The following is a 47158-nucleotide window of genomic DNA, read 5'->3' as shown; positions in this document are numbered from 1 at the left end:
CAACAACAAAAACCACAACAACAAAAACCACAACAACAAAAACCACAACAACCGACTACGTCGCCTCAGCCCGCGCCTCAGCCAGCTGCAAAATCACAATAATTATTCTATCTTTGACAGGTGGATGTGAACTATCTTCCACGTTGGTCTTTTGATGAGTATAAATGTTGCACGCCCATCAATCGATATATGTTCACCAGTGAATGCCTTGTTGTCAACTAACATTCCCTTCTGATTTAATTCAAAGGCTACTATTGCACAATCACCGAAAATGCTTATCTTGGGATTTTTTATCTGGTAGCTATAATCAGATATGCTCACAAATCGCAGCTCTTCTAGCGCAATGGTTGTTTTAAAGTCCTTTAAGTCGTATGGCGGTATATCTGAAAAACTCGAAAATATGGGGTCATCAAGCTGAATAGTTCTTAACGAAGTGAGATCTTTTGTTTTTCCTGTCTCAAAGAATGTCTCTATTATCTGGATTATGTCTTCCCTATCAGACAAAGTTGTTGTTGCTTGTCAAAGTTGTGACTTTAAGCCTTATGAATACGCCTTCTTGGGCATAAAATACAAGATAATCTTTATATCAACAATTTTAGTCTTAGATAGTGAACTTTATGATAACCGGTTCGACTAAACGACTTGTAGGACTACTGGTCGAGCTGACGCTGTAAAATATAATACAGCGCATTTTTGTGGTGATTAATTTATGCAAACAATGTCTGGCGCGAAAGCACTAATCAAAGCACTGGAAAAACAAGGAGTAAAAGAGATCTTCGGGCTACCGGGAGGTGCTAACCTTCCAATGTATGATGAGCTCTTCAAAAGCAACATAAGACACATTCTTGTAAGGCACGAACAATCTGCTGCCCATATGGCAGATGGATTTGGCCGAGTGAGCAGAAAAGCAGGTGTGTGTTTTGCAACATCCGGACCGGGAGCCACAAACATAGTGACAGGTCTTGCAACTGCACAAGCCGATTCTGCACCAATGGTGGCAATAACTGGCCAGGTCCCACTATCCATGATTGGACGTGATGCATTCCAAGAAAGTGATATAATCGGAATAGCAAATCCTGTTGTAAAATACTCTTTCCAGCCTACCACACCAACTGAAATTCCAGAAGTTGTAAAAAAAGGATTTTACATAGCAGAAACAGGTAGGCCAGGAGCCGTACTCATCGACGTCCCAAAGGATGTACAGCAGAATGAAGCGGACATTCCATTCCCAGAAGAAGTAAAAATACGTGGATATCATCCCTGGACAGACCCTGATGTCGTTGCAATAGAGAGAGCAATCAAACTATTGTTATCGTCAACAAGACCAGTCATACTGGCTGGAGGTGGAGTGATAATATCATCGGCATTCGCAGAACTACAATCTCTTGCAGAAATGCTCATGATCCCAGTAGTGACTACGTTCAAGGGCAAAGGTGCATTTCCGGAAAATCATCCTTTGTCACTGGGGCCAATAGGCATGCATGGTCATGCTGAAGCAAATAAAATAATGAGTGAAGCAGACTGTGTTTTAGCAATAGGAACGAGATTTTCTGATAGATCGGTTGGAAGATTTGATGAATTTGAAAAGAATCTAAAGATAATTCATCTTGATGTTGACCCTGCAGAAATTGGCAAGAATCAAACTACAAGCGTGGCAGTAGTAGGAGACGTAAAGGCATCTCTTAGGATATTTCTCAGACTATTGGCAGAACAAGTAACAAAAAAGTCTGAACACAATGTATGGCTAACACACGTAACAGAAGTCAAGGATTATTGGAGGCAAAATTTAAAATTACACCCAGGCGAGCTCACTGCTGCCAAAATTCTCAGAAAGTTACGAGAGGTGATGCCTGCAGAGTCGATAGTAACAACAGAAGTTGGCCAACATCAAATGTGGGCATCTTTATTCTATGACGTAATTCATCCAGGTACATTTTTCAGCTCTACTGGACTTGGCACCATGGGTTGGGGGTTCCCAGCTGCAATAGGAGCAAAGGCGGCAAGACCTGATTTACCAGTAGTTGACATTGCCGGAGACGGAAGCTTTAACATGACTGAGAACTCTCTTGCAACCTCTGTCCTTGAAGGCCTACCTGTAATTGTATTTCTCGTTAACAACTATCTACTTGGAATGGTGGCGCAATGGCAAAGGACATTCTATGACAGGAGAATGATCGGCGTGGATCAAAAACACTGTCCAGATTATGTCAAACTTGCTGAGTCATACGGAGCTCAAGGAATAAGAGTTGGAAGCTTGGACGAGCTTGGTCATGCAATAAAGGCAGGTCTTAAGAGCGATGTTGCGACCGTAATAGATATTCCAATCGATCCTGAAGAGGACGTATTGCCGTTTGTGGCACCAGGAACTTCATTAAAAGACATGATTTTACCGTCGTGAGAAACTTGGTCTGGGCAATTTTATCAATATTGGTTGAAAACAAACCGGGAATCCTATTTAAGATAACACACCTATTCAGATCCAAGAACTTTAACATTGATAGTATATCTGTTGGCGTGACAGAGAATCCGGAATTCTCAAAGATGACAATAACCACCATCGGCGATGAACGTCAGATTGATCAAATTGTAAAGCAACTTGACAAAATGATTGATACGGTAGAGGTAAAACGATTGGATGATAAAAAAACAGTATATAGGGAATTGGTGTTATTTAGAGTCAAAATATCAAAGGCGTCGGACAGTATGGAAATTAGTAACATTGCAAATGCATTTAACGCAAAAATCCATGATGCAAGAAAAGATTCCATCATGTTGGAGTTAACAGCCACTCCTGATCAGATACACAATTTACAAGAGTTACTCATCCCATATGGAATATTGGATATAGCGCGAACCGGTGTAGCTGCATTACAGAGGGCTGAAAATTGAGAATCCGAATATTTGACACTACATTGCGTGATGGAGAGCAAACTCCAGGAGTAGCGCTTTCCCCAGAGAAAAAACTCTTGATTGCAAAAAAACTAGATGAACTTGGCGTTGACGCGATCGAAGCAGGATTTCCAGTTATCTCTGAGGGGGAACGACATGGAATAAAGCTAATAACAAAAGCAAACTTGTCAGCTGAAATATGCGGCTTGGCAAGAACTAACAAAAAAGATATAGATGCAGCAATAGACTGTGGTCTAAACTATGTCCATACTTTCATAGCTACATCTGATATTCACTTGCAATACAAACTCAAAATGAGCCGAGAACAGGCCCTTGAGAAAGCAATCGAGGCAGTCGAATATGGAAAATCACATGGATTGCAGGTGGAATTCTCAGCAGAAGATGCAACAAGATCCGATAGGGAGTTTCTAAAGAAGGTTTTCAGTGAAGTAGCGAAGGCAGGTGCAGACCGAATCGACATTCCTGATACTGTAGGTTATTCTACCCCACAATATATGGCGGAGATAACAAAGGATGCAATTGCCGCATCCAGATTACCTATTAGTGTTCACTGTCACAATGATTTCGGACTTGCAGTGGCAAACGCAATTGCTGGAATTCAAGCCGGAGCACAGTGCGCGCATGTCACGATTAACGGTATTGGTGAGCGTGCAGGTAATGCATCACTTGAAGAGTTTGTTATGGCATTACAATGTCTACAGTTTGGACAAAAATGGGAGACTGGAATCAAAACCAAATTGTTATACGAGACATCAAAATTTGTCTCAAACTTGGCTGGCATTACAGTACAACCAAATAAAGCAATTGTAGGTGAAAATGCCTTCGGACATGAATCTGGCATTCACACCCACGGAATCTTGAACAATCCTCTAACGTACGAACCCATAAGCCCAGAACTTGTTGGCAGAACTAGATGGCTCCAAGTAGGCAAACATGCAGGAATACATGGTGTTTCTGCAATGCTTGAAGAATATGGAGTAAAGCCCACTGAAGACCAACTAAGGGAAATATTGGAAAAAGTAAAGGCAATTGGTGATCAGGGCAAACAAGTGACAGACGTAGAACTACTTTCTATTGCAAATGAAATATTGGCAGAGCACACAATCAAGCGAATCGTACAGCTAAGCGGATTTTCAGTCTCTACTGGAATAGGTACTATGCCATATGCATTTGTAAAGCTGAATGTAGATGGAGTTGATTATATCGGCACCGACTATGGAGTGGGACCAGTGGACGCAGCGTTAAACGCAATTCAAAAAATTACAGGAGAGATTGCCAAAGTCAGAGTTAAGGAATACAAACTGGATTCAATATCTGGCGGCTCTGACGCATTATGCGAAGTAACAATAAAGGTAGAGGATGCATATGGGAATATGGCATCTGCCAAATCTATAGGCGAAGATATTGTAACAACAAGCGTCCAGGCAGTAATTGAAGGAATTAATAGAATCATGCTAAAAAAGACATTAAAGCAAAAAAAGATTGGCAGCTAGGCTGGCATTTTAGAATGTACAAGATCTCATTGATTACCGGTGATGGTATAGGGCCAGAACTATCTGAATCTGCTTTACAAATACTGAACGCCGTGCATGACCGACTTGATGTTAAATTCCAAATTGAAAGCATCATGGCAGGTGATGCTGCACTTGCAAAATACGGGAACGCTCTTCCTAAATCCACTATAGATGTTATTAGAAAATCTGACGCGTGCATGAAAGCTCCAGTGGGAGAGTCTGCAGCCGATGTAATTGTGGCATTACGTCGTATGTTAAACTTGTACGCCAACATCAGGCCTGCAAAATCATATCCATATATGCACGCACTAAAAGACGACATTGACCTTGTAATAGTTAGAGAAAATACGGAAGATCTCTATACTGGACAGGAATTTGAACTGTCTGGTGCAGCAGTAGCCTTTAGAATAATCTCTGAGAATGCCTCAAAAAAAATAGCAAAATATGCGTTTGAAACAGCAATTCAAAGAAATGGGAAAAAAACGGTTACATGCGTGCACAAATCCAACGTAATGCGAAAAACAGATGGGCTTTTTTCAAGAGTGTGCTCACAGATTGCAAAGGACTATCCACAGATAAAATTTGAGCAAATGTATGTTGATGCATGCGCTATGAACCTTATTCGAAAGCCAGAAAGCTTTGACGTTATAGTCACAACAAACCTGTTTGGTGATATACTTTCAGATGAAGCAGCTGAGGTAGTGGGAGGACTTGGTATGGCTCCAGCTGCAAACATCGGAGATGATTTTGCACTTTTTGAACCAGTACACGGAGCTGCGTTCGATATTGCAGGCAAAGGAATTGCAAACCCATCCTCGTTCATTCTTTCTGCAAAAATGATGCTTGATTGGCTAGGAAAAAAACACAATGATAAAAAATGCATGTATGCGGCAGACAAACTGGAATCGGCAGTATATGGAGTAGTAAAAAAGGGTGTAAAAACACAAGATATAGGAGGGAATAAATCTACGATGGAATTTACAAAAGAAATACTCTCATTACTTACTTACATCTGATGACGGCGGGTACCTTGACCAAAAAAAGAGCATCAGACATAATGGTATCATACATATGATTGCCGCAATTACAAATACTGTGTAGTACCCAGAGTGCAGTCCTGGAATAAGCGGCCCTGGGAAAACAGCATAAAACCATACAAATGCAACAAATCCAATTATTATCTTATTTCGTTTGATTATCGACTTCCATCCGAGCTTTGCTTTATTGATATAGCATCTTTTGCATCTTGTCCTATCATCAGTCATGCATGAAGTGCATACGCGCTTTTGACAAAAATAGCACTTTCTATCGCCAAATTTGGAATTACAAAATTCGCATGTGGCCACACTCTATTTTCGTTTTTCAAGATTTATCTCTTACCGGTTATCGTTGTCACGTCATTGTTCGCTGGAACTTGGTCTTTGTACCTATGTCCAAAACAGCAATGTTAAAAAATATCATTCATAACTGTTAGCAAGTTATGGGGTGAGCCGTTCTGGATCGCGTGGATACAACACCACTTCCCGTACGTTATCCGTGCCTATTATGACTGTCATTAGCCTATCTAATCCCATTCCCCATCCTGAATGAGGCGGCATTCCCCAATCAAACGTTCTTAAATGATCTTCAAAGCTTGCAGGATCTAGGCCCTGCTCTATTAGCCTTGCCCTTATTTTAGCTGGCTCATGCAACCTTCTTCCACCCGATGATAATTCAAGATGACCGTACTGCAAATCAAATGATCTTGATATTTTTGCTTCATCATCTTTCTCATGTATGTAAAACGGTTTTAAGCTCATCGGCCAATCGGTAAGAAAGAAAAATCCTGGATGATTTGTGCCTATTATCTTCAGATGTGAATCCAACAAATCGTCACCAAAGTTCAAGTTTATACCAGCTTTGCCAAGCTCATCAAGGGCATCAGAGTATGTTATTGTATCAAACGGCTGTTTTGGGATCTGCAGTTTTCTTTCTAAAGTATTTAGCTCCTGTTTACAATTTTTCTCCACATCGCTGAAAACTGATACCACCAAATTCTCAAGCACATCCATGACGTCCGTATAATCAAAAAATGCCGCTTCTATGTCTACACTTGTAAATTCACTGAGGTGACGTCCTGTATGTGATTTTTCCGCCCTGTAAAACGACGATATTTCAAACACGCGCTCAAGCCCGATAGTAAGTTGTTCCTTATACAGCTGTGGGCTTTGTGCAAGATATGCCTTCTTACCAAAGTATTCAAGTGAAAATAAATTTGCACCACCTTCACTTGCGCTACCGATTATCTTTGGCGTAGTTATCTCGATGAATTTTCTTTTCTCAAGCTCTTTTCTAAGTGATGCAAGAACTTGGTGTCTTATCTTAAAGACGGACGCAACACGTTGGTTTCTAAGATCAAGTGCACGCGCATTCAACCTGTTATCTATATTGCTTTCTAGCCTGCCGATGGGATCTATTGGCAATGGATGAACAGCTTTTGTAAGTATTTCGACATCATCTGCCTTTATCTCGTATTGGAAATCACGTGCCTTTGTGCTTTGAATTATACCCCTTACAAGTATTACACTTTGTCTTGTAAGGTCCTCTGGAATCACCTTCTCATCTTTTACAATTATCTGTGCTAGTCCAGTGACATCCCGTACTGTGAGGAACGTGATCTTGCCAAGCTTTCTTAAATCTTCGATCCAGCCACCAATCACAACATGACTTCCCTGCATTTGCAAAGAAAGCATATCTATATTGTGTGTTTTTTTAAATTTCATCTTCTCTGGCCTTCCTCAAATTCAATTACGACATCAAGCTCGCGTAGCTGTTTTACAATGTTTGTTACCTTGTTTACATCGATTGGAAATCGTGAAGTCCACTTACCAGATACTATTATTTTCGTTTTTTGAATTCCACCTGGAACCCAGACCACATTAATCGAGAGTATTTTTGTCGGAAAAAAAAGATCCTCAATGAATTTTCTATCGTTTGCTTCCGATTCTACAATCCATATCTTACCTGGAAATTCACCTTGTAACGTCCTATACAAAGTACGACTTTTTCTGATAGTCTCAATGTCGCTTTTTGCTAGATACAGTACAAATTCGCCTGCAACCTCTCTGCAAGAAAACAGCGTGAACTTGTCGATTTCTGAGTTAGTCTTGGCAAGCTTGGCAATTTTGATGGAGGCATCTACATCTGCTTTTGTTAGTTGACCTGCCTCAAGTTTTGCCTCGCATTGAGGGCACAAAATGGCATTTTTTGCATCAAAACCGCATATTGGAACTTGCAAGTAAATCGACTTCGTAATGAAACTAAAGTTAAATGTATCTTTCTGAAACTAAACGAGGGAGTATGATCGTATGCCTTTCCTTGTAGTGGAAAATCTGTCTACAAGTTATTCCACAGAAAATGGCAAAGTGCATGCAGTGCAGAATGTCAGTTTTTCCATGAATGCCGGAGAATCGATCGGAATTGCAGGTGAGAGTGCCTGTGGTAAAAGCACCTTAGGGTTATCAATAATGAGAACTCTTCAGGGCGGGACCGTAGAATCTGGCAGAATACTGCTTGATGGTGAGTCTATTTTGGATATGACCGATGAAGAGTTTGCCAGACACTTTAGATGGAAGAAATTGTCGATGGTGTTTCAAGGCGCAATGAACTCCCTTGATCCTGTATATACCATCGGTCAACAATTCTCTGACGTACTCAGAGAACATGGCCACCTACAAAATCATCTGAATGTGATGACTGCCGCATTGCGATCTGTAAATCTTGATCCACAAGTACTCAAAAAATATCCTCATGAACTTAGCGGAGGTATGAAGCAACGAGTGGTGATCGCAATGGCATTGTTGTTGAAGCCGCGACTTGTAATCGCGGATGAGCCTACTACCGCACTTGACGTTCTCGTTCAATCACAAATACTGAATTTATTTAAAATGTTAAAAAAAGAAAATACTTCTTTTATGTTAATATCCCATGATCTTGCAACAATATCTGAAATCTGTGAGAAAATAGGCATAATGTACGGCGGCAGAATGGTTGAGTTTGGAAGCTCTGAGGAGATATTCGAAAAACCAAAACACCCATACACACAAGCTCTGATAAAGTCATTTCCAAAACTTCATTCTGATCAAAGACCCAAATACATCCCAGGCAGTCCTCCAAGCTTACTGAATGCAGAACCCGGTTGCAGATTCATTCAACGATGTCCGCATGCTATGGAAAAATGCAAAAAAGATCCCAAAACAACAAAAACTGATTCCGGATATGTCCAGTGTTTTCTTTATGAATAGAGCTTAACTATTGGAAGACACGAGTCTATTATCCTTAACATCTCTGTGCGAACTACTCGTTTATCAATTGATACCCAGACTCTGTTTTGCTTGATTGCAAATGAGATCGTCTGGACTTTTTTTCGTTCCTCCCATACAAATTCAACCTTGCCTAGTTTTCTGTCAAACTTGCTTTCCATGTCTTTTTTCTTTGCTATGTGAACAAACTGATTTTGCGTATGTTTTGCGTCCAAAAGTGGTTTTAACCCCTGTCGTCTTTTGTAGGCACGCAACTTGCCATTCCTACCTATTATTCCTACAAATCTAATGTATGGACTTATTGAAAAAATCTTTTCACATATTACCTGATGCTCTTGACTTACCATTTGATATCGTTGCCAGTTCTTGTTATTTTAATATCGTGTTTTTGAAATTTTTGATAGTTTAATAATCAACATCATGCGTCCTATATGTGGATCTTTCGGCAATATTTCCGTTTGCTGATGAAATAGGATATTTAGGACTGGCACTGGTGAGTTTTTTTGCATCGCTTATCCCATTCGTTCCACTTCCCTCATTCATATTGCTTGCAACCATGGCAGCAGGCGATAAATTCAACATACATTATCTTGTGCTGATAACTGCAATAACTTCCACCGTTGCAAAGCAGATAATATTCTTGATAAGCTACGGTGGGCGTAAAATGATGACTGAAAAAACAAGAAAGCGTATGAAGCCGTTTGAAAAACTTGTTAAAAGGTATGGCGCCGCAGCAGCATTCGTAGCAGCGGCAACACCAATTCCAGATGATCTGATATATGTTCCTCTGGGACTTGCCAGATATAATCCACTCCGATTTTTTATCTCCACATTGGCTGGCAAGCTAGTGCTGTGCTATGTGATTGTACTTGTCTCTCATTACTTTGGAATGAATTACCTTGAGCCTATTTTGGAAAACGTGGACGACCCAATGATTGTCTATATTGGATTTGTCATATTTGCAGTGACGATGGTTGCTGCAATACTTGTCTTGTTGCGTCTTGATTGGGCAAAATTATTAGGTAAATTTGCCCCATGGACTGTGCAAAAAGATGACGATGATTAGGCACTGATTCTAAAATTCCACATCTTTTCAGTTCCTTTTCTAATCCCAATTCTGGGCCCTGCAATTATCTTTTGTTTTATGTCTATGCCGTTTATAATGTAAAGCGATTTTGATGTAACAAAATCCTCCCCATAATGTTGTTTTGTGATATTTAGGGCACAAGTAAGCTTTGCAGGTCCATTTGCAAGATTCTCAATATTGTGAATGCCGCGATTCTCCATCATGGTTTTGATTCCAGACTGTGGTTCAAGCGAACGGATTAGAACGGCACCTGCTTTTCGGTATTTGTTTCTGGCAACTACGTTTACACAATAATGCATGCCATATGTGAAATAGACGTATGCGCGACCTACCTCGCCAAACATGGCTTTGTTACGTTCAGTCATGCCCCTATACGCATGACTTGCAGGATCATCCTCATGTCTGTATGCTTCGGTCTCAGTAATCATTCCGCAAAGCACCGTCTTGCCGATTCTTCTAACAATTATTTTGCCTAGAAGATCTTTTGCCACGTCTACCGTATCTCGTGTATAAAATTCCCTTGATGGTCTTGTTATGTTACTTGTTGTCAATTCCTAACATCCTGGACAACAATTCTATGTCGGACTCCATTACACTCCACAACTCTTGATTGTATATTGTGGCCGCCGGATGAAATGTCAAAAAATAGATTCTACCATCATGTTCTATGCTCTTGCCATGATTCTTGGTAATCTCACTTTGCCCTAAAATTGAATTGCTTGCTGTGTTTCCTAACACGCACACTATCTTTGGATTAATGATCTCAATTTCACTTTGAAGATATTCCATACAGGCCTTTCTTTCACTATCTGATGGAACCCTGTTGTTTGGCGGTCTGCATTTTACTACGTTCGTAATGTATATCGAATCTCTCGATATTCCATGCTTTTCTAACATTAGTGTAAGTTTTTTTCCTGCAGCGCCAACAAATGGCTCTCCCCTCTGATCTTCTGTCCTGCCAGGTGCTTCACCAACAAACATCACCTTTGCATTAACGCTTCCTTTCCCTGGAACCGCATTCGTTCTTGTTTTGCAGAGATCGCATCTAGTACACGATATAACTTTGAGACGTACATCTTCTATACTATCTCTCATGTAGTGCTTTTCACCGTAGCAATTCCTCGTATTGACGGTCCGCCATTTCCCATCTTCATTTGTTGCATGGGATCGCCCTTCCCACAATTTGTGATTGGTCTTACTGTAAAGTCTTTCCCACATGCGTCAATAGATCTAAAGAATTCCTGTGCGGTACCTGTGACAATCACATCTCTGAGCAGTTCCGTGATCCGACCATCTTCGATTCTGTTTGCATACTGACATGATATGCTCCAGTTGTGCCGCCTCATATCTATTGATGGGATCTTCATATCAGAAATAAGGTATCCATGTTTGACGTCTTTTATCATTTCTTCTTGGCTCCAGGTGCCGCCCTCTATACACGTGCATGACATTCTAATTAGAGGCATGAATCTGTATGATGTGGCACGCATACTTGCATTTGGTTCCACATTAAAATCGTAAGCAGTCTCACGACTGTGCATGTGTTCTGATAAAACTCCTTCTTTTACCAGCTGCTTTCTTTTTGCTTTTACTCCCTCATCGTCGAATTCGTACCACCCTAGACTGTCTTCTATTGTGGGATCATCTATTACATTAAGAGCAGATGAGCCGATTTGGCATCCTAGCATGCCCGACCACCATGCCCCACCAGCCCACGCCATTTCTCTTCCTAACACTCTGTCTGCTTCGGAAGGATGACCTAAAATCTCATGTGTTAAAAGCGCGACAAAGTCTGGATTCATCACCACTGTTGATCTGTCCTCATCTACTGTCTTTGCGTCAAGAAGCTGACCTGCTTTTTTTGCTATCTGGTCTGAGACTTCAAAAATGTCTATCTTGTCTGTTATGGTCTCTAATCCTCCTATTCCACCCTCGGTCCGACTGATTGATTGTGTGATCCCGTACTGATGAGCAGTGGCAGTAAGATCTGCAGTGAGATCTGAGAATTCTTGTAATATTCTACTTCCCTCACTGTTTGCAAAATACCTACTTGTAAATGTCTGAAGTATCTCTACGGAGCTCTTCATTATTCTTTTGTTTGCTCTGATCATCCTATCGCATTCAAGTGCAATTTCTGTGATGGATTCTACAGTTGGCTCTTTTTTCATTGTCCGTCTTACTGTTTTTTCTGCCGCGACATTGTTTGCTAGTTTTGTCTTTTTTTTCTTTTTTTGGGAAGCAAGTTTTGCAGCCTTGATAGTATCTACTAAACCATCTTCAAATTCCTGCAAGTATGATGTAGAGTAAAACCCCCACGCCCCATCGTAGAGTATTCGTATTCCAATTCCTTCTTCCTGTTTTTTGGAAATGTGCTCTTGCAATCCATTTTCCACTAGAACGCCTTGCTTTCTGACAGTCTCTGTTCTTACATCGCAATATGAGCAGTCATAGTCTTGTGCTATCTGCAGTGCTCTTAGGATAGACTCCATGCAATAGTGGTGGCGTAATACGCTTTATTATTAACTCTGTCCTGAAATTGTAGGCATGGTGTAAAAGAACTCATCTTCAAATCCATCATCCCTCTTTCCAGTCTTGCGCAGCGCTGTGAAATACTCATTGCACATGGAATAAAATTCCGTATTTTTTGAATTGTTTTCCATTACATTCGGTGAAAAAAATTAATTATCATACCGATTGTGAGTCAAATTAGTACTCTTGGTGTGTTTTCTTTGAGCATCAGTTGCGAATTGGTGTTTTCACTACGTCTGTCTTTGGCAATGAGAAAGTGACAGTGGTTCCTGTGCTAGTGGAGCTCTCAAGCGATATACTGCCTCCGTGGGCTTCCACAATTCCCTTGCAAATTGATAGGCCAAGGCCGCTACCTCCTTTCTCTCTTGTAAGCGATGCGTCTGCTTGGTAAAACTTGGTAAATAACTTGCTTTGTTTTTCCAGAGGTATCCCGACCCCATTATCTTTGATTATTATTTTTATTTGATCTTGGTTCTCTTCGGAAGATATCCTTATCGTGCCCTCATTGGGTTTTACTGCCTTGAGGCTATTCTTTAACAAGTTGGTAAGTACTTGGGCTATTCTGTCCGAGTCGTGCTCTATTATGTGCTGCTTTACATCATTTGTAACTGTTACTTTGGCCTCTTCAATCTGCGGTTGAAGTGTCTGGATTGATCTTATCACAGTCGCCTGTATATCTGACGGTTCTTTTTTCATTCTCAGCTGACCCAGCTCGAGCTTTTGCACATCAAGAAGATCTGAAATCAGCTGCAAAAGCGAGGCTGAACTTGTTTTTATAATGGAGATTCTCTCACGTTGTTTTTCAGTGAGGTTTCCAAGATAGCCTCCAAGAAGCATATCTGCATAACCTTGTATTGGGACAAGTGGAGTTTTAAGTTCATGAGTTATCATTGCAAGGAATTCGTCCTTTGCAATATCTGTCCTCCTAGCTTCTTCCTCCTTCATCTTGATTGTCTCTGACATTGTATTGAAAGTGGATGCAAGCTGTCCTATCTCATCGCTTGACGTGTACTCTATTTTTTCCCCGTATATGCCCTCTTTGACACGTGATAATGCATTCGTAATTCTTTCTAGTGGCTTGAGAGATTTACGTATTGTAAACAATACTGCAACAAAAATTACAATGTCTGCAACAATGACTGCCTGTGTTACTATCTGGCCTTGGTCGCGAGTCTCTATTCTTTCTGCGTTCCATGCATCAAGCATCCTGTCTATAGAATCAGTGAGTATATGTCGTTGTTCATTAAGCTTTGAAAACGACTTGTTGAACTCCTCTGAGTATAGTGACTCTGATTCTAACGTTCTGACCCTCAGCTCAACTGCCTCCCAAAGCAAATCCAACTCATCCAGAGATTGAGAGTTTTCTCTAGGTATTGGAATCAACTCTTCATTATTCGCGCCTACAAAATCCGGATCATTTAGAGGCACTTGAAGCAATTTTCTCATTCCAATCTCAAATGTTATTCTTGCCTCTCTGAGATTTTCTCTTGCACCTTCTTCTTCACCTATTGATATTAGTAGTGCGTTCTGACCAATTTTTTTTGCAGTTTCATGTAATTCGGCGGCAATTTCCTTGTGTCTGTTATAGTTCCTGTCCAGCACTTCTAAATCTCTGACCAGCGAGTCTGTTGTCAAGGTCATGTCTGTATTTTTTTCCAATATGTAATTCATGGCGTTTACGGCATCTCTATTGTATATGGTGGATTCCTTGATTTGTAGTGCCTCGTTCTTGTACTGCTCCCAGCTACTTCTAACCTCTTCGTATTGGCCTAACACCTCATCTGGAATCACAGTTATCTCCTGTCCTCTAATCTTGCCTCCTTCTCTCAACGCGTGAAGAACTGTGTCAAATTCGCTAACTTCGACTTCTAGAATATCTCTGTCAGTCTCACTCCCGCTTGCAATCGAGCCTGCCAGCGCTGCAATGGTTTCAACTTTTGCCTTTAGATCTCCTGCTCTGATAATTGAATATGATTCATTCGTGACAGATGCTTGTGTGTTATACAGTATGAACAGATTGAAGATTGCAACTACAATTAGCACGCCGATTAACAGATATGCCTTGGTGATTATCTTCAATTGTATTCATCTGATCCACATAGAGTATAAAAATCACGATCAAAATAATGTTATTACTTGTCAGAAGAATTCTTACGGGTTGCAAAAAAAGAGGTATCTGATGATATTTCCGCTATTGGTAATTTGCTAAAAACATGTTCAACTGATTCTGACGTTCAAAAAACCGCAAGCGAGATTGAAAAACACATTCACAAAATAAAAGGACTGGCGCCAATGATGGGCCAAGTGGAAATAGGCGAAGTTGCAGCATTGCTTGATACGCTGCTAAAACTGGTAGTGTCTGGAAGAAAAATAGATGGCATATATGAAACACTCTGCAGTTCATTCGATACGATGGACAAAAAAATAAACGGCCTTGATTCTGATATGCTGTCACTCAGATCGCAAATACTACAGGTTCACAAAAGTGTTCTCCAATAAATGATCATCCTGTCAATTTTGTGTAACTCATAGAAATTTTCATAAGATCGATCTATCTGATTGTTATATGGCACGAGTTATGATTGCAGATGATTCTGATGCAATTCGACTCGTATTTCAGGATATCTTGTCAATAGGCGGGCATGAAATCGTAGCTGAGGCAGTGAACGGGGAGGACGCAGTAGAAAAGTTTTCCAAGACAAATCCTGACGTTTTATTGCTGGATTTGGCGATGCCAAAAAAAGACGGACTTACGGTAGTAAAAGAAATAATGGCCACTCATTCTAATGCAAAGATAATTTTGATTACTGCAAGCGACCATCAGAACGTTATAAACCAATGCCTGCAAGCTGGAGCTACTGCTTTTATCTCAAAACCGTTTGATTTTGATCAGGTCCTCAAATTAATTTCGGATATTGTATCAAAATGATGATTTTAGAAAACTAAATCCTGGACTAGATACCATCTTGGCCATTTCAAGCGTGAACCTATTATTACATTTTAAGCACAAATAATTTGTCAATATCTCAGAAAAAATATCGCCGCAATCATTACATATGTAAAAATTATCCTGAACTCTGTAGTCGACCCCAAACACTTTGATTGGTTCATGACACTTGGGACATTTATCATCCTTATAAGAATCTGCAACGGAGACATTCCCACATTTGTAATGTTCTATGATTTTGTCTTGTTTGAAGTTAGAACCTTTGCATTTTGGACAGTGAAACGTCTGTGCTATGCGAACCGAGTCGCATCTGGCACATCCTGCTTCCTTTATATCATTAATTTTTATGATTTTTTTGTCCTTGAGTAGCTGGTTGAGAAACGGCATCACCTCGTCTGTTTTCCGATCCAGATATTGAGAGATTCTCAGCAAACTTATCTGCGTAGTGCTTGAGATCATTTTGACAATATTTTCAAGTTCATCCTTATCTATTGATTGAGATTCTTCGATTCGTAGCGTGTCGATTATTTCCTTTAGCTTTTCAAGTCGTATCGGCTTGCCAAGGTATTGATATGCTCCCTGAGCTATGACGTCTTTGATGGTCTCTTCTGATCTTTCTCGTGCAGTTTCTATTATCACCTTGACGTCTGGTCTTATGTTCAACAGCTGACTCATTATGGAATATGCAGTCATGTCAGGCAGGTTATAATCAAGAAAGACAAGCGGAATTTTGCCTGAGCTTACCATTTCAGTAAATACCTCTATGCCAGTTTTGCCATTTTGACAATGATGGATTTTTTTAAAGCCAAGTTTTGTCAAGAATTCCTTTAATAATATTCCTACAGCCGGACTGTCTTCTATGATGAGTACTTCACGCTCCTCAACTACTGACAATGCCTTGAGTTTTTACGTCTGGTATGATAAAGTTTGTTTTGCATGAGTGTAGTCGATCTTTGGGCATGTGACTGAGTTATGATTAATAGTCTGGCTCATGTTCTGCAAATAATGTCAAAGATAGTCGCAGACACTAGCGTAATAATAAGCGGTTACATCACAAAACAGATAGAGTCAGGACAGATCCACGACACAGTTGTTCTGATACCGATTGCCGCATTAGACGAGCTCCAATCACAAGCGTCACAAGGAAAGGAACCAGGTTTTGTAGGACTTGAAGAGATAAAAAGAATACAGCACATCTCAAAAGAAAAGCGGGTTGCAATAGAGTTTACAGGAGATCGCCCTACTCTTGAGGACATCAAACTTGCCTCACATGGTAGAATCGACGCAATAATCAAAGATATTGCAAAGCAGAATAACGCCATACTGTATACTGCAGACTATGTACAAGGGCTGACAGCAGAAGCTGAAGGAATACTCGTTAACTATCAAAGACCTGAAAAAACAACAACAGAACTTGAATTTCTCAAGTTTTTCGACCAGAACACAATGAGCGTTCATCTAAAAGAGGGTAACCCACCATTTGCAAAAAGGGGGAAGCCAGGATCGTTTAAGCTGGTAAATCTTGACGAAAAGCCGCTTGAGACAAAATACCTCGAGCTTATTTCCACACAGATTCTTGAAGCATCAAAGGGCTCAAACCTTGGAACAATAGAGATATCAAAGCCTGGAGCACTCGTGATCCAATATTCTGATTATAGGATAGCCATGACAAGGCCGCCATTTTCAGAATCGCACGAAATCACAATTGTGCATCCAATTGTAAAGATGACACTTGATCAATACAGCGTTTCAGACAAACTCATGAAGAGGTTCTCAGAGAAGGCAGAGGGAGTGATAATATCTGGCCCCCCCGGCTCTGGGAAAAGCACTCTTGCCTCCAGCCTTGCTAATTTTTATTCCTCGCTTGGCAACATTGTAAAAACGTTCGAGTCGCCAAGGGATCTGCAGGTTAACTCTGATATAACACAATACACCAAGCTTGACGGCCGGTTTGAAAATTCTGCAGACATACTACTACTTGTCAGGCCCGACTATACTATATTTGATGAGGTAAGGCGGCGTGAAGATTTTGTCGTATTCGCAGACTTGAGATTGGCAGGTGTTGGCATGGTAGGAGTAGTCCATGCCAATGTTGCATTGGATGCAGTCCAGAGATTCATAGGAAAAATTGAGCTAGGTATGATTCCTAGCGTAATTGATACGGTCGTCTTTGTCAAAGATGGTGCAATCGCAAAAGTGTATGATCTGGAGCTAAAAGTTAAGGTCCCATCAGGAATGGTTGAGCAAGATATGGCAAGACCTGTAATAGAAATAAGCGACTTTGAGACCGGAAAACTCGAATATGAAATCTATACATTTGGAGAAGAAAACGTCATAGTTCCTGTATCTGGTCAACCAGCACAGTCTGGAATACAAAATCTGGCAGAAGAGAGGATACGAGAGATAATCCGCAGATTCGATCCTAACCCTGAAATCTATATTCTATCTGACAACAGCGTAAAAATCAAGGTAAAAAAGGATGCAATCCCATCAATGATAGGTAAAGGAGGCTCGACCATAAACGATCTTGAAAAAATACTGCATGTGCATATAGATGTCGCGCCCAAAAATGGTGATGACGAATCATCATCGGGAAGCTACAGTGTACCGTTCTCATTAAAGGAAGGTAACAACTCGATATTGCTTAACGTGGACAAGAAAAACAGCGGCATGGTTGCAGATATTTATGTTGGAGGAAACTATCTTACAACATCACGCGTAGCAAGACATGGCAACATCAAAATCTCCAAGCGCTCGGATGCTGGAAAACGCCTCATGCGTTCCGCATTTACAAAAGGGGACATAGAGGTATTTCTTAAGGATTCTTAAATCCGTCGAGGATTTTCTGGTTTGACTTTAGATATGTGATGAACTTTCTTAACTGCTTGATTGTCTTTGGGTTAAGGTGATGTTCTATTCCCTCTGCGTCTTGGTTTGCAGTTTCATGCTCTATTCCAAGTATCTCAAAGAACTCTAACAGTATTCCATGCTTTTGTCTTATTGCCTCTGCAAGATTACTTCCCTTCTGTGTCAGGTTTATGCCACGATATTTCTCATACTTTAGGTAACCATTCTCATCTAGCCTTTGAAGCATCTTTGTCACACTGGGGGCACTCACATTCATGTATCTTGACACATCCAGTGTGGTAGCATAACCTTTTAGCTCGACCAGTTCTGCAATTACCTCAAGATAGTCTTCCATTCTTGCAAGCTTTGGCTTGGCTGACCTGTGTGCTGCCTTTATTGATTCTAGCCTAATCTCTGCATTTTTTTTCAAATTGGTTTGTTAATGAATAACTAGTTTATATTCTAGTCTGATATGGTGCCCTGGTTGTTATTTGATCTTGACCTTCCAGTGATTGTTCTTTTGGTTTTTTGCTTAATTAATTATCTCAAAATTAATGCTGGGTTATGGATGAGTATAAGCAACGAGTGCGCAAACTAAAGTTAATGTCAGATTCGCTCAGGCGTCGCACTTCAATTTACTCGCAGATATCTGATATTGACAAAAAGGACTCTGCCAGATCCCTGAAAGCCTTACGAAAGGCACCTGACCCTGGAGGAAAAATGCAGAAAATAGGCTTCATCATATTTTGGGTGCCTGAGCCTACTGGCATATCAAATGCTATAGGGGCCCCAATGATTCTTGCAGGCAAGTACCTGCAAAAAAAGTATAACGGCGCCACATTAAAGGATATTGCGTCTGAGACAAAAAATCATAATTACACGGTTACAAGCTTTAAGGATGCAATGTTCTAGTTACACAGTTTTTAAAACCAAGAAATACTTTGGTTTACATGGCAACACGTGCCCAAGTTCTCATTCCTATCGGAATAGCGGCAGTAATAATTGGCGTAATCGGTATGATGTCGATACCTAAAGACGCAAAGCTTGAGCAGACCGAATTTCCACGTGGCCTTGTGAAAATTGACGGCGTGACACTTAATGTGCAGATTGCAGACACAAGGCCGCTTCAAACGCGAGGCCTGATGTTCCAAGAAAAACTCCCCTATGATCAAGGAATGCTTTTTGTCTTTGAGGATGAAGGCGTCCGGTCCATGTGGATGCTAAATATGCAGTTTGCATTGGATGTGATATGGATTGATGCTGAAGGCAACGTGGTTCATATAGAAAAAGATGCTCAACCATGCAAATCCGCCCTTGAGACAATGGCATGTACATTTACCAATGGCAATGAGCAACACGCAAAATATGTACTAGAGGTTACTTCTGGGTTTGTAGACAAGTTTAACATAACTGAAAATTCTAAACTGGAGATCATATCAATATAGGTGCATTGGGGCTGGCAGACAATAAGAAATGAATCACAGAATACTTGTCTTTACATCAATCTCAATTATTGCAGTAGTCATACTGTTGATTTACTGGTATTTGCCAGACCCATCAGAGCAAAATCTTACTTTTGATGCTCTTAACGGACTGCTACGTGAGGATCTGTCAAAACAAAATGTGGCAATGTCTTCACCGGTACGGTTACAAAGCCAGGAGGCTATTGCAAAATACTGTTCACTTTTCTCAGATGAACGACAGCAAAGCCTTGTAAAATACTGCACGTCAACTGAGTTAAAAGATGCCAAGGGAAAATTTCTTGGAAACATCCATATGGTTGGCTCTGGTGAAATGCCGCAGGTTGTCATGGCACTTATTCAAACTGATCCGCTAATGTCAGAGCTGGATACGGTAAAAACAGTCTTTCATACAGTAATTGATGATGTGGTGTGTAAATGCTGGGAAGACATAAGACCTGGTGGCATGTCAAGTCTAAATGATTGGATTGATGGACTAAAGCAGTTCCATCAGTCTGACACTCAACCCCATAGTAGGTCAACGCAGCTCAAATTGGGCCAAAAAACTATACAATTGGAACTTACCACGAACGATGACGGCTACCTTTGGCAGCTCTTTATTTACTCGTAGTTTGTCTATTTTGAACAAACAGCCATTCTTAGTGTTCTTTTGCTGTCTGAAATTTGGCTTTGGGGGAAACATATGCAATACATCTGTCTGTAGATGAAAAATGCCAACTTTTGAACAAGATAGAACGCTTGGAGACTGAAAAGCAGCGTTTGGAAGAACAGAATCGTATCAATCGCAGGGCACTTGTCACACTTGAAAGAAAACTTGCCAAATTCGAGGAAATAAGAGAGCAACGCGATTGGTTATTGGATGAGATGACAAAAAAAATATCTGATCTTAGTCGTTTTCAGTCAGAGCTTTTCAAATCAGAAAGGTTCTCTGCGATAGGTGAGATGTCTGCTCGCCTAGCACACGACATGCGAAATCCGTTAGCAATAATTAAAAATACCGTAGAAATTGCAAAAATAAAACATGCGCCACGTATTCCAGTCGAACTCCAAAATCTTCTTGCCACAATAGATGCTGCATCCTCCAGACTGGTTTTTCAATTAGACCAAGTTCTTAACTTTGTACGTATATCGCCATTGCACTGCGATGAGTATTCTTTACGTAAAATACTCAAATCCGCAATAGGAAAGATTGTTGTCCCAGATGATGTCAAGCTGCATGTACCGGACAAAGATGTATTGGTTTATTGTGATGCAGAAAAAATCGAAGCAGTATTTACAAATTTGATAATGAACTCCATCCAGGCGATGGACAATTCTGGCGATGTAGTGATACGGTTCATCCAAACGAGCGGCACGGTTTGCATAGAAGTAGAGGATTCAGGACCGGGGATACCGGATGGCCTTCTAGAAAAAATCTTCGAGCCACTTTTTACTACCAAGTCACGAGGAACCGGACTTGGGCTACCGACAGTCAAAAGCATAATTCAGCAGCATGAAGGAACAATAAACGTTACCAGCAACCCCACTACCTTCTCAATACTTCTTCCAAAATAACATCTGACCCCAAGATTCAATACATATTCTATTGTTGTGTTAATCGTGTTTGACATCATATGGTTGATCCCACTTGGTTTTGCTGCAGGTGTGGTTGGCTCTATAATTGGTCTTGGAGGTGGAATAATAGTCGTGCCTGTACTAACATTCCTTGGCGTTCCACATACAATTACTGCAAGCAGCAGTCTGTTTGCCGCGTTTAGTAATTCAATTGCCGCTAGTGCATCATACGCAAAGCAGAAACGAGTAGACTATAAAATTGGCCTTCGACTTGGCTTACTTTCAGTTCCGGGAACTGTAATTGGCGCATTGATTTCAGCACAGGTGACCCCAGCATTCTTTAAGATCACATTCGGGATAATACTAATCGCATCGTGCTACTATCTTTTCATAAAACGAAAGATTGAGCCCAAGTCTTCAGTCCCAAAATACATGGCAGTTGCTTCTGCTGCCATCAGCTTTTTTGCCGGAATTCTTTCAAGCTTTTTTGGTATCGGAGGAGGAATTGTGTTCGTACCTTTAATGATAATTGGACTAGGAATGCTAGTAAAAAATGCGACTGCTACATCTCAGCTAATTCTCATCTTCTCATCATTGTCTGGACTGGTAGCTCATACTCTATTGGGACATTCTGATTTTGAATATGCGTTACTCTTATCAATCGGCGCATTTGGGGGAGGTCTTCTTGGTGCACGACTCTCAGTCGAATTAAAAGAAAACAGCATAAGGCTGCTTATCTGTGGTGTTATAGTTATCGCTGCAATAAAGTTGTTCTTGGACGCATTTAACGTGTGAGATTAAAAGATATAATCTGCTTTATCTGCTCTGTAGTATGGTAAAATTTGACGGAATTCGAATGCAAGAACTAGTGGAAGTCCAAGACCCAGACAAAGACGGGGGGATAACATTGGTCTTTCAGGATAATAGATACTTGCATATAAGAGTCAAAGACGGCAAGCTAGAGACCACATCTGTTCCAGAATGATGCTATCTTGGCGGCTCTTTTTTAATTCGGTATAGATTCTTTTTTGATATCACGACTAGATCTCCGTTTTCCTTCTTGCCTTCAAAGTCTACTGCAATCATTCCAAATTCATCATCGATTTCTTTTTTATCAGAAATTGTGAATTTTATCTTCAGAATTTCGTCTATGTGAAGCGGTTTTAGGAATCTCGTATTGCGGTTTTCCCAGTTTGTATCTCCATCCATTCCGTACAGCAAAATCATATTGCCGTAAATCTGGCTCAGCCTTGTAAATTCTCCTTCCATTCTTGCAATTATGGCTCTACCTGAAATTATAGAGTTATATTCATCGTCATCAAAAATTGTATTCTTTATCCTAGAGAATGCCAGATACGATTCGAGTTCCTTTTTTGAGAATGTACATGTGGAAAAGAACTCTTCTCCTACTTTGAGCTCTGAGAATTTCTTCATTCGCGCGTTTCATCGACGCAGAAAGTTACCTCAGACGAGCTTCTTGCCTGCTCTGTTACAAAGTAGTTTATGGCATGGGCAATCTTTTTGTTGTCTGATTCCTTACCGTCGACTCCTCCCGGCAAGACTAAAAACGACCTTACTTTGGACTTGAGAACGTCGCTTAACTCTTGATTTACTGTGGTGGTAAATGGCCTTAGTGCCCCTCTGAATACTTCCACACGTGCTCTGTCAGCTCCAGATATCTTTGCACCTGTGGGCATGTCTGGGCCTATGATGACAGTCGTGCCAAAGGCATCCTTGTATAGGCGTGGATCTTTTCTGCCTCCTGGTACAAACATCTCAAAGGCGGACTGCAGTACTGTTGCAGGCGTATTTATGAATTTGTCAACTAGAGCATCCCATGACGCGCGTGATGTGTCTACTATCTTGATGTTCTCTGGCACCTTACCTGTGATGTGGATTACAGCCGCAATCTTGCCTATGCCTTTTGCTGCACCAAGCCACCTTTGAATCTCATCGGGGTTTTTCAGATTTACTATGTGGGAATGGAATTTTGAGCTTATTGCCTCTTGCTGGTCTTTTGGCATTGCGCCAGAAACAAGGCATACTGCCTTTGCCCCGTTGCTTTCAACATGTTGTGCCAAAAACAAGACTCTGTCGACATCTGATTTGTCGGTCGCATCAACTGCGAAGACAAAAACTTGAGAAGCAAAGTTTGGTTGTACCACTGGCGCGGCCGTGGCAATTTGTGGTTTTACCGGATAAAATACCCTGTCCCCTGGAATCACCTTGCCGTTTAGAATTTTTGCAATATCATCATCTGCCAGCGTCATAACCGTTTGCGCTACCTGCATCTGGGAGAGAAATTGCCTGTCTGCAATCATAAATGATGTATTTTTTTGGACTTTTTCTGCAATCTCTTGTATTTTGGAAAGCAGTCTGCCTAATGTCTGAGAAATTTTCTCCACGTCGCCGCTTTTTATCTTGGCTACACTTGTCGCAGCTTTCATTATTCCTTCCTTTACTGTTTTTTCATCCTCGCCGAGCAATCCAACTATTTCTCTGTTTGCAACATCTACTTCTGCAGGTGAGAGATCTTCAAATCCACTTGTTCGTAGAAATTCTGCAGCTGCTTTTGGATACACAGTTTTGTAAATTCGATCAGAATGCACTGGGCCCGGGTTTGTAGCAATCGATACAATTCCTCTATCCGTAAGCTCCCAGGACATTAGCTCGGCAAGCCTGTTCTTTGCTCCCTGTGATGCTGTGTATGGACTGCGAAACCTGTACGGTCTTTGCTCAAATGGCCTTTCTTCTGTAAAGAATGTTGAAATCGTGACTATTTTGGCTCCAGGTTTCATAACTTTGAGAGCTTGGGTTGACGTCCAGAATGTTCCGGTAAGATGAATTGCAACGGTACTTTTGAATTCTTCAAGTGGAGCGTTTGAAAAACATGTGACAGGCCCTGATACACCTGCATTGTTTACAACCACATCAACGTTCACATTGGAGTTTTTCAAAGAATCAAACATTTCTGAAACTCCGGATTCATCACTTACGTCAACTCCTGAGAACAGCCATACCTTTGCCCCGCTTTTTACCCTTGTAATTATCTCTTCAAGAATTTTTTTTGTTTCCTCAAGCGGCTCTTTTCTTCTACCTAAGATGACTATGCTTGCACCGTTTTCGGCAAACAGTTTTGCGACAGTTTGGCCTATGCCGGTGCCGCTTCCAGTAACCAGGACGACCTTGTTTTGAAACTTTAACATGGAATTGACACTAGTCTTGTAATATTTAATTGGATCAACTGATCTCAAATCTTTATTTGAGGGTGGAATCCAGCAAAATCATGCATGATTCTGAATCGGACACATTCGCTTATCAGACATGGCCTGAGAAAGTCTCACATATGTTAGCCGAGATCGGAGTTTCTTCAAAACCAAAGGAGATTGGCACCGATCCGGTCGAAAAGGCAAAGGACTACTATGGCCGCAACTTCTCGCAGACTCCAAGGATGTATACAAACAGAGGCTGCATAGAGCTGGAAAACTCGAGCATAGATGTGATTCAGATCATCCAGAAAGGTTAGAACAATGCAGGATGCAACTATTTCTCCATGGGGTGCACAAGACAGATTTCAAGCACACTTTATTGTAAAGATTGACGTGAAGAATCCGTCAAAATACGTGGCAAGAACTGTAGTTAAGACAAAAGGTCACTTTGCCGCAAAAAAACCAGTTTCCGTAAGTTGGGTTGGCGGATTGCTTGCAGACGAGCTAAACAAGGATTCTGAATTAAACGAGTTGATAGCACGACAGTCACTCAAGAATGCCACGATCTTCGTTGATCCCTCAGAGAGCGGCGTAAGAATCTATGGTAAGTGGATGAACTCTCATGATTTTAAGATAACAAAGGACATGTATGCAATTTACAATAAAATTGCAGAATACGTAAAAAAGATCTAGGCCCTCCACCAATCAAGCGCAAGATAACTTACTTTTTCACCATGCGGTATAGCTAAAATGAAATTTTTTTTCACACTAGTGGCAAGTCTACCTGCAAGGACAACTCCGGTGGATGAAATCGTATCTGTCTTATTATACACCTGTACAAGATACGGTGCATGGTCTATGCCTGGTCCCCTCTGATACACTGCAAAATCGCACCCAAACTTTATTCCTGGATTTATGATGTATTTTTTATCTCTGAAATCTTTGTAGACTAGATATTTTTTATCGAAATTATGATGTTCTTTTCTGCAAATTTCAAGCATTTGTTCTTGGGTGATTTTTTTCTTTGACTTGAAAATCACAAGATGTGATTTTTCTTGTAGATAATATCCCTCAATAAGATCTAAAATCAGCGGACCGTTTATCTCCTCTGGCTTTGGTTTTGAGATTCCTATTGGCTTACCATAGTATGACTCTGAGAAAAGCTCGCGAGCATCCTTTGGATCCCAGACAATTATCCTGTTTTCTACAAGTTCACCATTCATACAAATCATTTAGGCGCACGCCTACAAATCGCTTTGCATTTTTGACAAATAATGAAAATGGGGATTATAAGCTCAAAGCGAGCAAAATGAACGAGTCGGAAACCTCTTGGCATTTGTCTGCCATTTCCTCAATTCCCTGAATGACATCCTTTACAAGCAACAGCTCCTTGGTATTGCTGATTTCATCTAGTGCCTTTATGACTAGCGCTCTGTACTTTATGTCAATTTCTCGTTCAATTTTCTGTGTTTCCTGTGCAAGCTCGATTGCATTTGCAGTATTCGTGTTCAGGCCACGCACTATCTCATTTAGCTTGTAGACTTCGTCTACTAGCAAATCAATTAATGCAGAGATGTCTGAATCGATTTTTGCGCTCTTTAGTGTGGCTGGCTTGATGTTGGAAAGCTTGAATGCGATGCCTGTGATGTATCCTGCAATCTCATCCATAGTGTATGCCGTGTTAAGCAGGTTTTCCCTGTTTATTATCAGCCCACCAACATCCGCTACCTCGCGTGTGATTTTTCGTCTCAGGTTCTCGACTTCTTCCTCAATGCTTGAGATTTGTTCGTTAGCTGCCTTTATGCCAGCTTTGTCTTTTTTCATTATTAGGTCCGGCAGAGTTGCCAGCTCACGAGCTGCATTCAGAATCCTGTTTATTTCATCTTGTAAAACTGCGATTGCTTTTCGTTTTGCTTGGACCTCTAGTTCTCCACTATACATCCTTTTTGTATAACTTGGCTTGGTCTTAATTAACCTTGCAGACTAGGTTTCGGCGGGATTTTGTGTTATTTTTTTCTGATTTCGGTACAACGTGATGACTTCCTGATCCGTTGACGCATCTTCTGGGGCTTTTTCATCTCTTATCTTGCCTGTAAACTTTGGAAACCTTAACGCAAGGCCGCTTCCCTTCCTTATGACATCCTTTGCAGTGGTGTGTACTGGACTGAGCGTAATCTCAGATGCGACCACCTCGATTACTATCTCTGGCTCAAACCATACATCCGGCTCCATTCCACTCTCAATTCGTGGGTTTTTCTTCAGTGTCACCTTGTCCTGCAAAATCTGATAGAACTGATCCAGATTCTCATCGGTAAAACCGGTACCAACCTTGCAGATGCTCTCAAATGTGTCCCTTTCCTGATTGTAAGTTGCCAAAAGTAAAGTCCCATATCTTCCAGTACGGCGCCCCTTGCCAAAGAACGCTCCTATTACAACAAGATCAAGGCTATCGCCAAGCTCATTACGATATTCTCGTTTTAGCTTTAGCCAGTTGCTGCCCCTTGCTCCAGCTCTGTATGGGGCATCTAGAACCTTGAGCATAAGCCCCTCACATCCTGCGTTTATGGCATTCTCAAGAACTTCCTCCAAATCATTCTCGGATCTTACGATGGTTCTTGGCACAAGCCTGACAAAGTCATTTTCTATGACTGTCTCTTCCAACTTTTTTCTTCTCTCATCATATGTAGTGTCAAGTAAGCTTTTTCCATTAAGGTACATGACATCAAACAAGTTTACCGTTATTGGATACTGTCCTACAATTTTTGCAATATCGTATTTTCTTCTTCTGTGCATAAGCTCCTGAAAAGGCAAAAACTCGCCAGTATTCTCATTTATTGCAACTATCTCTGCCTCCAAAATTATTTCTGTAGTCTTGAGCGATTTGGCTATGTTTTCTACTATGTCCGGATAATAACTGGTGATGTTTTCCAGCCTTCTTGAGAATAGCACGACCTTTTTGTCTTGCAGGTGAATCTGCACTCTCTCGCCGTCTAGCTTGTACTCTGCAGCAAATTCATGTCCTAGCTTTTCCACAGCTTCGCTCTCACTCTTTACGCGTTCTGCCAACATGGGACGGATGGGGCTGAACAAGCTTACGCGAAAATTATCCAGTCCGCGCAAATCATGCTTTGCAATCTCTTCGGCAACTCTGCCCAAATCCGATGAGACGTTGTAAGCTGCCTCCAACCTTTCCCGGTTTTCACGTGAGCCCGTGTATGCAATTGCAAGCGCATCCATTACGGTGTTATCGGCAATTCCGAGCCGGAGCGTACCCATAATCAGCTTTAAAATGAATTTAGCCTCTTGTGGTGTAGCGTCGTTAAGCAGGCTTGAGATGTATTTCATTTTCATGTCTTGCGATCTTGTGCCTTCAAGTTTTGCTATCTTTAACAGTGTGTCATAGACACGCTCAGTGGTTATCTGTTGTACCATGAATGTTGTCTGGGCCTTTTGCTCAAGTATCTTTGATGCGGCATGCCCTAGGTCACCGTCTTCGACAAACACTTCGTGGATTTTTTTTACCGGTATTCCCGCCGACTTGGAAATTGCACGCATTGCAAGCTTTTCAGCAACACCTAGCTCCACACCCTCATAGTCTGGCCTGATCTTTCCTTGAATGAGATAGACTACCTTGGAAATTATTTCCCTTGGTGTTGCCTTGAACAAATCAACAAGGTATTGAGTAAGCTCAAGTCTCTTTGTGGTCGATTCCATCTTCTCAAAAGTGTCTGAAATTAACGAGAACTGCACTAGGCAGTTTTACCCGGTCCAAAATAAAAGTGAGTCGTCAGCTACTTTATCTTCAAATGCGCCTTTATCTTTAAAGCAATCTCTGCATTCCTGCTCGCTATCTTGGAATAAAAGTCTGCAAGCTCATCGTCGTTTAGAAACCGCTTGTTTTCGGCAAGGAACTTTTCAAAAAACACACCAGAAATATATCCAATATACAGTCCATACGCAAAGTCTGTCAGTGACGTCGATACGATATTGCTCTTTGTAGCTGCTAGTACCATGCTTGGATACTCTAGTGCGTAATCTGTTATGTCCTTTAGATTCTTTTCTTGAATTACGTCAAGTGGCATTTGTTTGAACTACCGACTTGGCGTATTTAGGATTAATGTCTAATGTTTTAGATGTATCTGAAAATTGTTTTCTTCTCTGAGTTTGGTGTGTCCGCAACCATTGCAAAGTTGTGCAGCGGGTGATCCTTTTTGTACTGTTTCATAAAACTCCATGCCACATCGTGGTTCCTAAACTCTGTGCGCAATCCGTCTAATTCCACTTGATTGCCGAACACATCAAATGCCACAATAGCATATTTCTTTGGTCTGTTATGTGGCCTTGCCCGGAGAAACCATGCGAACGCAAACGCAAAGACAAACACAAGCATGAACGCTCCACCGACTTCTCTGAAGAATCCTGAAACGTAGTTTGGTATCGTCTGCCCAAACAATGTGATAAGAACGTGAGATACCGAAACTATTCCTATGCTAAAAATCACTGTTTTTAGGTATTCGGATAATCTCATACTCTCATTAGTCTTCTGTCACACTTAACCTTATTGTTGTGTTTGTCGTAATCTAGTCGGGATCTTCGTATTTTTTGTTACCGCCAACCTGTTTTGTTTCAAGTGGTTTCATTTTTTTGTGCAAGCCTTCTATTACTGCCTTGTATCCTTCCGCATACTCTAACTCTGCAGGCACAAGAGTTGCAGGGTGTATGAATCCTTGACTTCTCATGGCCAAGGCCTTTTTGGTCGCAATCTCCCTGACATAATCCCAGTCAGGCGTTGAAAATCCGTCAAACGGTCCTGTGAATTTGCCCCCGTGCATTGAAAACACAAGTGCCTCTATGATCGGGATGCAAAAGTCAATTGATGCTGCAGTGTTTATCTTTACTGGCATCAGCGGCATGTGGTGACTTCCACGCGTGTTGCCTGCAACGTAATGCGGATTGTTAAACACGCTTCCGAGCTCTTCGGTGGCAGGAAAGTTCTTCTGTGTCCTCACTATTGCGATCGGATCATCTTTTCCTACATACGTTCCTGCTATGTTGTGCAGTCTGTCCGTTGACGATGCCACTATTGGCTCGCCCGACTTTGTATACACTGATGATACGACGTATCTGCCAGGATACATGAGTGCGGCTTCCAGAATGGGCTTGTCTTCCCATAAAGATAGCTCTGCTATCTCGCCTACCTCAACATCCATTATGTTGAACTTGACGCCGGCAGCAAGCGATTTGTTTACAATAAGTCCCGTATTGCTTAACGCGTCAACAAACAGTCGGTAAAACGGATAATTAAAGGCGCCCGGCTCTGTCTTGTCAGCTGCCAGCACGGTGAATGCCTCGTTTGGCCTTTCCTCAAACTCCAGTTCTGCAACGCCAGGCCCCATCCCTTTGACATTTCCTGAAAAAGAGTCTTTTAGCAGGTCCTGTCCAGCACCGTACAGGCCCTCTGACTTGGCAACTTTGGTGCCCTCTTCAAACGCCTTCCATGCAAGGCCGTGAATCTGAGCATTATCCGTGCCTTTTGTATGAGACATGATAATGTGAACATCATCCCCTGCATATCCAACATAATAATCAAGCAACAGATCTGATGATTGCTTTATTGTCCTTCTTACAGCATCCAGTAGTCCATCACTGGGTCGCGTGTGGCCGCCAATACCGCCAACATCTGCTTTGATTGCAGATACAGTAACTTTCATGTCTCTTTGTTTTTTTACTTTGATTTATAGTATATCGAAAATTTTCCAAGTAGTTTTGATGATCAAAAAAATCTAAAAAACGGCAAAAACTCTTGAAAAAATCGTAACTCTAATAAACCCCTCTCGTAAGCATGGTTACATGGCAACCAAACCACACTTGAACTTGATCGTAACTGGACATATCGATAATGGTAAATCAACTACTATGGGTCACTTTTTAATGGACATGGGCCTTGTAGATGAAAGAACTATAGCTGCACATGCGGCAGAGTCTGAAAAAACCGGAAAGGGTGACACCTTCAAATACGCATGGGTAATGGATAACATTAAAGACGAAAGAGAAAGAGGTATTACAATAGATCTTGCGTTCCAAAAATTCGAAACGCCAAAGTATTTCTTCACACTAATTGATGCACCTGGCCACAGGGACTTTATCAAAAACATGATCACTGGAGCATCTGAAGCAGATGCCGCAGTACTCGTCCTATCAGCTAAGGAAGGAGAGACTGATACTGCGATAGCACCAGGAGGACAAGCAAGAGAGCACGCATTTCTGCTAAAGACTCTGGGAGTAAACCAGCTAATTGTTGCAATCAACAAGATGGATGATAGTAACTATTCTGAGGCAGCATTCAAAGTTGCAAAGGAAAAAGCAGAAAAACTAATCAAATCAGTAGGTTACAAACTAGAGAACGTACCAATCATTCCAGTATCTGGATGGAAAGGAGACAACCTAGTAAAAAAATCAGAGAACATGCCTTGGTGGACAGGCAAAACACTATTGCAGGCATTCGATGACTTTCAAGTGCCTGAAAAACCAATCGGTAAACCACTCAGACTACCAATCCAAGATGTTTATACCATCACTGGTGTTGGTACAGTCCCTGTAGGAAGAGTAGAGACTGGCAAATTCAAAACAAACGACAAAATAATCATCATGCCATCAGGCGCAGTCGGTGAGGTAAAATCAATTGAGACTCACCACACCCAGATGGAATCTGCAGAGGCAGGCGATAACATCGGCTTCAACCTAAGAGGTATTGAAAAGAAAGACATCAAAAGAGGTGATGTCATGGGACACCCAGATAACCCACCAAAGGTTGCTAAGGAATTCCGAGCGCAAATTATAGTAATACACCACCCAACAGCAATTGCACCTGGTTACACACCAGTCATGCATGCACACACAGCACAAGTTGCAGCAACAATCACTGAATTTGAAGCAAAGATCAACCCCGCAACTGGTGCAGTCGATGAGCAGAATCCAAAATTCCTCAAAGTTGGAGATTCAGCAATTGTCAAAATTAGACCGGTAAGACCTACTTGCATTGAGACATTCAAAGAGTTCCCGGAGATGGGAAGATTTGCACTCAGAGACATGGGCGCAACAATCGCGGCCGGCATTGTCAAAGATATCACTGAAGAGTACAAACCGTAAAACCTGGTCGTTTCCTTGACACAATCTGCCCGAATAAAACTCACAAGCACATCTCTGCCAAAACTTGACGGCGTTTGCACCGAGATTTTGGGCATAGGCAAAAAGACAGGCGTTCGCGTCAAAGGTCCAACCCCACTTCCAGTGAAACGACTCAACGTAGTCACACGAAAATCTCCATGTGGGAACGGAACTGAAACTTATGAGAAATGGGAGATGCGAATGCACAGAAGGATAATCGATCTTAACGCAGACGACAAGGCCATACGACAGCTGATGCGCTTAAAGATTCCCGACGACGTATACATTGAACTCTCGTTAAAGTAGACCTTAAATTATCGTCAAGTGTCATGATTCTTAATGTCTGAAGAACCCGAACTCTCAACAACTGAAGCACCAGTGACTGAAAAGTTTGATGTCATATACAAGTGCCTTCGATGTGGAACCAGCGTAACAAACACTGAGCTTAGCAGACTGCCTGAGATAAAATGCATCTGTGGATTTAGGGTATTTACCAAAGTAAGGCCACCTGTAGTAAAAACAGTAAACGCAATTTAGGACCTATCTTTTTTGTAACTGTGAAATCGCTGCAAATGCGTTCTCATATCCTGCATATTTGAAAAACTCTGATTGCATTTTTTGCATTCATACGGTATATCCTTGCCGTGTAATACCTGCTGATGCTGCATCATCTCCTCCTGCGACCCGAACGATTTGGTGCACATGGGACAGATATTTTTCTTGAACAATTTTATCTGCGAGATTGCTTTTGCTCGTCCCAACACTTTCTGCAAATTTGTCCGTCTATCTTCCAGTCGCTTTTTGGATTATATCTGAAGAATCCCAACCGTGTGCCGCAAACACCGCAGAACTCTTTTTTCTGATTGAAATCTTCTTCCTTTTTATCAAAGCATTTCTTACACAACAGCCCATTGGTCTCCCACTGCCACCGCGGCTCCCACAAATCGGTTATTTTTTGTTCTATGCCGCATACAGTGCACTTTTGTTTGTATGTGCCGCTGTAATACTGCTCAAGCGTCCTCATATAGCAGTCCGTGCAAAGCGGATATTCAAGACCCCATTCCTTTTTTGGTCTGTGTTTGTGTGTGATCTCTTTTTTGCACACTGTGCACGCTGCGGGTTTTTTGCTGAATAGGCCCATGTCTGGCGTATGCGATCTCTTTTAAAAAACGTAATTAAAATAACAAAAAGTGAGTAAAAATGCCCGTTTAGATCTCTTTTAGGATCTTCTCTATTGCCTGGCTTGCATTGAGCATGCCGCTCATCTTTGCAATCTGGGCGATTTTCTCATATTGTTCAGCTGTGAGGCAGACTGGCATTGTGCGATTTGTCATGCTGTTATATTTTCTCATATTGTTATATCCTTTACGCTTTCGATCGCATTTTTTGAAAAAGATAATTTAGCCATAAAGAAAATACGAGTATTGCCAAAGAAAAGACAGATTCTAGTTATTGGAAATAATGAAAATGGCTGCACCCCTGAACTTGAGCTGCTAGCTTACGAGGTAGGCAAAGAAGTGGCAATCTCCGGCTCTGTACTGATAACAGGGGGTCTTGGTGGTGTCATGAGAGCAGCCTGTCATGGAGCGCACGATGCGGGCGGACTTACTGTTGGGATAATCCCACAAGACGACGCTTCGTTTGCCAACGAATATTGTGATATAGTCATTCCGAGCGGTCTTGGACTCTCAAGAGACTTTCTTAATGCACTTGCATCAGACGGCGTCATAGTTGTAGGCGGCGGCTCTGGTACACTCTCTGAGATGTGCGCAGCATACATGCATAAAAAACCAATTGCCGCACTCAGAAAATCTGGCGGAATGGCAGCAAAGTTTGCCGACCAGTACCTTGATCACAGACAAAATGTCAAAATTGTTGGCGTTGATACGCCTCAGGACGCCGTAAAGTACATCCTTGATAAGATCACTGCATAGAGACAAGCAGTGGGTCGGGCTCGTAAAACTGTCCATGCTTTTTTGCTAACTCGGCAAGCTCGGACACTATATTTTTCATTCCAAACTCCCTTGCAGTCTCAAAGATTGGCTTTTTTAGTCCTAATCCTAGCTGCGCTGCCTTTTCTATCTCTTCTATATCACTTGCCTTGTTTGTGACAAGCCATGCAGCATTGTTTACAATGTTTGCAACAAGCTGAATTGGGTTGCATTTGCTTGCAAGACCTTCATCAAGCTGTACTCTTTCATATTTTTCATCAGAATACTTGTAGAATCCTTCACCTGACTTTTGTCCAAGCTTTTTCTCATTGTACAGTCTTTCTATTTCGGGATGTGGAAAGATTACTTTTTTGTCTCTGAGATGCAACTCTATTGTGGCCTTGTGGATGACGTCCATTCCTGTAAAGTCTGCAAGCTCAAATATGCCCATTGGAAAGCCCATTCTGAATTTTACTGCCGAATCTATCTGCTCTAGTGTCAGATTCTGCCTCTGTTTTAGCCAGCATGCCTCATGCACCATCGGAATGAACAGCCTGTTAACGATAAATCCTGGAACGTCTCTTTTGCATATTACCGGCTCCTTTTTCACTGACCTGACATAGTCGACTGTGGCCTGGACTATCTGTGGGTCTGTCTTTTGCCCGGGAATGACCTCTACAAGCTTCATCAGCTGCGGCGGGTTGAAAAAATGAATTCCAACAAATTTGTCCGGCCTGCTAGTAGTGTTGGCTATCTCAGTTATTGGCAGAGTACTGGTGTTTGAGGCAAATATGACATTGCTGTCTGCTACCTTGTCAAGCTCTGCGTATACTTTCATTTTCAGGTCCATTATCTCGGGAACTGCCTCTATTACCATGTCTGCATCCTTTACTGCCTCTTTGAGATCTACCTTGGTTGTGATACGAGCAAATATGGCATCTGATTCTGCTAAAGTTATCTTTTGCTTTGTTACAAGCTTCTCAAGACTCCACTTTATCTTTTCCATGGCTTTGTCAAGAAACTGCTGCTCGATATCGCGCAGAACTACATTGTATCCTGACATCGCGCTAACCTGAGCTATTCCATGACCCATCACGCCAGAGCCGAGCACAGTTATGTTCTTAATTGACAATTGATATAGACTGCCTTGCTGCCTTTTAATGTGTTTTTGCAGCCAATCCGCACAAGTTATAAAAAATCAAATCCACAGTAAACTGATGGATTGTATCTTTTGCAAAATCGTAAGCGGTCTTATCCCTGCAAGAAAAATAATGGAAACTGATAACTCACTTGCATTCCTTGACGCATTTCCGGTAGCCAGGGGACATACGCTGGTAATACCGAAAAAACACTATGAGAAGGTGCAACAGTTGAGCAAAGAAGACAATGCAGACCTGTTTGAAACGGTACGCATTTTGACATCAAAGGTGGACGCACTTACAGGCTCTACACTTCTTGCAGTGCATAATGGGCGTGGTGCAGGACAAGAAGTACCTCACATACACGTACATCTTATCCCAAGGAGCCAAGATGACGCTGCAGGACCAGTACACAGCATGTTTACAAAAAGGCCAGCCATGTCTGAGCGTGAACTTGATGAGCTACAAAAAAGGCTTGCCTAGTATGGATAAAGGCGAGCTCCTGTCTTTTCATCTTCAACCATTATTGCCTTTGTAGGGCATGTCTGGGCGGCATCCATTATCTTGCTGCATTTGGCACCTTTTTTGTTTATCACCGTCGATTTTGGGTTCATCTTTGAAGCCTTGTCTACTGAGAACACCGAAGGGGCGATAATCTCGCAGCTGCAGCAACCAATGCACAAGCTGTGGTCTACATCAACGGATAAATCCGGTTCTTTTTCCTGTGTTATCTCAAAGTCATACATGCCGTTCGGGTGCTTGACCTGCTCATCGTATCTTTTCCAAAACTCTGATACGTATTTTTGCCAGAATGACGGGTCAGTCTCCTCCACATGGCGAGTGTATCTGGACCAGTCCTCTTCTGGTATCTTTTGGCCTGGCGGCGCGCCCCAGTTGGTGCGCCTTACAGTCCTTTCTTTTTTTGCAGAATCTGTGTATTTGGCAGTTTTTGTCTTGGAATTTGCAATCTTGTTGCTCTTTTTTAGAACATGATAGGCTTCTGTAACAATTTTGAATTTGGCACCATCGCGTTCCTCTACGTTCTTGTCCGGATGTAGCTCAAGTGCAAGTTTTCTGTATGCGTACTTGATCTCGGAAAACGACGAGTTTGGCTGTATCTGCAATACCTGATATGCCTGCGCAGCGTCCAATAATACTAGATGTGCGCCCTATGTTAAAAACATGCTAGTTTGCAAGCCTCTTTTTTGCACCACATGTCATCTCTGTCATCAACTGCACCAGCGGGCTTGATGTTATGATCTCTTCTGGAACAAGAATCTTGGTAACTATGTCATTTTTGTCTATGCTGATATGGATCTTCTGTATTACTGATTTGTACAGTATTGCTCTTTTTCCTTCGAATGTCTCTGCAAGTCCTACAGGTACTACAAACCCTTCATCAATCATCTGGTTCATCTTTCTGTATCCGGAAGTGTTTGGTATGCCGCACTGTGTAAGAACGCGCGGTATGGACTCTGCCTTTTCCCTCGTCGCATCAAGAATGCGTTTTTTATCCTCGTCTGCCAAAGTCTTTAGCAAGACCTCCGTCAAATGGTCGTTCTTTACTACAAGCCATGTCTCATCTTCATGCTTTTCCAGCGTAACAAAGTTACGCAGTATGTTATCTTCAATTTTTTTTAATTCTAGTTCAAATGCAAATAATGACTTGCGTACATGGCCGAATTTGTAGACAAATTCGTCAAAGCCAAGTCCAAAATCCTCGGCTATCTTTTTTTCCAGCCTGCTAACTTTCTCATCTGTAAGCTCGCTTCGTATGGATTCTGATAGTGAGTTTACAAGCAGCCTGTCTATGCCTTCCATCCTTGAATAGAGATGTAATCTGGACGATTTAAGTTGGTTGGTAGATACATCAATCAAATCTCTCATCTTCTTTCCTCCATGCAGGATCCACTATACACAGAAACTCTAGCTGCACATCCGATGTGTTCTTGATGGATTGTCTTGAATTTGGAGGTACGTAAACTGACTTGCCAGGTCCGACATCAGCACTTTCTTTATCGACATAAATCGTTCCTGAACCCTTTATGATGTAATAGACCTCGGAGGATTTGAGCATGTGCGGTTTTGTGCTTTTGCCAGGTCCGAGAGTACAATGCGCAATACTGTATCTTGTCTCAAGCTTGTAGGTGTGCGGATGGAAGATCTGTCTTATCGTGCTTTCCTCTGCGCCACAAGCTGCAGGAATAGCATATGTGTCCACGACTAACACGAATGTACTTTTCGCACGAGTAATTTCTCTGTATCTGTTATAGTGATTGCCTGAATTTCTCAGCTGATGCTGTGAGGGACTTTACGTCATCATCTGTATGAGCGTCGGAGAACGCGCCGAGTTTTCCAGGCAAAAAGAATATGCCGTCCTTTGCAATCATCTCAAAGTGAAATTGCTGCAAAAGATGCGTATCGCATCTTGCCGCATCAGCAGCACTCTGAACTTGCGCAGTTCCGTCGGCAACAAAATGCGTCATGAACAGAGAACCCGTCCCAGTTACTACCACCTTGCCATCAAACACCTTTGTCAACGCATTACGAGTTTTTCTGCCAAGTGACTCTAGCTTGGAATAGATTGATTTTTTTCTTTTTAGAATCTCTAGTGTTCTACTTCCTGCAGTCATTGACATCGGATTTGCAGAAAATGTGCCGCCTCCTATGTATGCGCGCCCCTCTTTAGGGAATTTCTTTGTATCGGCATACTTGAATATCTCATCTTTTGCGCAAATTACTCCTATTGGAAATCCACCACCGACAATTTTTCCAAGTGTCACAATGTCAGGATCAAGTCCCATGGTAGCGTACATGCAACCATGCCTGAATCTGAATCCAGTGACTATCTCATCTAGCACAAAAATGGCGCCGTTATCTTTTGCATACTCCTGCACTGCCTTTAGGTAATCCTTTCTGGCAGGTATGCACCCGCCGCCCCCAAGCATCGGCTCTATTATTACTGCGGCAAGATCTTTTCTTGCTTTTTTCAAAATCTCAATGGAACCTTCAACATCGTTGTAGGGAAGGGAGATTATGTGCCTTTCATCTGTAAGTCCTCTGCTCTCTGACTTGGAAAACGGCCAGTTGACTGTCTTGAGCAGGTCGCTTGTGTACCCGTGCCACCCACCATCTATTTTTGCGACAATCTTCCTGCCAGTAACTGCGCGGGCAAGTCGCACGGCATACATTGTTGCCTCAGTACCACTTGTGACGTATCGTATTTTTTCTGCGACAGGCACTGCACTTGCAATCTTCTCTGATAGCTCCATTGTCTGTTCGTTCACAGTTCCATACATCCATCCTTGTTTTAGCTGCTCGCGCACGCTTTCATAGACACCGGCTGCAGCATGGCCCAAAATCAGACTCCAATGCCCCATCCAATAGTCTACATATTTGTTCGAGTCTACGTCTATTAGGAACTTGCCTGATGCAGCCCTTGTCACAAACGGGTAGGGCTCAAAGAACCTGATGTTGTGGTGAACGCCGTTTACGTGAAGCTTTTGCGATCTCGCAAAAATCTTTGCAGACTTTGGAGTCTTTTGCCTGTAGGTGCGCTCGGTGTTTTCCAACGTCTGCTACTTTATATTGTGGGATAAATTCTGATCGAAAAACACGCCTGTTTTTGTATAATACTTTGAATGGTTTATATGATATTTCAATGGTTCTCCTTTTGCATACGTAACGCTTTGGCGGCGCTTGTAATGAAGTATGGTATCATACCAGTTTGTGATTTACGAGCCTCCAGTTACGCATACAAAATGAGGATTTGATCAACTGATCTAATCTGAACATGTGAAGATTAGTGCATTCCGTCCAATTCCAAATTAAATTTGATAAACCAAGGAATCCCGTTGATCCTGCGGGACCTGACTGCTATCGGATTGGTACTAAGCCATGCGAGTCGTTGTAGCAATACAAGGCAGACTGCTCAGTAACACGTAGTTAACCTACCCTATGGACGGGGATAACCTCGGGAAACTGAGAATAATCCCCGATAGACCACGATGCCTGGAATGGTTTGTGGTTGAAATGATTTATCGCCGTAGGATGGGACTGCGGTCTATCAGCTAGTTGGTGAGGTAATGGCCCACCAAGGCTATAACAGATACGGGCTCTGAGAGGAGGAGCCCGGAGATGGGTACTGAGACACGGACCCAGGCCCTATGGGGCGCAGCAGGCGAGAAACCTTTGCAATGTGCGAAAGCACGACAAGGTTAATCCGAGTGTCTCCTGCTAAAGGAGTCTTTTACCAGTCCTAGAAACACTGGTGAATAAGGGGTGGGCAAGTTCTGGTGTCAGCCGCCGCGGTAAAACCAGCACCTCGAGTGGTCAGGAGGTTTATTGGGCCTAAAGCATCCGTAGCCGGTTGTCTAAGTCTTCGGTTAAATCTATGCGCTTAACGTATAGGCCGCCGAGGATACTGGACAGCTAGGGAGTGGGAGAGGTACACGGTACTCAATAGGAAGGGGTAAAATCCTTTGATCTATTGATGACCACCTGTGGCGAAGGCGGTGTACCAGAACACGTTCGACGGTGAGGGATGAAAGCTGGGGGAGCAAACCGGATTAGATACCCGGGTAGTCCCAGCTGTAAACGATGCAGACTCGGTGATGCATTGGCTTGTGGCCAATGCAGTGCCGCAGGGAAGCCGTTAAGTCTGCCGCCTGGGAAGTACGTACGCAAGTATGAAACTTAAAGGAATTGGCGGGGGAGCACCACAAGGGGTGAAGCCTGCGGTTCAATTGGAGTCAACGCCAGAAATCTTACCCGGAGCGACAGCAGAATGAAGGTCAAGCTGAAGACTTTACCAGACAAGCTGAGAGGTGGTGCATGGCCGTCGCCAGCTCGTGCCGTGAGATGTCCTGTTAAGTCAGGTAACGAGCGAGACCCCTGCTACTAGTTGCTACCGTTACTCTCTGGAGCAGCGGAGCGAATTAGTAGGACCGCCGCAGTTAATGCGGAGGAAGGAAGGGGCCACGGCAGGTCAGTATGCCCCGAAACTCTGGGGCCACACGCGGGCTGCAATGGTATTGACAATGTGTTCCGAATCCGAAAGGAGGAGGCAATCATCAAACGATACCTCAGTTATGACTGAGGGCTGTAACTCGCCCTCACGAATATGGAATCCCTAGTAACTGCGCGTCACTACCGCGCGGTGAATACGTCCCTGCTCCTTGCACACACCGCCCGTCGTTTCATTGGAGTTGGCTTTTAGTGAGGTAGTGTCTTGTTGGCATTATCGAGCTTGAGGTCAGTGACAAGGGAAAAGTCGTAACAAGGTGACCGTAGGGGAACCTGCGGTCGGATCACCTCCTTAGACAAATAGACAATGTGTGATGGATGCACTAATCTTCACAAAAAATCATCAAATGCAATGCATCACGAAAGTGATGTATGAAGGATGTAGTGGGTTCCTACCCGGGAACACACAATGATCATCGTGCATAGTCGTGTAATATTGTGGCTAATCATACCAGTGCATAGACGCCAGTAGGAGGATTGCTAGGCTTGAGAAGAGATGAAGGACGTGGCAAGCTGCGATAAGCCCGGGGTAGGCGCAAGCGTCCAATGATCCCGGGATCTCCGAATAGGAATCCTGTAAGAATTTACACACCGTACGCAAGTGCGGTGGTCGAACCGTGGGAACTGAAGCATCTTAGTACCACGTGGAAGAGAAATCAATTGAGATCTCCCAAGTAGCGGCGAGCGAAAAGGAGAGAGCCCAAACTGAATCTGTTATGGTAACATGGCAGAGATGTGGTGTTCGGTTATGATACTACGATCCAAGAACGCAGCCGAAGTTTTCTGGAACGTTACGGCATAGAGGGTGATACCCCCTTAGGCGAAACGGTATTGGATCTTATCATGACCAGAGTACTTGTCCTTGGTAGTGGGCAAGGAATTTAGGTGAAAGTAGCATCTAAGGCTAAACATTCCTCAAGACCGATAGTGGACTAGTACCGTGAGGGAAAGCTGAAAAGTACCCCGGAAGGGGGGTGAAAAGTGCATGAAACCTACTGGTTACAGACGTGGGTGGCATGGAAGATGATTTTTCCAGACTGGAGGTCCTAGCAATAGGGCTGAAGGTTTGGGGTTCTAGTCATCAGTGTCATCCGTTCCGTCTAGAAACACGGGCCAAGGAGCTTACCGTTATGGCGAGCCTAAACCTGAAAAGGTGGAGGCGAAGGGAAACCGAATTTCCGCAGCATCCGCGAGGGAAAGCGTGTGAAAGTGCGTTAAGTCATAGCGGCAAGGCTAGAAGCCGAGCGATCTATCCCTGAGCAAGTTGAAGGCGAGCGAAAGCTCGTTGGAGGACTGAAGCAGTTCTAACGTGCAAATTGTTTGTCTGACTTGGGGATAGGGGTCAAAAACCAATCTAGCTCGGCGCTCGCTAGTTCCAACCGAAGCATCCCGTAGGGTGTCCTTTGTGGAGACAGCACTTCCTGTAGAGCACTGATAGGGTGGAGCGGGGAAGAAATTCCTCACCACCTCTTCAAACTCCGAAGGGATGTGCATCGAAGAAGCAGGGAGACGGGTTTGCGTGACGTAAGGTTCGCAACCGAGAGGGGTTTAACCCAGACCAAAGTTAAGGCCCCCAAATTTGTGCTAAGTGTCAAGCGGAAGAGCGTCATTACGCCAAGACAGCAGGGAGGTAAGCTCAGAAGCAGCTATCCTTTAAAAAGTGTGTAACAACTTACCTGCCGAGCGTGGTGGCCTCGAAAATGGACGGGGCTAAAGCACAGTGCCGATACTTTGGATACTTGCCTTAGGGCAAGTCATGGTAGGTTGGCGTAGCTATTGGGTCGAAGCAGGGCCGTGAGGTCCTGTGGACCGATTGCTATTGCAGATCTTGGCGGCAGTAACAGCATAGTAAGGTGAGAATCCTTACCTTCGCAAGTGCAAGGGTTTCCAGGCAATGCGTCATCAGCCTGGAGTTAGTCGGTCCTAAGAATAATCTCAACAGAATTATTCGAAAGGGAAACTTGTTAATATTCAAGTACCTGGTGGAAAGCGTTATCACTTATACGATCGCTTCAAGATAGGGCAAGTACAACCGTCGTTGTATCTAACTTTTCGAGGGTTGGGGAGTGTCGTAATGACGAGAACCAACCCGAGTGAGGAATGGCTTGGCGTTAGCTGAGTTTGTCCGAGTCTTGGGGACAGTGAAAAATTGTGTAAGGAGTGATTCACCATGGCCGTACCGAGAACCGACACAGGTGCACTGGATGAGAAGTCCAAGAAGTATCGGGTATACCGTAGGCGAGGGAACTCGACAAATTAGTCCTGTACCTTCGGTATAAGGGATGCCTGCAATCCTAATGAGAAATTGGGATAGCAGGTTGCAATGACAAGGGGGTTCCGACTGTTTAATAAAAACACAGGTGACTGCTAGTCCGAAAGGATGTGTATAGTCACTGAATCCTGGCCGGTGCTGGTACCTAAAACTTGGGTTCAACCGAGCTAAGGGCCAGTTAACGCCGGGAGTAACTCTGACTCTCTTAAGGTAAACAATTGGATTGCCTTAGTAAAATCTGGCCGTATGCTGGAAAGTCTGAGAATGTCAGGTTAGGTCTTGAAAGCTTAAAAGTTTTGGAGCCCTGAAAATACCATGACTGCAGATAATCAGCAGGAAAGACTAGAAAGATTCTAGAATCCTCAGAGACTATATGCCAGAAATCGTTTTGAACGGTTAAGATATAGTCCGACCCCTATAGCGATATAGGGAAGTTTGCAAATGCAAACTCGCCTTGTTGTCTTGACAATAAGGTCTTCAAGTAACAGAAGTGAGCCAAATGCCTTGTCGGGTAAGTTCCGACGTGCATGAATGGAACAACGAGAGCCCCACTGTCCCCGCCTACAACCCGGTGAAGCCACATAAGGTGGACGAACAGTCCATCATCTTCCATCGGGGAGAGAAGACCCCGTGGAGTTTTACTGCAGCTTGTGCTTGCGGTATAGTTGACATCGCATAGAGTATCTGGTAGCCATGCTTAACTTCCTCCGGGAGGTTAGGAAGCGTCGTTGTAACACCAGACTTTGTTTGCAGTATCGCTTATCAGGTGAAGACCTGAGACACGTGCAGGTGGGCAGTTCGGCTGGGGCGGCACCCCTTTGAAAAGATATCAAAGGGGCCCAAAGTTCAGCTCAAACGGGTCAGAAATCCGTTGAAGAGGGCAAAGCCAAAAGCTGGATTGACTGGATCTCCAAACGCACGGGATCCAGAGACGAAAGTCGGGCTTAGCGATCCTTCGTGTGCCCACTATTGGGGCCCGGAGGTGACAGAAAAATTACCCCAGGGATAACAGGCTCGTCGCGGGCGAGAGCTCCTATCGACCCCGCGGTTTGGTACCTCGATGTCGGCTTTTCCTATCCTGGTCCTGCAGCAGGGGCCAAGGGTGAGGCTGCTCGCCTATTAAAAGGGAACATGAGCTGGGTTTAGACCGTCGTGAGACAGGTCGGTCTCTGCCTGATGGAAGCGTGGCTGTCTGAGGGGAAGTTGCTCCGAGTACGAGAGGAACAGAGCAGCGTGGCCACTGGTTTACCGGTTGTCTGACAAGGCAGGCCGGGCAGCTAAGCCATTTGGGCTAAGCGCTGAAAGCATCTAAGCGCGAAACCCTTCCCGAGACAAGACAGCCCTTCTTACGATGGAGGTCGGCAGTAGAAGACTGCTTTGATAGGATGGAGGTGTAGATCACAAGCTTCGGCGAGTGGTGAGCCTGCCATTACTAAACGACCAACGCACTGGTTAGCCACATTACATAGAGACTATGCGCGATGATTTTTTAATTTAAAATCAACCCCTAGCGGTAGCTGGGATTACACGACTTGCATCTGATTAATTTTTTAACTGTATTCATTACGGTTTTAATATGTGTTTTAAGAAATTCTAGAGGATCTCAAGTTATTTATGCGAGTTACAGATAACAATATTTGTTGTCTGGAACGCTACAAAAACAATTCTTTGAAGAAAAATGCAGTCTCTTGCTAGAACAAGACGAGATACGATTTGCCGGAATCATAAACGAAGACGGCAAGCTAGTCTCAGGCGGATTCAAAAAAGACATACGCCCACTCGAGGAGGATGAAAGCAGGCTGAACTCATTTATGGAGTTTGCATCAATGATTTCACTAAGAAAAGAATTTGACAAGACTCTTGGACCGATTAACTATCTTGCAGCCCGACGAGACAAGATAGTCCTGATTAGCTTCCCGTTTCCTGTAAGTAAATTCATACTCTTGATTTCAGCAGAGCCGACAGTAGATATTGAGAGCCTTGCAACAAAGGTCGTCTCTGCGTTTAGTTCTGTTTCCTAGACTAGGATATTGCCGATAATTCCATACCATGTTGCCATCGTCTTCTCGACTAGCTGCATGATTACTCTTACCTGCTCTAGTATGATCTGATCTTTTTGTTCGATCTTTTTTTCAAGCTCACGTATTGTTTTTTCTTGTTCTAGTATCTTGGCTTCTGATTTTTGTAGATCCGTTGGCGGTTGACTGGTGCGCTCAATTGTCCCTGTCCTGGCGGCAATCTTGCTTTTTTCAATCTCGATATTTACGTAATAGTTTCCACGCTCTAGCAGTTTTTGCATCCTGTCCTTTCCAGTGTAATCCCATACTGGATCCCCGTATAGGTGGACGCAGACCCTTGATTCCATCGTCCTGCGTTCTCGTTCCACAAACTCGTATTCACCAAGAGCAAGATAATGCTGGTAGCTTTCCTGGCAATACTGGATGTCATTCTCGCTTAGATAGTCCGTTATTGCAGATGACTGTACTTGTACTGCAACGAGAGCAAGAATCAAAATTACTATTGCAACCTTCAATAACTAGGATCGAATTTCCTGTAATTAAACCCGTTCTACTCTATGATATCATGAAACTTTTTAAATTGATAGTATGATGTTATGATATGAATGAAGCATATGTATTGTTAAATGTCGATTATAAGCAGCAGAAAAACATAATCGAGCAAGCCAAAAAAGCACCTGCCGTAAAGACTGTAAAGACAGTGTATGGCATCTATGATATTCTCATAGTTTTGGAATCAGAAAACATGCAAGATATTAAAAACACGATTGACGTTCACCTGCACAATATTGACGGAATCAACAATCTTACATCGTTAATTTCAGTGACTTAATTGGTTCAAGAATACGAAGTAATTGTAGTTGGGGCAGGACCTGCTGGTCTGTCTGCCGGAATCTATGTTGCAAGGCAAAAAGTATCGTGCCTTGTAATATCAAAGGATCTTGGAGGCCAGCTAAACTTGATACCAAAGCTTGAAAACTATCCTGGGACGATGATGTCAAGCGGCCCATTACTTGCAAAAACACTTGAGAATCAGTATCTTGTTTTTGGAGGCGAGATGACGTTTGATACTGTTGAAAGAATTGATGAAGCCGAAACCGGCCTGAAAGTAAAAACCACGCGAACCGAGTATATGACAAAAGCAGTTGTGCTCGCCCCAGGAAAAGTCCCAAACAACCTTGGTCTCTCAAACGAAAATCAATTTGCAAACAAAGGCGTGCATTATTGCACAAAATGCGATGCACCCTTCTATCAGGGAAGGACTACTGCAACTGTGGGAGTGGGAGGGTATCTGCTTGAATCTGGAATACTGCTGTCTCGTATGGCCTCTAAAGTGTATCTTATCTACAAAGGAGGCGGATTGGGAGGAGACAAGGATATGATAGAGGCAATAAAGAAAAAAGAAAACGTGGAACTTGTCCCAAATACATCAATAAAATCAATAAGCGGCAATAACACACTTCAACAAATCACATTACTTGACAATTCGGGTACTGAAAAAACAATCACGGTAGATGGGTTGTTCATTGAGATGGGCTCGAAGATAAACTTGGATTTTGTCAAACATCTTGTAACGATTAATACAAAAGGGGAAATCGAGATTGGCGATGGAGGCAAGACTTCACACCCAGCAATATTTGCAGCAGGTGACGCAACTAATATTCCATACAAGCAGATTGTAGCTGCATGCGGAGACGGCGCTGCTGCAGGACTTTCAGCATTCAACTATGTTGAAAAACTCAAGGGCAAGCCTGGAATAAGAGCCGACTGGAAGAAGACCATAGGAGACACCGTATTCCACTACTAACCGTATTAGTCTACATCTTGCAGTGATAAAAAGCAGTTAATTTTTATTTTCAGTTTGACACCGTACCGTATGAGTAAGCAATCTGAACCTAACGTGGTCGGAGTAAACGTCCTCAAGCAGAACGGCGTGGACGTGGACGAGCTAGTCAAGCTTCTGGTCTACAACGCCTCAGTCGAATTTACAGCCTACTATTACTTCACAAATCTGCGAATGCACTGTACTGGAATAGAAGGCGAGGGGATAAAGGGCGTAATCGAAGACGCAAGACTTGAAGACTTGAGCCATTTTGAGTCCTGCCTCTCAAGGATTTATGAGCTTGGAGGAAGCCTGCCAAATGACGCAATGGAGTTTGTCAAGATGTCAGGCTGCGAATTTCTGCAGCTGCCTCCAAACAAAACTGACATTCGGGCAATAATGGAAAAATGCCTAAAAGCAGAACAGGGGGCAATAGTGAACTGGAACAAGATATGCCAGATGACATACAACAAGGATCCTGCAACGTATGATGTCGCAAAAGACATACTCAAAGAAGAGATAGAACACGAGGCGTGGTTTTTGGAACTCTTGTATGGACGACCGTCTGCGCACATGCGTCGCAAGTTCCCAGGGGAGAGACCTCACACACACAAACACTCAAGAGCATTGGGATAATGCTTATCTTTTTTATTTATTATACTTGCAACGCTGAAATGTAATGAACATAGTGTGTCTGATATGCGCATTGACCGTACCCGTAGTACTATTGGCAGTGTCCACGGCATACGGGCACGGCATAGGATATGAGACGCTCCCGCCACAAATGCTCGGAGACAGAAAGGTAGCAATGGAGGTAAGCTCTATAGTTGAGAATTCTACAAACAGCAAGCAGATAACATTTTCAATGTTTGATACTTCCACCGGTCTAACAGTTCGTGATGCAGTGTATCATTTAAAAACGCTAAAGGATGGACACGTCCTGTTTGAAGGCGAGTATGCTACATCTGATGGAGTGCTTGTGATCTCGCTAATGCCTGACAGCTCTGAGCAAATACTGGTAAGCAAGAAAAAAGAATTTGATATTTTTGGATTCATCACAGGCAAGGAAAAATCGCGTATAGAGGCACGTGGGAGTGTATTTGCAAGCAATGGCCTGTATAAATTCACCTTGGATGTATTGTCTGCGGAAAGATATGATGGTAAGAATGTCAAGCCAGTGCGATTTGAATCTGGGCTCTCGTTTCCAGAATCTGCTGTCTATGAACTAAACGATCTGGCTGGCCAGAGAATCAAAGTGGTCTCATATTATGATCTTATCTATGACCTAAGATATGATGCTGCTAGCAAGCAAGTGTCATTTAGCATGCCCTTTGAGTGGACTATTGATAACATTAATCAGACAACGCATGTGCACGAGGAAGTCTTTGTGCCAAAAACACTCACG

56 protein-coding genes and 2 rRNA genes (1 of these 58 running past the window's edge) are annotated in these 47158 nt (G+C 42.7%); 29 read left to right on the top strand and 29 right to left on the bottom strand.

Annotated elements, in window-relative coordinates; all coding sequences use genetic code 11:
• Positions 1 to 102 precede the first annotated feature (102 nt).
• Positions 103 to 504, bottom strand: a complete 402-nt coding sequence (locus NITUZ_RS05120) for a nuclear transport factor 2 family protein (protein WP_048195941.1) — start codon at positions 502 to 504, stop codon at positions 103 to 105.
• A 205-nt stretch (positions 505 to 709) separates the two neighbouring features.
• On the opposite strand from NITUZ_RS05120, the gene ilvB reads away from it, so the two are divergent.
• The 4 genes from ilvB to NITUZ_RS05100 are packed head-to-tail and all read left to right on the top strand — an operon-like array spanning position 710 to position 5440.
• The gene (gene ilvB / locus NITUZ_RS05115) at positions 710 to 2398 is read left to right on the top strand and encodes a biosynthetic-type acetolactate synthase large subunit (RefSeq protein WP_048195939.1); all 1689 of its coding nucleotides are present in this window, start codon (positions 710 to 712) and stop codon (positions 2396 to 2398) included.
• 5 nt (positions 2399 to 2403) lie between these two features.
• Positions 2404 to 2889, top strand: a complete 486-nt coding sequence (gene ilvN / locus NITUZ_RS05110; protein WP_048196136.1) for an acetolactate synthase small subunit — start codon at positions 2404 to 2406, stop codon at positions 2887 to 2889.
• Positions 2886 to 4403: a 2-isopropylmalate synthase gene (locus NITUZ_RS05105; protein WP_048195937.1), complete on the top strand. Its 1518-nt coding sequence runs from the start codon at positions 2886 to 2888 to the stop codon at positions 4401 to 4403. Before ilvN ends, NITUZ_RS05105 begins: the two co-directional genes overlap by 4 nt.
• A gap of 14 nt (positions 4404 to 4417) precedes the next feature.
• Positions 4418 to 5440, top strand: a complete 1023-nt coding sequence (locus tag NITUZ_RS05100) for an isocitrate/isopropylmalate dehydrogenase family protein (RefSeq protein WP_048195936.1) — start codon at positions 4418 to 4420, stop codon at positions 5438 to 5440.
• On the opposite strand, the gene NITUZ_RS05095 is transcribed toward NITUZ_RS05100, so the two are convergent.
• The 3 genes from NITUZ_RS05095 to NITUZ_RS05085 all read right to left on the bottom strand — a co-directional run bounded on the left by NITUZ_RS05095 (position 5423) and on the right by NITUZ_RS05085 (position 7701).
• On the bottom strand, positions 5423 to 5689 hold the full coding sequence (locus NITUZ_RS05095; RefSeq protein WP_048195934.1) for a hypothetical protein: 267 nt from the start codon (positions 5687 to 5689) through the stop codon (positions 5423 to 5425). The two genes, NITUZ_RS05100 and NITUZ_RS05095, sit on opposite strands and share 18 nt — an antisense overlap.
• 213 nt (positions 5690 to 5902) lie before the next feature.
• Positions 5903 to 7186, bottom strand: a complete 1284-nt coding sequence (gene aspS / locus NITUZ_RS05090; protein ID WP_048195930.1) for an aspartate--tRNA(Asn) ligase — start codon at positions 7184 to 7186, stop codon at positions 5903 to 5905.
• The gene (locus NITUZ_RS05085) at positions 7183 to 7701 is read right to left on the bottom strand and encodes a transcription elongation factor NusA (protein ID WP_048195926.1); all 519 of its coding nucleotides are present in this window, start codon (positions 7699 to 7701) and stop codon (positions 7183 to 7185) included. Before NITUZ_RS05085 ends, aspS begins: the two co-directional genes overlap by 4 nt.
• Positions 7702 to 7771: 70 nt before the next feature.
• Here NITUZ_RS05085 and NITUZ_RS05080 point away from each other — a divergent pair, with 70 nt between their 5' ends.
• Positions 7772 to 8707 (top strand): ABC transporter ATP-binding protein, encoded by a 936-nt coding sequence (locus NITUZ_RS05080; RefSeq protein ID WP_048195924.1) that lies wholly within the window; start codon positions 7772 to 7774, stop codon positions 8705 to 8707.
• Here the strand turns inward: NITUZ_RS05080 and NITUZ_RS05075 are convergent.
• The gene (locus tag NITUZ_RS05075; RefSeq protein ID WP_048195923.1) at positions 8698 to 9072 is read right to left on the bottom strand and encodes a DUF6659 family protein; all 375 of its coding nucleotides are present in this window, start codon (positions 9070 to 9072) and stop codon (positions 8698 to 8700) included. The genes NITUZ_RS05080 and NITUZ_RS05075 overlap by 10 nt on opposite strands.
• Before the next feature lie 86 nt (positions 9073 to 9158).
• On the opposite strand from NITUZ_RS05075, the gene NITUZ_RS05070 reads away from it, so the two are divergent.
• Positions 9159 to 9791, top strand: coding sequence for a YqaA family protein (locus tag NITUZ_RS05070; protein WP_048195922.1), 633 nt, complete (start codon positions 9159 to 9161; stop codon positions 9789 to 9791).
• Here the strand turns inward: NITUZ_RS05070 and NITUZ_RS05065 are convergent.
• From NITUZ_RS05065 to NITUZ_RS05050, 5 genes are all read right to left on the bottom strand, one after another.
• Positions 9788 to 10348 carry a DNA-3-methyladenine glycosylase gene (locus tag NITUZ_RS05065; RefSeq protein WP_048196134.1) on the bottom strand — a complete coding sequence of 187 codons (561 nt, stop codon included), beginning with the start codon at positions 10346 to 10348 and terminating at the stop codon, positions 9788 to 9790. The genes NITUZ_RS05070 and NITUZ_RS05065 overlap by 4 nt on opposite strands.
• A gap of 1 nt (position 10349) precedes the next feature.
• A complete protein-coding gene (locus NITUZ_RS05060) occupies positions 10350 to 10907 on the bottom strand; it encodes a uracil-DNA glycosylase (protein ID WP_048195920.1) in 558 nt (185 codons plus the stop codon).
• A complete protein-coding gene (locus NITUZ_RS05055) occupies positions 10904 to 12301 on the bottom strand; it encodes a TldD/PmbA family protein (protein ID WP_048195917.1) in 1398 nt (465 codons plus the stop codon). The genes NITUZ_RS05060 and NITUZ_RS05055 overlap by 4 nt, the downstream gene beginning before the upstream one ends.
• 30 nt (positions 12302 to 12331) lie before the next feature.
• A complete protein-coding gene (locus NITUZ_RS10145; protein ID WP_177309454.1) occupies positions 12332 to 12472 on the bottom strand; it encodes a hypothetical protein in 141 nt (46 codons plus the stop codon).
• A gap of 76 nt (positions 12473 to 12548) precedes the next feature.
• Positions 12549 to 14420, bottom strand: coding sequence for an ATP-binding protein (locus NITUZ_RS05050; protein WP_081844864.1), 1872 nt, complete (start codon positions 14418 to 14420; stop codon positions 12549 to 12551).
• Between the two features lie 57 nt (positions 14421 to 14477).
• Here NITUZ_RS05050 and NITUZ_RS05045 point away from each other — a divergent pair, with 57 nt between their 5' ends.
• Together NITUZ_RS05045 and NITUZ_RS05040 are read left to right on the top strand one after the other, a co-directional pair.
• On the top strand, positions 14478 to 14840 hold the full coding sequence (locus tag NITUZ_RS05045; RefSeq protein WP_048195915.1) for an Hpt domain-containing protein: 363 nt from the start codon (positions 14478 to 14480) through the stop codon (positions 14838 to 14840).
• Positions 14841 to 14907: 67 nt separating this feature from the next.
• On the top strand, positions 14908 to 15270 hold the full coding sequence (locus NITUZ_RS05040) for a response regulator (RefSeq protein ID WP_048195914.1): 363 nt from the start codon (positions 14908 to 14910) through the stop codon (positions 15268 to 15270).
• On the opposite strand, the gene NITUZ_RS05035 is transcribed toward NITUZ_RS05040, so the two are convergent.
• On the bottom strand, positions 15262 to 16182 hold the full coding sequence (locus NITUZ_RS05035; RefSeq protein ID WP_048195913.1) for a TackOD1 domain-containing metal-binding protein: 921 nt from the start codon (positions 16180 to 16182) through the stop codon (positions 15262 to 15264). The two genes, NITUZ_RS05040 and NITUZ_RS05035, sit on opposite strands and share 9 nt — an antisense overlap.
• A 111-nt stretch (positions 16183 to 16293) precedes the next feature.
• On the opposite strand from NITUZ_RS05035, the gene NITUZ_RS05030 reads away from it, so the two are divergent.
• Positions 16294 to 18117: a PINc/VapC family ATPase gene (locus NITUZ_RS05030; protein WP_048195911.1), complete on the top strand. Its 1824-nt coding sequence runs from the start codon at positions 16294 to 16296 to the stop codon at positions 18115 to 18117.
• Here the strand turns inward: NITUZ_RS05030 and NITUZ_RS05025 are convergent.
• Complete coding sequence (locus NITUZ_RS05025; protein ID WP_081844879.1) at positions 18104 to 18490, bottom strand: metal-dependent transcriptional regulator; 387 nt, start codon at positions 18488 to 18490, stop codon at positions 18104 to 18106. The two genes, NITUZ_RS05030 and NITUZ_RS05025, sit on opposite strands and share 14 nt — an antisense overlap.
• 209 nt (positions 18491 to 18699) lie before the next feature.
• On the opposite strand from NITUZ_RS05025, the gene NITUZ_RS05020 reads away from it, so the two are divergent.
• The 6 genes from NITUZ_RS05020 (at position 18700) to NITUZ_RS10140 (ending at position 22155) form a co-directional block, all read left to right on the top strand.
• Positions 18700 to 19047 (top strand): hypothetical protein, encoded by a 348-nt coding sequence (locus NITUZ_RS05020; protein ID WP_048195909.1) that lies wholly within the window; start codon positions 18700 to 18702, stop codon positions 19045 to 19047.
• A 38-nt stretch (positions 19048 to 19085) separates the two neighbouring features.
• On the top strand, positions 19086 to 19580 hold the full coding sequence (locus tag NITUZ_RS05015) for a DUF192 domain-containing protein (RefSeq protein ID WP_048195907.1): 495 nt from the start codon (positions 19086 to 19088) through the stop codon (positions 19578 to 19580).
• A gap of 28 nt (positions 19581 to 19608) precedes the next feature.
• Positions 19609 to 20226: a hypothetical protein gene (locus tag NITUZ_RS05010; protein WP_052370082.1), complete on the top strand. Its 618-nt coding sequence runs from the start codon at positions 19609 to 19611 to the stop codon at positions 20224 to 20226.
• Between the two features lie 110 nt (positions 20227 to 20336).
• Complete coding sequence (locus tag NITUZ_RS05005) at positions 20337 to 21170, top strand: sensor histidine kinase (RefSeq protein WP_155991370.1); 834 nt, start codon at positions 20337 to 20339, stop codon at positions 21168 to 21170.
• A 45-nt stretch (positions 21171 to 21215) separates the two neighbouring features.
• Positions 21216 to 21965 (top strand): sulfite exporter TauE/SafE family protein, encoded by a 750-nt coding sequence (locus tag NITUZ_RS05000; protein WP_048196126.1) that lies wholly within the window; start codon positions 21216 to 21218, stop codon positions 21963 to 21965.
• Positions 21966 to 22002: 37 nt separating this feature from the next.
• Positions 22003 to 22155: a hypothetical protein gene (locus NITUZ_RS10140; RefSeq protein ID WP_177309452.1), complete on the top strand. Its 153-nt coding sequence runs from the start codon at positions 22003 to 22005 to the stop codon at positions 22153 to 22155.
• Positions 22156 to 22157: 2 nt separating this feature from the next.
• On the opposite strand, the gene NITUZ_RS04995 is transcribed toward NITUZ_RS10140, so the two are convergent.
• Entirely contained in the window at positions 22158 to 22604 is a 447-nt protein-coding gene (locus NITUZ_RS04995; RefSeq protein WP_048195904.1) for a hotdog family protein, read from the bottom strand.
• Positions 22601 to 24376, bottom strand: a complete 1776-nt coding sequence (locus tag NITUZ_RS04990; RefSeq protein WP_048196123.1) for an SDR family oxidoreductase — start codon at positions 24374 to 24376, stop codon at positions 22601 to 22603. Before NITUZ_RS04990 ends, NITUZ_RS04995 begins: the two co-directional genes overlap by 4 nt.
• A gap of 80 nt (positions 24377 to 24456) precedes the next feature.
• Between NITUZ_RS04990 and NITUZ_RS04985 the strand changes: the two genes are divergently transcribed.
• A complete protein-coding gene (locus tag NITUZ_RS04985; RefSeq protein WP_048196121.1) occupies positions 24457 to 24696 on the top strand; it encodes a hypothetical protein in 240 nt (79 codons plus the stop codon).
• Between the two features lie 4 nt (positions 24697 to 24700).
• Positions 24701 to 25072 (top strand): hypothetical protein, encoded by a 372-nt coding sequence (locus NITUZ_RS04980; protein ID WP_048195901.1) that lies wholly within the window; start codon positions 24701 to 24703, stop codon positions 25070 to 25072.
• Here the strand turns inward: NITUZ_RS04980 and endA are convergent.
• From endA to NITUZ_RS04950, 6 genes are all read right to left on the bottom strand, one after another.
• Entirely contained in the window at positions 25069 to 25602 is a 534-nt protein-coding gene (gene endA, locus NITUZ_RS04975; RefSeq protein ID WP_048195900.1) for a tRNA-intron lyase, read from the bottom strand. The genes NITUZ_RS04980 and endA overlap by 4 nt on opposite strands.
• Positions 25603 to 25666: 64 nt before the next feature.
• Positions 25667 to 26320, bottom strand: coding sequence for a DUF47 domain-containing protein (locus NITUZ_RS04970; protein ID WP_048195899.1), 654 nt, complete (start codon positions 26318 to 26320; stop codon positions 25667 to 25669).
• 42 nt (positions 26321 to 26362) lie between these two features.
• The gene (locus tag NITUZ_RS04965) at positions 26363 to 28129 is read right to left on the bottom strand and encodes an ATP-dependent DNA ligase (protein ID WP_048195897.1); all 1767 of its coding nucleotides are present in this window, start codon (positions 28127 to 28129) and stop codon (positions 26363 to 26365) included.
• A gap of 41 nt (positions 28130 to 28170) precedes the next feature.
• Positions 28171 to 28461 carry a hypothetical protein gene (locus tag NITUZ_RS04960; protein ID WP_048195896.1) on the bottom strand — a complete coding sequence of 97 codons (291 nt, stop codon included), beginning with the start codon at positions 28459 to 28461 and terminating at the stop codon, positions 28171 to 28173.
• A gap of 47 nt (positions 28462 to 28508) precedes the next feature.
• The gene (locus NITUZ_RS04955) at positions 28509 to 28907 is read right to left on the bottom strand and encodes a hypothetical protein (RefSeq protein ID WP_048195895.1); all 399 of its coding nucleotides are present in this window, start codon (positions 28905 to 28907) and stop codon (positions 28509 to 28511) included.
• Between the two features lie 52 nt (positions 28908 to 28959).
• Positions 28960 to 30090 carry a fructose-1,6-bisphosphatase gene (locus NITUZ_RS04950; RefSeq protein WP_048195893.1) on the bottom strand — a complete coding sequence of 377 codons (1131 nt, stop codon included), beginning with the start codon at positions 30088 to 30090 and terminating at the stop codon, positions 28960 to 28962.
• A gap of 139 nt (positions 30091 to 30229) precedes the next feature.
• On the opposite strand from NITUZ_RS04950, the gene tuf reads away from it, so the two are divergent.
• From tuf to NITUZ_RS04935, 3 genes are read left to right on the top strand one after another with little or no spacing between them, the layout of a single operon-like run.
• Positions 30230 to 31528, top strand: a complete 1299-nt coding sequence (gene tuf / locus NITUZ_RS04945; RefSeq protein ID WP_048195891.1) for a translation elongation factor EF-1 subunit alpha — start codon at positions 30230 to 30232, stop codon at positions 31526 to 31528.
• Positions 31529 to 31543: 15 nt separating this feature from the next.
• On the top strand, positions 31544 to 31852 hold the full coding sequence (rpsJ, locus tag NITUZ_RS04940) for a 30S ribosomal protein S10 (RefSeq protein WP_048195890.1): 309 nt from the start codon (positions 31544 to 31546) through the stop codon (positions 31850 to 31852).
• 33 nt (positions 31853 to 31885) lie between these two features.
• Positions 31886 to 32083 (top strand): TFIIB-type zinc ribbon-containing protein, encoded by a 198-nt coding sequence (locus NITUZ_RS04935; protein WP_048195889.1) that lies wholly within the window; start codon positions 31886 to 31888, stop codon positions 32081 to 32083.
• On the opposite strand, the gene NITUZ_RS04930 is transcribed toward NITUZ_RS04935, so the two are convergent.
• The 3 genes from NITUZ_RS04930 to NITUZ_RS10345 all read right to left on the bottom strand — a co-directional run bounded on the left by NITUZ_RS04930 (position 32080) and on the right by NITUZ_RS10345 (position 32880).
• Entirely contained in the window at positions 32080 to 32214 is a 135-nt protein-coding gene (locus tag NITUZ_RS04930) for a hypothetical protein (protein WP_275040823.1), read from the bottom strand. The genes NITUZ_RS04935 and NITUZ_RS04930 overlap by 4 nt on opposite strands.
• Positions 32215 to 32276: 62 nt before the next feature.
• Positions 32277 to 32687: a hypothetical protein gene (locus NITUZ_RS04925; protein WP_048195888.1), complete on the bottom strand. Its 411-nt coding sequence runs from the start codon at positions 32685 to 32687 to the stop codon at positions 32277 to 32279.
• A gap of 67 nt (positions 32688 to 32754) precedes the next feature.
• On the bottom strand, positions 32755 to 32880 hold the full coding sequence (locus NITUZ_RS10345) for a hypothetical protein (RefSeq protein ID WP_255569409.1): 126 nt from the start codon (positions 32878 to 32880) through the stop codon (positions 32755 to 32757).
• Positions 32881 to 32970: 90 nt separating this feature from the next.
• Here NITUZ_RS10345 and NITUZ_RS04920 point away from each other — a divergent pair, with 90 nt between their 5' ends.
• On the top strand, positions 32971 to 33480 hold the full coding sequence (locus NITUZ_RS04920) for a TIGR00725 family protein (protein ID WP_048195886.1): 510 nt from the start codon (positions 32971 to 32973) through the stop codon (positions 33478 to 33480).
• Here the strand turns inward: NITUZ_RS04920 and NITUZ_RS04915 are convergent.
• Entirely contained in the window at positions 33470 to 34609 is a 1140-nt protein-coding gene (locus NITUZ_RS04915; protein WP_048195885.1) for a 3-hydroxyacyl-CoA dehydrogenase, read from the bottom strand. The genes NITUZ_RS04920 and NITUZ_RS04915 overlap by 11 nt on opposite strands.
• Before the next feature lie 85 nt (positions 34610 to 34694).
• Here NITUZ_RS04915 and NITUZ_RS04910 point away from each other — a divergent pair, with 85 nt between their 5' ends.
• A complete protein-coding gene (locus NITUZ_RS04910; protein WP_048195883.1) occupies positions 34695 to 35099 on the top strand; it encodes an HIT family protein in 405 nt (134 codons plus the stop codon).
• On the opposite strand, the gene NITUZ_RS04905 is transcribed toward NITUZ_RS04910, so the two are convergent.
• Genes NITUZ_RS04905 through NITUZ_RS04890 form a run of 4 tightly spaced genes read right to left on the bottom strand, consistent with a single transcriptional unit; the run spans position 35096 to position 38188 of the window.
• On the bottom strand, positions 35096 to 35767 hold the full coding sequence (locus tag NITUZ_RS04905; protein WP_048195881.1) for a DnaJ domain-containing protein: 672 nt from the start codon (positions 35765 to 35767) through the stop codon (positions 35096 to 35098). The genes NITUZ_RS04910 and NITUZ_RS04905 overlap by 4 nt on opposite strands.
• Before the next feature lie 34 nt (positions 35768 to 35801).
• Positions 35802 to 36503 (bottom strand): hypothetical protein, encoded by a 702-nt coding sequence (locus NITUZ_RS04900; protein WP_048195880.1) that lies wholly within the window; start codon positions 36501 to 36503, stop codon positions 35802 to 35804.
• A complete protein-coding gene (locus tag NITUZ_RS04895; protein ID WP_244443814.1) occupies positions 36487 to 36837 on the bottom strand; it encodes a cupin domain-containing protein in 351 nt (116 codons plus the stop codon). Before NITUZ_RS04895 ends, NITUZ_RS04900 begins: the two co-directional genes overlap by 17 nt.
• Positions 36838 to 36883: 46 nt before the next feature.
• Entirely contained in the window at positions 36884 to 38188 is a 1305-nt protein-coding gene (locus NITUZ_RS04890) for an aspartate aminotransferase family protein (protein ID WP_048195876.1), read from the bottom strand.
• 275 nt (positions 38189 to 38463) lie between these two features.
• Between NITUZ_RS04890 and NITUZ_RS04885 the strand changes: the two genes are divergently transcribed.
• The 3 genes from NITUZ_RS04885 to NITUZ_RS04875 all read left to right on the top strand — a co-directional run bounded on the left by NITUZ_RS04885 (position 38464) and on the right by NITUZ_RS04875 (position 43934).
• A 16S ribosomal RNA gene (locus NITUZ_RS04885) occupies positions 38464 to 39934 on the top strand.
• Between the two features lie 155 nt (positions 39935 to 40089).
• A 23S ribosomal RNA gene (locus tag NITUZ_RS04880) occupies positions 40090 to 43368 on the top strand.
• The 16S and 23S rRNA genes sit together here, the layout of an rRNA operon.
• A 185-nt stretch (positions 43369 to 43553) precedes the next feature.
• A complete protein-coding gene (locus NITUZ_RS04875; protein ID WP_048195874.1) occupies positions 43554 to 43934 on the top strand; it encodes a DUF6659 family protein in 381 nt (126 codons plus the stop codon).
• Here NITUZ_RS04875 and NITUZ_RS04870 read toward each other — a convergent pair.
• Positions 43931 to 44446: a hypothetical protein gene (locus NITUZ_RS04870; protein WP_048195872.1), complete on the bottom strand. Its 516-nt coding sequence runs from the start codon at positions 44444 to 44446 to the stop codon at positions 43931 to 43933. The genes NITUZ_RS04875 and NITUZ_RS04870 overlap by 4 nt on opposite strands.
• 86 nt (positions 44447 to 44532) lie before the next feature.
• Between NITUZ_RS04870 and NITUZ_RS04865 the strand changes: the two genes are divergently transcribed.
• The 4 genes from NITUZ_RS04865 to NITUZ_RS04850 form a co-directional block, all read left to right on the top strand.
• Positions 44533 to 44763, top strand: a complete 231-nt coding sequence (locus tag NITUZ_RS04865; protein WP_048195871.1) for an Lrp/AsnC ligand binding domain-containing protein — start codon at positions 44533 to 44535, stop codon at positions 44761 to 44763.
• Positions 44764 to 45738, top strand: coding sequence for an NAD(P)/FAD-dependent oxidoreductase (locus NITUZ_RS04860; protein WP_048195869.1), 975 nt, complete (start codon positions 44764 to 44766; stop codon positions 45736 to 45738).
• Between the two features lie 69 nt (positions 45739 to 45807).
• Complete coding sequence (gene dps, locus NITUZ_RS04855; RefSeq protein ID WP_048195867.1) at positions 45808 to 46389, top strand: DNA protection during starvation protein; 582 nt, start codon at positions 45808 to 45810, stop codon at positions 46387 to 46389.
• Between the two features lie 70 nt (positions 46390 to 46459).
• On the top strand, positions 46460 to 47158 hold the 5' portion of the coding sequence (locus tag NITUZ_RS04850; protein ID WP_211198874.1) for a hypothetical protein. The gene runs 795 nt beyond the window's last position; the window shows 699 of its 1494 coding nt (coding positions 1-699); it begins with the start codon at positions 46460 to 46462; the stop codon falls past the right edge of the window.

This window comes from Candidatus Nitrosotenuis uzonensis (genome assembly GCF_000723185.1).
In the GTDB taxonomy this organism is placed as follows: Archaea; Thermoproteota; Nitrososphaeria; order Nitrososphaerales; family Nitrosopumilaceae; genus Nitrosotenuis; species Nitrosotenuis uzonensis.
The sequence above is the reverse complement of the archived record's forward strand: the minus strand, read 5'-3'. Positions and strand labels throughout refer to the sequence as shown.

Coding starts and splice junctions, on each gene's coding strand:
- NITUZ_RS04985 (WP_048196121.1), top strand. CDS start 24,457: ATGCATGATTCTGAATCGGACACATTCGCTTATCAGACATGGCCTGAG.
- NITUZ_RS05030 (WP_048195911.1), top strand. CDS start 16,294: ATGTCAAAGATAGTCGCAGACACTAGCGTAATAATAAGCGGTTACATC.
- NITUZ_RS10345 (WP_255569409.1), bottom strand. CDS start 32,880: ATGACAAATCGCACAATGCCAGTCTGCCTCACAGCTGAACAATATGAG.
- NITUZ_RS04925 (WP_048195888.1), bottom strand. CDS start 32,687: ATGGGCCTATTCAGCAAAAAACCCGCAGCGTGCACAGTGTGCAAAAAA.
- NITUZ_RS04930 (WP_275040823.1), bottom strand. CDS start 32,214: ATGCAGCATCAGCAGGTATTACACGGCAAGGATATACCGTATGAATGC.
- dps (WP_048195867.1), top strand. CDS start 45,808: ATGAGTAAGCAATCTGAACCTAACGTGGTCGGAGTAAACGTCCTCAAG.
- NITUZ_RS04910 (WP_048195883.1), top strand. CDS start 34,695: ATGGATTGTATCTTTTGCAAAATCGTAAGCGGTCTTATCCCTGCAAGA.
- NITUZ_RS05055 (WP_048195917.1), bottom strand. CDS start 12,301: ATGGAGTCTATCCTAAGAGCACTGCAGATAGCACAAGACTATGACTGC.
- NITUZ_RS05010 (WP_052370082.1), top strand. CDS start 19,609: ATGAATCACAGAATACTTGTCTTTACATCAATCTCAATTATTGCAGTA.
- endA (WP_048195900.1), bottom strand. CDS start 25,602: ATGAATGGTGAACTTGTAGAAAACAGGATAATTGTCTGGGATCCAAAG.
- NITUZ_RS04950 (WP_048195893.1), bottom strand. CDS start 30,090: ATGAAAGTTACTGTATCTGCAATCAAAGCAGATGTTGGCGGTATTGGC.
- NITUZ_RS04955 (WP_048195895.1), bottom strand. CDS start 28,907: ATGAGATTATCCGAATACCTAAAAACAGTGATTTTTAGCATAGGAATA.
- NITUZ_RS04980 (WP_048195901.1), top strand. CDS start 24,701: ATGCAGGATGCAACTATTTCTCCATGGGGTGCACAAGACAGATTTCAA.
- NITUZ_RS05075 (WP_048195923.1), bottom strand. CDS start 9,072: ATGGTAAGTCAAGAGCATCAGGTAATATGTGAAAAGATTTTTTCAATA.
- NITUZ_RS05020 (WP_048195909.1), top strand. CDS start 18,700: ATGGATGAGTATAAGCAACGAGTGCGCAAACTAAAGTTAATGTCAGAT.
- NITUZ_RS04935 (WP_048195889.1), top strand. CDS start 31,886: ATGTCTGAAGAACCCGAACTCTCAACAACTGAAGCACCAGTGACTGAA.
- NITUZ_RS05015 (WP_048195907.1), top strand. CDS start 19,086: ATGGCAACACGTGCCCAAGTTCTCATTCCTATCGGAATAGCGGCAGTA.
- NITUZ_RS05100 (WP_048195936.1), top strand. CDS start 4,418: ATGTACAAGATCTCATTGATTACCGGTGATGGTATAGGGCCAGAACTA.
- NITUZ_RS04995 (WP_048195904.1), bottom strand. CDS start 22,604: ATGAAGAAATTCTCAGAGCTCAAAGTAGGAGAAGAGTTCTTTTCCACA.
- NITUZ_RS05060 (WP_048195920.1), bottom strand. CDS start 10,907: ATGAGAGATAGTATAGAAGATGTACGTCTCAAAGTTATATCGTGTACT.
- NITUZ_RS04865 (WP_048195871.1), top strand. CDS start 44,533: ATGAATGAAGCATATGTATTGTTAAATGTCGATTATAAGCAGCAGAAA.
- tuf (WP_048195891.1), top strand. CDS start 30,230: ATGGCAACCAAACCACACTTGAACTTGATCGTAACTGGACATATCGAT.
- NITUZ_RS05095 (WP_048195934.1), bottom strand. CDS start 5,689: ATGACTGATGATAGGACAAGATGCAAAAGATGCTATATCAATAAAGCA.
- NITUZ_RS05080 (WP_048195924.1), top strand. CDS start 7,772: ATGCCTTTCCTTGTAGTGGAAAATCTGTCTACAAGTTATTCCACAGAA.
- NITUZ_RS10145 (WP_177309454.1), bottom strand. CDS start 12,472: ATGGAAAACAATTCAAAAAATACGGAATTTTATTCCATGTGCAATGAG.
- NITUZ_RS04970 (WP_048195899.1), bottom strand. CDS start 26,320: ATGTATAGTGGAGAACTAGAGGTCCAAGCAAAACGAAAAGCAATCGCA.
- NITUZ_RS04990 (WP_048196123.1), bottom strand. CDS start 24,376: ATGTTAAAGTTTCAAAACAAGGTCGTCCTGGTTACTGGAAGCGGCACC.
- NITUZ_RS04900 (WP_048195880.1), bottom strand. CDS start 36,503: ATGAGAGATTTGATTGATGTATCTACCAACCAACTTAAATCGTCCAGA.
- NITUZ_RS05040 (WP_048195914.1), top strand. CDS start 14,908: ATGGCACGAGTTATGATTGCAGATGATTCTGATGCAATTCGACTCGTA.
- aspS (WP_048195930.1), bottom strand. CDS start 7,186: ATGAAATTTAAAAAAACACACAATATAGATATGCTTTCTTTGCAAATG.
- NITUZ_RS10140 (WP_177309452.1), top strand. CDS start 22,003: ATGGTAAAATTTGACGGAATTCGAATGCAAGAACTAGTGGAAGTCCAA.
- NITUZ_RS05025 (WP_081844879.1), bottom strand. CDS start 18,490: ATGGAAGACTATCTTGAGGTAATTGCAGAACTGGTCGAGCTAAAAGGT.
- ilvB (WP_048195939.1), top strand. CDS start 710: ATGCAAACAATGTCTGGCGCGAAAGCACTAATCAAAGCACTGGAAAAA.
- NITUZ_RS04960 (WP_048195896.1), bottom strand. CDS start 28,461: ATGCCACTTGACGTAATTCAAGAAAAGAATCTAAAGGACATAACAGAT.